Origin of the sequence: Streptomyces sp. NPDC059201, assembly GCF_042754585.1 — a bacterium.
Classification (GTDB): Bacteria; Actinomycetota; Actinomycetes; order Streptomycetales; family Streptomycetaceae; genus Streptomyces.
The window spans coordinates 54,021-108,001 of sequence record NZ_JBHZBB010000015.1; the positions used below are offsets into that span (position 1 = coordinate 54,021).

Below are 53,981 nucleotides of genomic sequence, written 5' to 3' on the forward strand. Positions count from 1 at the left end.
CACCTCGGAGCTGCACGCCTCCACCAGCGACATCCAGTGGATGATCAACGCCTACTCGCTCGTCCAGTCCGGCCTCCTCCTCAGCGCCGGGAACGCGGCCGACCGCTACGGCCGCAAGAAGCTGCTCGCCGTCGGTCTCGCGCTCTTCGGGCTCGGCTCGCTCGCCGCCGGTCTGGCCGACTCCACCGGGCAGCTGATCGCCGCCCGCGCGGGCATGGGCGTCGGCGGCGCGCTCCTGATGACCACCACGCTCGCCGTCGTGATGCAGATCTTCGACGACTCCGAGCGCGTGAAGGCCATCGCCCTCTGGGCCACCGTCAGCTCGCTCGGCTTCGCCGCAGGACCGCTGATCGGCGGCGTGATCCTCGACCACTTCTGGTGGGGAATGATCTTCCTCATCAACATCCCGGTCGCGGTCATCGGCCTGGTCGCCGTACTCAAGCTCGTCCCCGAGTCGAAGAACCCCCAGGGTGACCGCCCCGACCTCCTCGGCGCGCTGCTCTCCACCATCGGCATGACCGCCGCCGTGTACGCGATCATCACCGGTCCGGAGCACGGCTGGACCTCCGCCGAGGTGCTGGTCCCGGCGGCGATCGGTGTCGCCGTCCTCGCCGCGTTCGCGCTGTGGGAGCTGCGGACCCCGTACCCGATGCTCGACATGCACTTCTTCCGCAACCAGAAGTTCGTGGGCGCGGTCGCCGGCGCCATCCTGGTGATGTTCGGCATGGGCGGCTCGCTGTTCCTGCTCACCCAGCACCTCCAGTTCGTGCTCGGGTACGAGCCGCTGGAGGCCGGGCTGCGGATGGCGCCGCTCGCGCTGACCGTGGTCGTCCTCAACCTCAGCGGCATCGGCCCGCGGATCGTGATGAAGCTCGGCACCCCGCTCACCGTCACGGTCGGCATGACGCTGGTCGCGGCCGGTCTCGCGTCGATCGCCCTGGTCGGCGGCGGCTCGGACGGGACCTACTGGGGCATGCTGCTCGGCCTCGTCCTTATGGGCGTCGGCCTCGCGGTCTCCAACCCGGCGATGGCGAACGCGATCATGAGCGCGATCCCGCCGGAGAAGGCGGGCGTGGGCGCGGGCGTCAACGGCACCCTCGCCGAGTTCGGCAACGGCCTCGGCGTCGCCGTCCTCGGCGCCGTCCTCAACGCCCGCTTCGCCGCCCTCGTCACCGTCACCGCGGCCTCTCTCCCCGCGGCCCTCGCGGCGGCCGGCGACGACGCCGAGCGGGCGCGTATCTCCGACGCCTTCGCCTCCGGGCTCCAGACCAGTCAGCTGGTCGGCGCGGTCGCGGTCCTCGTCGGCGGTCTGCTCGCCGCCTTCCTGCTGAAGCGGGCGGAGCGTTCGGAGCGGGCGGAGCAGTCCGAGGCTCCTGGAGCGGTGGTCGCTGCCTAGCATGGTCACGACCGCCGACGGACGGAGAACGATCATGGTCAAGGCCGCGGACCGGGCGAAGAACCCGGCGGGGTCCAGCGTCTGGCTGGAGCAGCGGGCCGCTCGCAGCGGCGGCGGCCCGGCCGGTCTCGACCGGGACCGGATCGTCGCCGCCTCGGTCCGGATGCTCGACCAGGACGGGCTCGCGAAGCTGTCGATGCGCCGGCTGGCGGCCGAGCTCGGCGTCACCGCGATGTCCCTGTACTGGTACGTGGACACCAAGGACGACATCATCGAGTACGCGGTCGACACCGCGTACGGCGAAGTCGACCTGGAGGCGGTCGCCGCCGGGTCCGACTGGCGCGAGCGGCTCCGCACGCTCGCCCTCCAGTACCGGGGCATGCTGGTCCGCCATCCGTGGATGTCGCCGTGCGCGGGCCGCTACCTGAACATCGGGCCGCACGCGATCGCCGTCGGCGCGAAGATCCAGGAGACGATCCGCGCCACCGGGCTGCCGGTCAGCCGGCAGCCGAGCGCGATGTCGGCGGTCTTCCAGTTCGTGTACGGCTACGGGACGATCGAGTCGCAGTTCGGGCGGCGGGCCGTCGAGGCCGGGATGGACGCGGACGACTTCTACGGCGCGTCGATCAAGGCGTTCCGGGACGAACCCGCCTTCATGGAGGCGCTGGAACCGATGGCGGACCTCCTGGAGGAGCGGGCCACGCACGGCTCCGTCACCGACATCTGGGACCGCGACTTCGCCTTCGCCCTGGACATCCTGGTCTCCGGCATCGAGGCGATGGTGGCCCGGGAGGCCCCCACATCATGACGGCGCGGGAGGCCCCCGCATCATGACGGCGGGAGGCCCCCACATCCTCGGCGCGGGAGCCCCCCCCCGGACATGACGGAGCGGCGGGCCGTCCCCTGCCCGCCGCTCCGCTCGTACCCGGCCGCGCCTCCGCTCGAAAGCGCGGCCGGGAGCATGAGCCCCTTACGAGGCGTCCGCCGTCGTCGTGCTGCTCTTCAGCGCGACCTCCTTGATGAAGAGCGTCACCAGGAAGGCGAGCAGCGCGAACGGCGCCGCGTAGAGGAAGACGTCGCCGACGCCGTGCCCGTACGCGCTCTCGAAGACGGTACGGATCGGGGCGGGCAGCTTGTCCATGTCGGGGATGGCGCCGCCGGTGCCGCCCTGGCCCATCGCCGCCGCGGCCTTCGGGCCGAGCTCCGCCATGCCCTCCTTGACGTAGTCGGTGACCCGGTGGGCCATGACCGCGCCGAGCGCCGAGACGCCGATCGCGCCGCCGAGGGAGCGGAAGAAGGTGACGACGGAGGAGGCGGAGCCCAGGTCGGCGGGGGCGACCTGGTTCTGCGTGCAGAGCACCAAGTTCTGCATCATCATGCCGATGCCCAGGCCGAGGACCGCCATGAAGAGGGCGATGTGCCAGTACGGGGTGTCGTACCGCAGGGTGCCGAGGAGGCCGAGGCCCGCGGAGGCGAGCGCGCCGCCGCTGATCAGCCACGCCTTCCAGCGGCCGGTCTTGGTGATGATCAGGCCGGAGGCCGTCGAGGAGACGAAGAGGCCGGCGATCATCGGGATGGTGAGGACGCCGGACATGGTCGGCGACTCGTTGCGGGCCAGCTGGAAGTACTGGCTGAAGAAGACCGTGCCGGCGAACATCGCGACGCCCACGAAGAGCGAGGCGAGCGAGGCGAGGGTGATGGTCCGGTTGCGGAAGAGGCGCAGCGGGATGATCGGCTCGGACGCCTTGGACTCGACGAGCACGAAGACCGCGGCGAGCAGGACCGATCCGCCGACCATGGCCGCGGTCTGCCAGGACATCCAGTCGTACTTGTCACCCGCGAAGGTGACCCAGACGAGCAGCAGGGAGACGGCGGCGCTGATGAAGAAGGCGCCGGCCCAGTCGACCTTGACCTCGCGCTTCACCACGGGGAGCTTGAGGGTCTTCTGGAGGACGACCAGGGCGATGATCGCGAAGGGCACGCCGACGTAGAAGCACCAGCGCCAGCCGAGCCAGTCGGTGTCGGTGATGACGCCGCCGAGCAGCGGACCGCCGACGGTGGCGGTGGCGAAGACCGCGCCGAGGTAGCCGCTGTAGCGCCCGCGCTCGCGGGGGGCGATCATCGCGGCGAGGATGATCTGGGAGAGGGCGGTGAGACCGCCGACGCCGATGCCCTGGACCACGCGGCAGGCGATGAGCATGCCGGTGGACTGGGAGAGACCGGCGACGATCGAGCCCGCGACGTAGATGGTCAGGGCTATCTGGATGAGCAGCTTCTTGGAGAAGAGGTCGGCCAGCTTGCCCCAGAGCGGGGTGGTGGCGGTCATCGAGAGCAGCGTCGCGGTGACGACCCAGGTGTAGGCGGACTGGCCGCCCTCCAGGTCGGTGATGATCTGCGGGAGGGCGTTGGAGACGATCGTCGAGGACAGGATGGCGACGAACATGCCGAGCAGCAGCCCGGAGAGCGCCTCCATGATCTGACGATGCGTCATCGGAGCGGCGGCGTCTCCGTGTTCGGCCGGGGCGCCCCGCACACCGGAATCGGGTGTGGTCGTAGCCATGAAGTTCCTCTGGTATCGAGCGAGTTCACGCTCGGTCGGCGTGGTCAGACGTGGGTGGCCCGGCAGTCCCCGAAGGAGTCGCGGAGTCGGGCGAGCAGGGTGGTGAGCAGTGCGACGTCGTCGTCGGACCACTCCGCGAGGTAGTGGGTGAAGGCTTCGGTCACCCGGCGGTCGAGCTCGGTGAGCATCGCGGAGCCCTCGGGGGTCAGCCGCAGGATGCGGGAGCGGCCGTCGTCGGGGTCGGGCAGGCGCTCGACCCAGCCGCGGGAGACGGTGTGCGCCACGTGGCGGCTGCACACCGACATGTCCACGGCCATGAGCTCGGACAGGCGGCTCATCCGCATGTCCCCGTGGCGCTTGAGCATGGCGAGCACGGCGGCGGCGCCGCCCTGGCAGTCGCCGGGCAGCACGCGGGCGACGCCGCGCTTCACGGCGCCGATCGCGCTGATGGCGCGGGCGAGGTCCTCGTAGCGGCCGCTCGGTTCCACGGGGACCCCTTCCAACTTGTTGCTTAGGGCAACCATAGAGATGGATGGTTGCTCCAGGCAAACTAAATCGGTCAAACTGCGCTAAAGAATCGGCAAAGCGGAGGCGTGGGGGAGGTCAGGGGGAGGCCGGGCGCCAGGGCTTGGGCCCCTCACCCCGCTTTCGCTAGGGTCCTGGCACATGGCACACAACCCGCAAGCACCGTACGGCCAGGGCGCTCAGGGCCCCCAGGGCGCCCAGGGCCCCGAGGGCTACGACCCCGCCGGCAGCACCCAGATGTTCCGCGCCTTCGTCGACGAGGGCACCCCGCAGCACCACCAGCCGCAGCAGGTCGCGGCCGCGTCGGGCGGCCCGCGCGTCGGCGTGATCGCCGGCGTGATCGCCGCGATCGTGATCGTGGCGGGGGTCGTCTGGCTCGCCGTCTCCTGACCCGCACCGACGAGAAGGGGCCGGTTCCGTACGTGAGTACGGAACCGGCCCCTTTTTCACACCCTTTTTCACACCCTTCTACGGCTCCTGTACGGAGTCGAGCGCCGGGGCCAGCAGCGCGAAGGCGCGGTCGATGAGGGCGAGCGGGTCGGGGGTCCCCTCGTCCTCGCTCCACCGGCGCAGCACCGTGTCGAAGGCGGTCAGCGCCATGCCCGCCGCGAGCGGGGGATAGAGCGAGTCGGCGGGCCCGGGCCGCGCGGCCAGCTCCCCGGCCAGCTCCTCGCGCCAGCCGGCCTGGTGCTCCAGGAAGCGGGCGAGCAGCGCGGGCGTCCGCAGGATCAGCCGGACCACCGGCAGGGTGCGCTCGGCGTGGTCGCCGCAGGCGGCGAGCGGCACGGAGATCGCGGCCAGCAGCGCGGCCGAGGGCGGCTCGGCGGCCGGCCGGGCGGCCAGCTCCGCCCGCATGTCGGCGCCCATCCCGGCGAGGAACTGGACGACGACGTCCTCCTTGGACGCGAAGTAGCGGAAGAAGGTCCGCTTGGAGACGCCGGCGGCGGTCGCGATCTCGTCGACCGTGACGGCGTCGAAGCCCTTGTGCGCGAAGAGCTGGAGCGCGGTCTCGGTCAGCTCGGTCGCGACGAGCTGCCGCTTGCGCTGGGCGAGGGTCGAGGCGCGGGGGCCGGGTGCGGTGCTCACCCGCCGATGCTAACGCGAAAGCCGCGCACGGTGTCGCTGATGGCATCACCCGTCATGTTTGACACCGAGTGACACGCACGGCAATCTGTGTCGCATGAGTCGTACGCGCACGCAGCACTGGACCGCCGACGCCATCCCCGACCTCACCGGCCGGGTCCACGTCGTCACCGGGGCCACCAGCGGCCTCGGCCTCGCGACCACCCGCGCCCTCGCCCAGCGGGGCGGCCGGGTGGTCCTCGCCGTCCGGGACGAGGAGAAGGGGCGGCGCACCGTCGCCGCCCTCACCGCCGAGGGGATCGCTCCGGAGCTCCTGACCGTCCGCCGGATCGACCTCGCCGACCTCGACTCGGTGCGTGCCTTCGCCGAGGACCTGCGCGCCGACCACCCGCGCCTGGACGTGCTCGTCAACAACGCGGGCGTGATGGGCCCGCCCCGCACGCTCAGCGCCCAGGGCCACGAGCTCCAGTTCGCCGCCAACCACCTCGGCCACTTCGCCCTCACCGGACTGCTCCTCGACCGCCTGCCGGCGGGCGGCCGGGTCGTCACGGTGAGCTCGCTGGTGCACCGGCAGGGCGTGCTGCGCCTCGACGACCCCGCCGCCCTCGCGGGCGAGCACGGCTACGCCCCGATGGCCTTCTACAACCAGTCGAAGCTGGCCAACGCGGTCTTCGGCCACGAGCTGCACCGCCGGCTCACCGCCGCCGGCAGCCCGGTCCGCAGCGTCCTCGCGCACCCCGGCTACACCGCGACCAGCCTCCAGACCCGCGACGCCACGGGCTTCACCCGCTTCTTCTACGGCCGGATCGGCAACCCGCTCCTCGCCCAGCGCCCGGAGCGCGGCGCCCTCTCCCAGCTGTACGCGGCGACCGCCCCGGACGCGGCGGGCGGCGACTTCATCGGCCCGGACGGCCCCGGCGAACTGCGCGGCTCCCCGACCCGGGTGAAGCCCTCGGCGGTGGCCGCCGACCCGGAGACGGGCCGCCGTCTCTGGGACCTCTCCGAGGAGCTCACCGGCGTCCGGTACGGGCTCACCGCGAGCTAGCGGTCACCTCGCGGGTGTCGACGCGCATGCCGAGCGGCACCCGCCAGGACTCCACGCAGACCGTGTACGTGTGGGTCCGCGCCGCCCCGGCGGCGATCGGGCCCGGCAGCGGCTGACTGGTGGTGACCGTGCCCCAGTCGATGCCGAGCGCGCCGATGACGTGGGTGGCGAAGGTGGCGGTGCCGGAGGCGGCGGGGGAGCCCCCGGTGTTCCGGAAGGTGACGGTGACCTTCTCGCACCAGCGCCGCTCGCCGTCGGCGGTGACCGGTACGGAGACCGTGAGCACGGCGGGGCCGGGCGGGGGCGGGGTGGTGGTGACGCTCGGCCGGGGCGCGGGGGTGGTGGGCGCCGGCGTCGGACCGGGCGTGCGGGGAGGGGTCGTGGTCGTCGTCGGGCTCGCGGAGGAGCCACCGGAGGGACTGCCGGACGGCGCCCCCGACTCCGTACGCCCTCCGGAACCGCCGGCCTGCCCCGAACCGGTACCGGTTCCCGAGCCCGTGCCCGTACCCGTACGCACATCACGTGAGGGCGAAGCCGAAGCCGAAGGTGACGACGAAGACGAAGCCGAACCGCCCGGCGGGGATTCCAGGGCTGGGGCCGGGGGTGGGGAGGAGGTGCTGGAGGTGGTGCCGCTCACCGTGGGGCTGTCCAGCGGGACCAGGGTGACCGCGCCCGAGGGGGCGACCGCGCCGCCGGGCGAGGGGCCGGCGCCGACCGCCGCGAACCCCTCGTCGTCTCCTCCGCCTCCGCACGCGGTGAGCGCTCCGCCGAGGCAGAGCGCCACCGCCACGAGTACCGGCTGCTTCCTGCGCCTCATGCGCCCCAGTGTGACTGACGGAGCGTCAACAAGGGGCGCGTTTGCGGAAGTCGCGGACGTCAGTCGGAGATCAGGCCCTCGCGGAGCTGCGCGAGCGTGCGGGTGAGCAGCCGCGAGACGTGCATCTGGGAGATGCCGACCTCCTCGCCGATCTGCGACTGGGTCATGTTCGCGAAGAAGCGGAGCATGATGATCTGCCGCTCCCGGGGCGGGAGTTTGGCGAGCAGAGGCTTGAGCGACTCGCGGTACTCGACGCCCTCCAGGGCCGTGTCCTCGTAGCCGAGGCGGTCCGCGAGGGAGCCCTCGCCGCCGTCGTCCTCCGGGGAGGGCGAGTCGAGCGAGGAGGCCGTGTACGCGTTGCCCACCGCGAGGCCGTCGACGACGTCCTCCTCCGACACCCCCAGCACGGCGGCGAGTTCGGGCACGGTCGGTGAGCGGTCGAGCTTCTGCGCGAGCTCGTCGCTGGCCTTGGTGAGCGCGAGCCGCAGCTCCTGGAGCCGGCGCGGCACCCGCACCGACCACGAGGTGTCGCGGAAGAAGCGCTTGATCTCGCCGACCACGGTGGGCATCGCGAACGTCGGGAACTCCACGCCCCGTTCGCAGTCGAAGCGGTCGATCGCCTTGATCAGGCCGATGGTGCCGACCTGGACGATGTCCTCCATCGGCTCGTTGCGCGAGCGGAAGCGGGCCGCCGCGTACCGCACGAGCGGGAGGTTCAGCTCGATGAGGGTGTCGCGGACGTAGGTCCGCTCCGGGCTGTCGGACGCGGCTCCCTCGGTGTCGAGGGCGCGCAGCCGCAGGAACAGGGAGCGGGAGAGGGTGCGGGTGTCGAGGGCTTCCGGGGCGACGGTGGGGGCCGGGGCGGGGAGCGCCCCGCTGTCGGCCGCCGTCGTCGCCGTCGTCTGCGTGGGTACGGGCTCGGGCACGAGGACCGGAACGGGCGTGAGCGTGAGCACCTTCGAGCTGCCCTGATCTGCGGACATGCCACCCCCTAGAGGTCGCGGACGGTCGCGGTGGGCCGCGACCATCGGAGGAACGCAGCTTCCACCTGAATACCGGCCGTGGGGCTGCGGCAAACGCGTCCCCAGCAGAATGTCACATGTCGGCAACACGCTGTAGTGACTTGTCGACAAGGAGAGGGCGCATATCCGCAGGAAACAAGGGGTGTACGGCAATTGGGGCGCCGTTGAACTGCTCCGAACCGGTCTACCCGTTCCGGTTACGCCTCGATCTTGTTTGCGGATCTCAACCGGGCGAAGCTGCGGGCGAGGAGCCTTGACACGTGCATCTGCGAGACCCCGAGCTCCTGACTGATCTGAGACTGCGTCAAATTGCTGTAGTAGCGCAGCATCAGGATCCGCTGCTCCCGCTCGGGCAGTTGGACGAGCAGGTGCCGGACCAGGTCGCGGTGCTCGACGCCGGCCAGCGCCGGGTCCTCGTAACCGAGCCGGTCGAGCAGTCCGGGCAGCCCGTCGCCCTCCTGCGCCGCCTCCAGGGAGGTGGCGTGGTACGACCGTCCGGCCTCGATGCAGGCGAGCACCTCGTCCTCGCCGATCCGCAGCCGCTCGGCGATCTCGGCGGTGGTGGGGGAGCGCCCGTGGGCGGTCGTCAGGTCCTCGGTGGCGCCGTTCACCTGTACCCACAGCTCGTGCAGCCGGCGGGGCACGTGCACGGTGCGGACGTTGTCGCGGAAGTACCGCTTGATCTCGCCGACCACGGTGGGCATCGCGAAGGTCGGGAACTGCACGCCCCGCTCCGGGTCGAAGCGGTCGATCGCGTTGATCAGGCCGATCGTGCCGACCTGGACGACGTCCTCCATCGGCTCGTTGCGCGAGCGGAAGCGGGCCGCCGCGTACCGCACGAGCGGCAGGTTGGCCTCGATGAGCGCCCCGCGCACCCGGTCGTGCTCGGGGGTGCCCGGCTCCAGGTCCTTGAGCTGTCCGAAGAGCACCTGGGTGAGCGCCCGGGTGTCGGCGCCGCGGGTGCTCCGGTCCCGGGGGCGGGGGGTGTCCGCGGCTGCGCCCCCCTCGTGCTGGGGCGGGACCTGAGGCGCTGTACTGGCCGGCACGTTCACGCCACCCCTTTGGCTCGTGTAGCTGGTCGACTGGGTCAACTGCGGCAGACGGTCAAACGGTCAAACGGTCACATGAGGTCGGTCGATTCATCCATCAAAAGCGGTCATAGCATCACAAGACATGTCCACTGTGTGCAAGCACCGCATAACCACGTGTTGAAGGCATGGTGGACGAAAAAGCGGAGGCCAGAGGCGCGCGGGGCGGAAACGCGCGAGACCCCCCGCCCGTACGGCGGGGGGTCTCGGGGGCGTGGGAGGGCGCGGGCCCTAGAAGGGGTAGTCGGCGATCACCCAGGTGGAGAACTCGCGCCACAGCCCCACTCCGGCCTGGTGCGCCGGGTGGTCGAGGTACCGCTGGAGCGCCTCCGGGTCCTCCACGGCCGAGTTGATCGCGAAGTCGTAGGCGATCGGCCGGTCCGATACGTTCCAGTCGCACTCCCAGAACCGCAGCTCGGGAATCTGCCCGCCGAGCGCGCGGAACGCCTCGACACCGGCGACGACGCGCGGCTCGTCGCGCTCGACGCCCTCGTTGAGCTTGAAGAGGACCAGATGGCGGATCACGGAGGGCTCCTAGTTGATGAGTTCGGTCATGAACTCTCCGACACCCTTGGCGGCGCTGGAAAGGCCCTCGAAGCCTATCTGGACCAGCTCGGCGGACCGGTCCGGGGCGGTGATGATCGCGTACAGCACGAAGACCCCGAACGCGTAGACCGCGACTTTCCTCGCCTGGGACATCAGCCCCTCCCCTCCCCGTACCGTGACCCCGCCTCGGCGGTGGCCCACTCTAACCGAGCCTTTATGGACCAAGGGCCCGGCGTTCGGGGTCTTTCGCCGTCCCCCGGACGGGTGCCGGGGGAGCAGGATGGATGTCGAGCCCGGCGGATCTGGCAGGAATCCGCGGGGCACATGGAACCGGCCCGCACTGCGGGGTCCGCGCCGCGAGCTTCCCCCCTGACTGCGGCGCAGGACTTGTCGGACCGGTTCTCATCGGGGGGAGCGGCTTGTCCCCCCGATGCCGCTCCCCCCGTCCTCTTCACAGGACGCGTGAGGGCCCCGGTGGTGCGCCGGGGCCCTCACGCGTATCCCTGCTCTCTTCGCCGGGGGAACGCCGAAGGCCCGGTGCGATGCACCGGGCCTTCGATCTGGCGGTAGCGGAGGGATTTGAACCCTCGGTGACTTGCGCCACACTCGCTTTCGAGGCGAGCTCCTTCGGCCGCTCGGACACGCTACCGAGAGAGAGCTTAGCCCAATCCGGCCCAGCGAAGAAATCCGTATCCCCGCGCAGGTCGGAGCGGGGTCAGCGGGTGCGGAAGAAGGCGGTGAGCTGCTCCGCGCACTCCTCGCCGAGGACGCCCCGGACGACCTCGGGGCGGTGGTTGAGGCGGCGGTCGCGGACGAGGTCCCAGAGCGAGCCGGCGGCGCCCGCCTTCTCGTCGTCGGCGCCGTAGACGACCCGCTCGACCCGGGACTGCACCAGGGCGCCCGCGCACATCACACAGGGCTCCAGGGTCACCACGAGGGTGCAGCCGGTCAGCCGCCACTCGCCGGTGGCGGCGGCGGCCCGGCGCAGCGCCAGGACCTCCGCGTGGGCGGTCGGATCGCCCGTCGCCTCCCGCTCGTTGCGGCCCAGGGACAGGATCTCGCCGGAAGGGGAGAGCACGACCGCGCCGACCGGTACGTCACCGGCCGGCACGGCCGCGGCGGCCTCGGCGAGGGCGAGGCGCATGGCGTCCCGCCAGGGGTCCGGCACGGGGCCGGGCACTGCGGGCGGCACTAGCGGACGGCCTCCAGGATGTCGGAGGCGCCGATGGCGTCGGCGATCTCCCCGAGGGCGTCCTCGGTCAGTCCGAGCAGGGTCCGCTCCGGCATGCCGAGGTCGGCGAGGATCCGGCCCTCGCCGAGCGGACCGGCGGGCGCGATGCCGGCGCTGCCGGCGGAGGCGTCCGCCTCCTCGTCCTCCCCGGTCACGGGCTCCGGCTCACCGTCCTCGGTGCCGTCCAGGTCCGCGAGCGAGTCGAGCTCGCTGTCCGGGTCGTCGTCGCCGAGCAGTTCCGAGGTGAGGATCTCCCCGTACGAGGAGCGGGCCGCGGCCGCCGCGTGGGAGACGTAGACCCGGGGGTCGTCCTCTCCGTCGACGCGGACGATGCCGAACCACGCGTCCTCCTGCTCGATGAAGACGAGGACGGTCTCCCCCTCGTCGGCCGCCGCCTCACGGGCCAGATCGGCCAGGTCCGCCAGCGTCTCCACGTCGTCGAGCTCCGTATCGCTCGCTTCCCACCCGTCTTCGGTGCGCGCGAGCAGTGCGGCGAAGTACACCTGACTCTCCCACTGATCAGAGGTGTGATGATCCGGCGGCGCGCTCCTGAGCCCCGCCCAATCGGCATCGTGACAGAAACGACGGCCCGAGGAGAGGTCTTCGGCTCTTGCGTCGTGCATCAGTCTGAACCACACCGCGTTCGGGCGGGCGTGCGACCCCGGCGCACGAAGGGGGCGCATCAGCCGTGGCCAGGGCCCCGCGGGCCTCACCAACGGAAGGTGCGCATGCGCATGGCCTGTCTCATCCGGGCCGCCCGGGCGCGCCGCGGCTGGACGCGGTCGCGCAGCGCCTTCGCCTCGCCGAGCTCACGGAGGAACTGGGCGCGGCGCCTGCGGCGCTCCGCGTCGGTCTCCGGCTGTGTCTCCGGCGTCCGGGCCTCCGTGTCGGCGCCGGTCGGGCCGGATGTGTTCTTCGGGTCGGGCATCGGCCACACCACCCCATCGCTGGGTCCCTGTGCTCCCACCTTGCCGCAGCGGCGTGGGTCGGTGCCAGTGCGCGGCGGGCTACTGTTGGGTCATGCGTCTCCACGTCGTCGATCACCCGCTGGTCGCCCACAAGCTCACCACGCTGCGCGACAAGCGCACGGACTCCCCGACCTTCCGCCGGCTCGCCGACGAGCTGGTCACCCTGCTCGCCTACGAGGCGACGCGGGACGTGCGGACCGAGCGGGTCGACATCGAGACCCCCGTGACGCCGACGACCGGCGTGAAGCTGTCGTACCCGCGTCCGCTGGTGGTCCCGATCCTGCGCGCCGGGCTCGGCATGCTCGACGGCATGGTGCGGCTTCTCCCGACGGCCGAGGTCGGCTTCCTGGGCATGATCCGCAACGAGGAGACGCTGGAGGCGTCCACGTACGCCACCCGGATGCCGGAGGACCTGTCCGGCCGCCAGGTGTACGTGCTCGACCCGATGCTGGCGACCGGCGGCACGCTGGTCGCGGCGATCCAGGAGCTGATCCGGCGCGGCGCGGACGACGTGACGGCCGTGGTGCTGCTGGCCGCCCCGGAGGGCGTCGCGGTGATGGAGCGCGAGCTCGCGGGCACGCCGGTGACGGTCGTGACGGCCTCGGTCGACGAGCGGCTCAACGAGCACGGCTACATCGTCCCGGGCCTGGGCGACGCGGGCGACCGCATGTACGGCACCGCCGAGTAGGAGCCGGTGCCGGCCAGCGCCCCCGCTCAAAAGCACGCCGGGGCGCTCAGCAGCGGGCCGGGGCGGGCTTGGGCTGGTTGAGGGCCACCAGCGCCGCGTCCGCCGTCGCCTTGGGCGACAGGGCCTTGAAGGCCGTACCGATGATGAGGTCGACGTCCGCCGTGGTGCGGGCGTCGACCTTCGTCGTGGCGCCCGCGAGCTGGGTGCCGAGGACGGCGAAGGCGCCCTTGGTGGCGGTCGGGGCGCCGAGCAGCAGTCCGGCGCCGGGGACCTTCTTGTCCAGGGCGGCGGGGGCGTTCCCGATCTTGCCGATGGCGAAGCCGCGCTTCTTCAGCTCGTCGGCGGTGGCCTTGGCGAGCCCCTTGCGCGGGGTCGCGTTGTAGACGTTCACCGTGACCTGGGCGGGCTTCGGCGGCTTGGCGGCCGCGGCGGCGCTCGGGGTGGGCGCGGGCTTGCAGTCGGCCTGCTTGCCCGCGGTGGTCTTCCGGTTGTCGTCGCCGCCGGAGAAGACGTCGACGAGCTGGAGCGTGCCCCAGCCGGCCGCGCCGAGCACGACCACGGCGGCGGCGGAGGCGAGGACGATCCTGCGCCGGCGGTGGGGGCGGCGCATGCGCGGGTAGACATCCCCCGTGATGCGGTACTTTCCGCCCATGCCGGGGGGAGTGAGCATGCTCATGGGCGCAGCGTAATGCCGCCCGTGCGCGATGCCTACTTGATGATCATGTGATCGCGTCCGGATGGGCGCGAACTGCCCCCGAAAGGATCAGCCTGCGTCGCCCTCCCGGGGCGCGGTCAGTCCAGTTCGAGCACGCGGGCGTGGAGCACCTGGCGCTGCTGGAGCGCGGCGCGGACGGCCCGGTGCAGTCCGTCCTCGAGGTACAGGTCGCCCTGCCACTTCACGACGTGCGCGAAGAGGTCGCCGTAGAAGGTGGAGTCCTCGGCGAGCAGGGTCTCCAGGTCCAGCTGGCCCTTGGTGGTGACGAGCTGGTCGAGGCGGACCGGGCGCGGGGCGACGTCCGCCCACTGCCGGGTGCTTTCCCGGCCGTGGTCGGGATACGGCCGGCCGTTTCCGATGCGCTTGAAGATCACACGGAAAGCCTACCGGGCGAGCGGCTCCCGGCGCAGCCACGCGGAACCGATGGGATGCTGGTGCAGACCATGACATGAGGGACATTGGGGTGCCGCATGAGCGAGTCGGAGCAGCAGCCGGCCGGGCCGGTCGCGGAGATCTCCGCCGGTTACGCCTTCGAGGGCCCCGCGCTCGATCTGGGCGCGGTGCTGTGGGACGGGGTCTGTCACCCGGACGCGCGGGTACGGATCCCGCTGCCCGTCCTCAACCGGCACGGCCTCGTCGCGGGCGCCACCGGCACCGGCAAGACCAAGACCCTCCAGCTGATCGCCGAGCAGCTCTCCGCGCAGGGCGTCCCGGTCTTCCTCGCCGACATCAAGGGCGACGTCTCCGGCATCTCGGCCCCCGGCGAGGACGGCGAGAGGGTACGGGAGCGGGCCGCGCAGGTCGGCCAGGAGTGGACGCCCACCGGCTTCCCCTGCGAGTTCTACGGCCTCGGCGGCATCGGCCCCGGCATCCCGGTCCGCGCCACCGTCACCAGCTTCGGCCCGGTGCTGCTCTCCAAGGTGCTCCAGCTGAACCGGACGCAGGAGCAGTCCCTCGGCCTGATCTTCCACTACGCCGACTCCAAGGGCCTGGAGCTGGTGGACCTGAAGGACCTGCGGGCGGTGGTCGCCTTCCTCGTCTCGGACGTCGGCAAGCCCGAACTGAAGGGGATCGGCGGGCTGTCGACGGTGACCGCCGGGGTGATCCTGCGGGCGCTGACCGCCTTCGAGCAGCAGGGCGCGGGCGGCTTCTTCGGGGAGCCGGAGTTCGACACCTCGGAGTTCCTGCGGACGGACGGCGAGGGGCGGGGCGTCGTCTCGGTCCTGGAGCTGCCCTCCGTACAGGAGCGGCCGCAGCTCTTCTCGACGTTCCTGATGTGGATGCTCGCGGACCTCTTCAACGACCTGCCGGAGGTCGGCGACCTGGAGAAGCCGAAGCTGGTCTTCTTCTTCGATGAGGCCCACCTCCTCTTCAAGGGGGCGTCGAAGGCGTTCCTGGAGTCGATCACGCAGACGGTGCGGCTGATCCGCTCCAAGGGCGTCGGCGTTTTTTTCGTGACCCAGACCCCGAAGGACGTGCCGGCGGACGTCCTCGCCCAGCTCGGCAACCGGGTGCAGCACGCGCTGCGCGCCTTCACCCCGGACGACGCCAAGGCCCTGAAGGCGACGGTGCGGACCTTCCCGGAGTCGGCGTACGACCTGGAGGAGGTGCTGACCGCGCTCGGTACGGGCGAGGCGGTGGTCACCGTACTGAGCGAGCGGGGCGCCCCGACCCCGGTGGCGGCGACCCGGCTGCGGGCGCCGGAGTCGCTGATGGGCCCGATCGACGCCGCCGCGCTGGAGGCGGCGGTCAAGGGCTCGCCGCTCTTCGGCCGGTACGCGCAGGCGGTGGACCGGGAGTCGGCGTACGAGCGCCTGTCGGCGGACGAGGCGGCGCGCGCGGCGGAGGCGGCGGAGGCGGCCGAGGCGGCGGCCCGCGCGCGGCAGGAGAAGGCCGCGGCGGGAACGGGACGAGCGAGGGCCCCCAAGGAGGAGCCCTCGCTCGTCGAGCAGGTCGTCGGCAGCGGGATGTTCACGTCCCTCGCCCGGTCGATCGGCACCCAGCTGGGCCGGGAGATCAGCCGCTCGATCTTCGGGACGGCCCGCCGCAGGCGCTGACCGGAGGCTGGTTACTCGGTGACCTCGTGGTGGTCGTCGTGCAGGCCGCCGCCGCTGCCCGCGTCGCCGTCGGTCGGGACGGTGACGACCGGCTTGCGCAGCGAGGAGAGGTCGTGGGCGTAGGTGCCCACGGCGTTGGCGATGATGTCGATGTTGGCGTCGAACGCCTCGTGGTTGACGTTCTTGATGTCGTCGCCCTTGGCGTGGTAGTTCACGTCGTAGGCGACACCGGCCTCACCGCCGAACTTGGCGGCCTGCGCGGCGGTCTTGATGCCCTCGGCGCCGGTGAAGGTGCCGCCGGAGGGGATGCCGACCTCGATGAACGGGCCGTAGTCGGAGCGGCCGGTGAAGTCGGTGCCCTCGCGCGGGAGCCCGCGCTTGTCCATGAAGTCGTTGATGTCGCGCTCCAGCTGCGCGGAGCCCTCCGGGCCGGCGCCAGCGCCGACGCCGTCCGAGTTGTCGCCGTCGTACACGAACAGGCCGTAGTTCGGCGAGGCGATCATGTCGAAGTTGAGGTAGAGCTTGATCTCCTTCTTGTCGAGCTCCGTCAGGTTCGCGACGTAGTGCTCGGAGCCGAGGAGGCCGTTCTCCTCCGCGGACCACCAGGCGAAGCGGACCTTGTTGCGGACCTTGTCCTTCGACTCGGCGAGCTCCAGGGCGGCCTGGAGGAGACCGGCGGAGCCGGAGCCGTTGTCGTTGATGCCGGGTCCCGCGGTGACGGAGTCGAGGTGCGAGCCGAGCATCACGGTGTTGGCGGCGTTGCCGCCCTTGGTCTCCGCGATGACGTTGTTGGTGGTGCGCTTCTGCTGGAGCTCGCGGATCTCGAAGGAGAGGTTCACCGGGCCCTTGGCGAGGTCGGCGACGAGCTGCTCGCCCTCGGCCAGGGTGATGCCGCCGGTCGGGACCGCGCCGGCGGCCACGTCGCCGAGGGTGCCGGAGAGGACGCCCGCGACGTTGTTGTAGACGATCGCGCCGGCCGCGCCGGCCGCGCCCGCGTTCTGCTGCTTGATCGCGAAGCTGCATCCGCCGCGCTTGATCAGGGCGATCTTGCCGGTGAAGGTGCCGGAGGCGAAGTCGCCCGGCTCGCAGCCGGTGGTGCCGTCGGCGTCGACCGGGACGGCGGCCAGCCCGGCGGTGATGCCGCCGACCGGGGTGGACTTGGTGTACGTCATCGCCTCGATGGCGAGCGCGCGGGGCGCGGCGCCGAGGACGGACGCCTTCTCGGCGAGGGTCTCGGTGTACATGAAGTCGAACTTCTCGTACGAGACGTTGTAGCCGGCCTTCTTGAGCTGCGTGTACACGTACGCGGCCGAGGCGTCGTGACCGAGGGTGCCCGCCGCGCGGTGACCGCCGGCGGAGTCGGCTATCGCCTGGAACTTCTGCAGGTGCTTGAAGGCGTCCTTGCCCGTGGTCTCCCGGACCAGCTTCTTCGACAGCTTCGCGGCGTCCCGGGCGGGCGCGGCGCCGGGGTCCTTGACGGCGGTGGCCGGCGAGGCGAGGACCAGGGGGGTGGCGAGGGCCGCCGCGGCGAGGATGGCCGCGGTACGACGCTGCGTTGCGTTCACAGAAGTCCTTCCCGATGGGGATGAGGTTGAGGGGAAGTTAGCCACCGTGAGGGTGTTCTGTGAACACGTTCGGCGCAATTCATGTCACCTTGAACAGGATTGACATCTGGAATTCTCAATTCCCGGATGTTTTGCTGTCTTTGGTGGCTTTCGACGCCTTGGGCGTGCTAGGTGCTTTTGTTGCTTTGGCGGTGTTGGCCGCCTTGGCCGCCTTGGCCGCCTTGGCCGCCGCCTTCATCTCCTGCTTGTGGGCGCGGACCCTGGCGAGGGACTCAGGCCCGGTGATGTCGGCGGCGGAGCGGTACGCGCCCCGCTCGCCGTACGGGCCGGCCGCCTCCCGCCAGCCCTCGGGCCGGACGCCGTACTGCTTGCCGAGCAGGGCGAGGAAGATCTGCGCCTTCTGCTTCCCGAAGCCGGGCAGGGCCTGGAGCCGGGCGAGCAGCTCCTTGCCGGTGGCGGCGGTCCGCCAGACCGCCTCGGCGTCGCCGTCGTACTCCTCGACGAGGTACGCGCACAGCTGCTGGATCCTCCCCCTACGCCCTGGGGGCGTGGGGGGACCCCCAGCCATCGACCCCGGGTAGCGGTGGACGGCCGGCTTCCGGGAGAGCAGCTCGGCGAACGCCTCGGGGTCCCGGTCGGCGATCTCGTGCGCGTCCAGATCGTCCCCGCCCATCCGGACGGCGATCGTGTGCGGGCCCGAGAAGGCCCACTCCATCGGGACCTGCTGGTCGAGCAGCATGCCGACGAGCGCGGCGAGCGGGGAGCGGCCGAGGAGCGCGTCGGCCTCGGGCTGCTGGGCGAGGTGGATCTCGGTGCTCATGCTTCCGATGATCCCGCCGCCCGCCCCGGGCCGCCCGGCGGAGTCGGCTGTACGCGGGGTGGGGGTGGGGGTCCGTGGGGGCAGGCGTCCGTGGGCTCAGGCGTCCGCGAAGCGTTCCAGGGCCGTGGTGATCAGGCGGCGGGTCTCCTCGCCGCCCAGGTGGCCCGCCCGCTCCACGACGTGCAGCTCGGCGTCCGGCCAGGCGCGGGCGAGCTCCCAGGCGGTGGTGAGGGGTCCGCCCAAGTCGAGCCGCCCGTGGACCAGCACGCCGGGGATGCCGGCGAGCCGGTGCGCGTCCCTGATCAGCGCGCCCTCCTCCAGGAAGGCGCCGTGCGCGAAGTAGTGCGCGCAGATGCGGACGAAGCCGAGCCGGGCGTCGTCGACGCGGTCGGTGTACGGGGTCCCCATGCCCTCCATCGACAGGACGGCGTCCTCCCAGGCGCACCAGTCGGCCGCCGCCCGCTCCCGGACGGCCCGGTCGGGGTGGTTCAGCCGCGCCGCGTACGCCCCCACCAGGTCCTCCGCGTGGTCCACCCCGGCGCGGAACCGCTCATGGGCCTCGGGGAAGAAGCGGCCGACCCCCTCGTACAGCCAGGCCGTCTCGGAGCGCCGGGTGGTGGTGACGGCGGTGATGACGATCTCGCTCACCCGCCCGGGGTACGCCTCCGCGTACGCCAGGATCAGCGTCGAGCCCCAGGAGCCGCCGTACAGCAGCCAGCGGTCGATCCCCAGGTGGACGCGGAGCCGCTCCATGTCGGCCACCAGGTGGGCGGTGGTGTTCACGGAGAGGTCGGCGGCGGGGTCGCTGGCGTGCGGGAGGGAGCGCCCGCAGCCGCGCTGGTCGAACTGGACGATCCGGTACTTCTCCGGGTCGAAGACCCGGGGCGCGGTCGGGGACGACCCGGAGCCCGGCCCGCCGTGCACGACGAGCGCGGGCTTGCCCTCCGGGTTTCCGTGGACCTCGTAGTGGACGTGGTTGCCGTCGCCGACGTCGAGCAGGCCGGTTTCGTACGGGGAGGTGGCGGGTCGCATCCGCCCGACGCTACTCGGCCCCGGCGATCCGGGTGTCCGGGTTCTCGCACCAGCGCAGGACGGCGGGCCAGGGGCCGAAGCCGCTGTCGGGGGTGAGGTGGCCGCCGCCCGCGACGAGGTCCATGCCGAGGCCGAGCGGGGTGCCGTAGTGCAGATCGGCGCCCTCGGGGCAGTACGGGTCCCCGTCCCCGTACACGAGCCGGGCCCGTACGCCCTCCTCGGTGAGGTCGAGCCCGTCGGCGAAGGCGGCGATCTCCGGAATGGAGGCGACGAGGCCGGGGGAGGGCGGCGCGACGAACAGCACCCGGTCGGCGTCCGGCCGGCGCGCGCCGGCCCGCAGCCAGAGCAGGACGGACAGGCTGTGCGCGAGGACGACGAACTCGCCCTCCGCCGGCCGCTCGCCGTGCTCCTCCAGGGCCGCCAGCCAGGCGTCGAGCACGGGCGCGTCCGGCTCGGGCAGCTGCGGATAGCGGACCTCGTGGCCCCGGGCGCGCAGCTCCCCGGCGAGCCAGTGCTGCCAGTGGCCGACGGGCCGGTGGTTCTCGAAGCCGTGGAGGATGAGGAAGGTCTTCGGTGCGGTCATGGCTGGAATCGTGCGGTGCGCCCGGAGGAGCGGTCCAGGGGGTTCCGAGGGGTGGACGGAGCGGTCCGGGAAGCCGTACGTGCCTTACGGCTGGGCCCGGGAAGCCGTACGCGCCTTACGGCTCGGCCCGGAGCGCGAGCAGTTCCCGTACGCCCGCCTTGACCCGCTCGGCGGGCAGCGCCTGCTCCACCGAGAGGTGGTGCATCAGGTCCGGCGAGAAGGGCGCCAGGAGGAGGTGGGCGAGGAGGGCGGCGTCGGCACCGGGCCGGAGCCGGGACAGCAGCATCGCCACGTGCGTGTGCATGACCTGGTAGGCGCCGCTGTGGTAGCGGGCGCGGGGCGCGGCGGAGTGCGCGGCGAGCAGGATCGCGCGCTGCTCGGCGACCCGGTCGACGAGCGCGTCGAGGAAGGCGTCGAGCCGTTCGTCGGCGGGGGCGCCGGGCCCGAGCGGCGGCGGGCCGCTCATGTACGCCTCCTGGAAGCGGCGCTCGCGCTCGTCGAGGAGCGCCCACAGCAGCTGCGAGACGTCGCCGAAGCGGCGGTAGACGGTGCCGACGCCGATGCCGCTGGCGTGGGCGACCTGGTTCATGGTGACCGCGTCGGGGCCCTTCTCGGCCACGATCCGGGCGGCGGCGTCGAGGATCCTGCGCCGGTTGCGGGCGGCGTCGGCGCGCTCGGGCGCGGCTCCCGCGCCGGTGCCGGTGCCGGGCGCGGCCGGGAGCACGGTGAGCAGCGGCGCGGGCCTGTCCTCGGCCCCCGGTGTTGTCGTGCTCATCGGCCCGTCCTGCCCTTCGTCGCGCCCCCGGTCGTCGGTCCCGGTCGTCGGGTTCCGGTCGTTCGGTCCCGGTCGATCGGTCCCGGTCGTCGTTCTCCCCGTCCTCCGAGCATACCTGCCCCCCTTGCAATCCGGATCGCTATCCGTTTAGCCTCGGAGGAGCTAAACGGAAACTAATCCGCTTGGGTGCGGTACGCAGCGAGGAGCCCGTCATGTCCGTCAAGGTCGCCGTCGTCTACTACTCGTCCACCGGTGCCGTGCACCAGCTCGCCCAGGCCCTCGCCGAGGGCGCGGAGAAGGCCGGCGCCGAGGTGCGGCTCCGCAGGGTGCCCGAGCTGGCCCCGGACGCCGCGATCGACGCCAACCCGGCCTGGCGCGCCCATGTCGACGCCACCGCCGGAGTCGAACTCGCCACCCTCGACGACGTGGAGTGGGCGGACGCGTACGCGTTCGGCTCGCCGACCCGCTTCGGCAACGTGGCGGCCCAGCTCAAGCAGTTCGTCGACACCACCGGCGGTCTGTGGCAGCGCGGCGTCATGGCGGACAAGCCCGCCACCGCCTTCACCAGCGCGCACAACCTGCACGGCGGCAACGAGTCGACCCTGCTCGCCCTCTACAACACCTTCCACCACTGGGGCTCGGTCATCGTCTCGCCCGGCTTCACCGACCCCGCCGTCTACGCGGCCGGCGGCAACCCGTACGGCACCGCCCACCCCGGCGCGAACGGCGCCCCCGCCGAGAACGTCCTGGCCGCCGCCCGCTACCAGGGCGCCCGCCTCACCACGATCGCCCAGCGCCTGAAGGGCCTCGCGGTCGACTGACGACGAAGCACGGCCGTACACGCGCGTACCCCCGGCGGAAGGGTTTCCGCCGGGGGTACGCGCGCGTCCGTCCGTGGGCCGGCTCAGGCCACGACCTGGGGGCCAGGCTCAGGCCAGCGACAGGAACAGCTTCTCCAGCCGGGCCCGCATCTTGTCCGGGTCCTCGCCGTCCCGCTTCCCGTTCTCCATCTCCGTCAGGCACTGCTGGAGCCCCGTCGCGATGATCGCGAACCCGGCCCGGTCCAGCGCCCGCGAGGCGGCGGCCAGCTGGGTCACGACCTCCTCGCAGTCGCGCCCCTCCTCGATCATCCGGATCACGCCGGAGATCTGACCCTGCGCCCGGCGCAGCCGGTTCAGCACGGCCTTCAGCTCCGCGCCCGCGAGATCGAGTTCCACAGCCACTCCTCCAGCAGATACCCCAGGGGGTAATTTACTCCCCAGGTACGGGGGGCCTTTCGACAACCAAGGATGACACCTGCCATGACCGCGCCCCTGATACTCGATCCCGCCGAGGCCCGCGACCGTCTCGACGCCCTCACCGTCGTCGACGTCCGTACCCCCGCCGAGTACGCCTCCGGCCACCTGCCCGGCGCCCTCAACGTCCCCCTCGACTCGCTCGGCCGCGCCCTGCCCGCCCTCAAGGCCGCGGCGGGCCGCGGCGACCTCCTCGTCGTCTGCCAGTCCGGCAGCCGCTCCGCCGCCGCCCGCGACCGCCTCGCCGCCCACGGCGTCACCGCCCTGGACCTCGCGGGCGGCACCAGCGGCTGGGCCGCCGCGGGCCACGCCCTTGACCGCCCGGCCGGCGCCCCCGCCCGGCCCGCCTGGGCGATGGACCGGCAGGTCAGGCTGGTCGCGGGCACGCTGGTCCTGATCGGCCTGGCCCTCGGGCTGCTCGTCCACCCGGCCTTCCAGCTGCTCTCCGCCGGCATCGCGGGCGGCCTGGTCTTCTCCGCGCTCACCAACACCTGCGGCATGGCCCTGATGCTCGGCAAGCTCCCGTACAACCGCGCGAACGCGTGCGCCGTGGACCGCGACACCACCCTGGCCCGCCTGAGCGGGCCGGGGAAGTAGCCGTTCTCGGCCTTGCAGCGGGTCAGTCCCGCGCCGGGTCAGTCCTGCGTCGGACCCGCCTCGTCGATGCGGCGGATGACCACCGGGTACTCGGGGGCGCCCGCCGGCTGCGGGCAGTGGGCCACGCGGGCGGCGATCTCCGTCACCCGGTCCAGGCTCGCGCACTCCAGGACCCAGTAGCCGGCCAGGACCTCCTTGGTCTCGGCGTACGGGCCGTCCGTCACCACCGGGCGGCCCTCGGTGTCCACGGACACCAGCCGGGTCTCGCCCGGGTCGGCCAGACCCTGTCCGTCGAGCATCTCGCCGCTCGCGAGCAGTTCCTTGTTGAGCGTGTTCATGAACTCGAACATCGCCGTCAGGGACTTCTTGTCCCAGGCCGGGCTGTGCGCCGAGCCGCGCCCGGACATCGCCTCGTAGTCGGCGTGCGAGCCCTGCACCATCACCAGGTACTTCATGACGTCCTCCGTGTCGGTCGTCGGTGTCGCGTCGTGCGTGTCGGATGCCGAGGTCCTGTGGACCTCTCCCGAAGGTGGGTCGGAACCGGCCCCCGTATCTCGACACCGCGCGGGGCGGAATCATGAAATCCGTCCCGAATCACCCGACCGCCCCATGATGTCCGCTGTGAACCCCTTCACCTTCTCCGCCGCGTTCATCACGTTCTTCTCGGTCGTCGGTCCCCCGAAGGTGCTCCTCGCCTTCGGCGGCCTCGCCCAGGTCCACCCGATGCGCCAGCTCCGCACGATCGCCCTGATCTCCTCCGGAGCGGCGGTCCTCGTCGGCATCGTCGCGGGCATCACGGCCCCGTGGCTGCTCGACGTCTTTCACATCAGCACCCCCGCGCTCCGGCTCGCGGGCGGCGTCATCTTCTTCCTCTACGCCGTCGGCCTCGTCCTCGGCCTGCACCTCGGCTCCGACGGCCCCCACCAGGACGCCCCCGACACCGTCAGCGGCCTCCGCGAACTCCTCATGCCGTACGTCGTCAGCCCGCTCGCCATGACCGCGGTGCTCATCGAGGGCGCCGCCCGCGAAGGGGTCGGCTGGCGGTCCACCGTCGTCGGCGCGTACGTGGCCGTCATCGCCCTCGACCTCCTCTGCGTCCTCCTCCTGGCCCGGCTGCTGCGCCGCACCCACCACGCCACCATCGAGCTCTTCGGCCGGCTCCTCGGCCTGCTGCTCGCCGCGGTCGGCGTGGACCTCTTCCTCGACGGCCTCTCGGAACTGGGCGTCCCGGGCCTGGCCCGGCACTGAGCCGCCTCCCCGCCCTCGCGTTCCGCTCTCGGATCAGGCGTCCAGGAAGCCGTTCACCGTGCTCACGAACTCGTCCTCCTTCTCGAAGAAGACCACGTGCCCGGCGTCGATCTCCGTGTACGTGCTGCCGCCGATCGCCGCCGCCAGTTCCCGGCTGTTCTCCACCGGCACGGTCGCGTCCTGGGAGCAGCCGACCACCAGCGTCGGGGCGGTGATCCAGGGCAGCAGCGCCCGGACGTCCACGCCCAGGTCGAGCGCGACGTGCCGCAGAGTGCCGGGCGTGGGCGGCATGTTGGGGATCAGCGCCTCGACGCCCTCGCGGCCGATCGCGTTGAGGAAGCCCCGGCTGAACCCCGTCATCGTCACGCTCCGCCCGAAGCCCGCCGGGTCGTGCTCGCCCAGCCGCTCCCACAGCGTGAACAGGTTCCGCAGGTACTCGTCGGCGTCGGTGTGGGCCCAACCGGCCACCAGGATCAGCCGACCGACCAGATCCGGCCGGAGCGCGGCCACGGCCGCCGCGACCGGCGCCCCCATCGAGAACCCGAGCAGATCCACCGGCCCGGCACCCGCGTCCTCGACGACCGCGATCACCTGGGCGGCGAGCCCCTCGACGGTCAGCGCCCCGCCGTCGTCGACGGTCCGGTCGGCACCGGAGAGATCAGGGGTGATGACGGTCCTGGAGGCGGTGAAACGGGGCGCGGTCTGCCCCCAGTTGATGACGGCGCCGCCGGAACCGGTGCCGTGCACGAGCAGCAGGGGACGACGGGAGGAGGAGACCGAGGCGGCGTGGACGTCGTACCGGACGAGGGCGGTGCCGACGGTGACGGTCGAGCTGGTGACGGCGGTGTCGGCGATGGCGAGGGTCGTCATAACGGTTGCTCCCACTGTGGGTCTCGGCCGGTCGATCCGGCTGACACCACTGACGATGCCCGCGCACGGAAACCCCCGGGAGAGCCCTCCTCACCCTGGGATCGCCGGTCCCTGGCTGGGCCCCTCGCCCCTCAGGCAGGATGATCATCATGGCCACGACGATCGACCGCCGAGAACTCGCCGACTTCCTGCGCCGCCGCCGCGAGGGGGTCGCCCCGAAGGACGTGGGCCTCCCGGCGGGTCCGCGCCGCCGCACCCCGGGCCTGCGCCGCGAGGAGGTCGCGCAGCTCGCGGGCATGTCGGCGGACTACTACATCCGCCTGGAGCAGGCGCGCGGCCCGCAGCCCTCGCCGCCGATGCTCGCCGCCCTCGCCCGCGCGCTGCGCCTGGACGCCGACGAGCGCGACCACCTCCACCTGCTGGCCGGCCACCGCCCGCCGGCCGGCGCCGTGGCGGGCGACCACGTGGCCCCCGGCCTCCTGCACCTCCTGGACCAGCTCCCGACGACGCCGGCGCAGGTCCTGAGCGACCTCGGCGACGTCCTCGCCCAGAACGCCCCGGCCCGGGCCCTCCTCGGCGGCGTCTGCACGGTCTCGGAGCACGGCCGGAACGTGGTCTGGCGCTGGTTCGCCGACCCCGCCGCCCGTACGGCGTACCCGCCGGAGGAGCACGCGTACTACAGCCGCCTCCACGTCGCCGACCTGCGCGCCGCGTACGGCCGCCGGGGCGGCGACCCGGCCTCGACCCGCCTGGCGGAACGACTCCGCGAAGCCAGCGAGGAGTTCGCCTCCCTCTGGTCCGAACACGAGGTGGCCGTCCGCCGCCACAGCCGCATGCGCGTAGAACACCCCCTGATCGGCCCGGTAGACCTGGACTGCCAGGTCCTGCTGGCCCCAGAAGGCGAACAACGCCTCGTCTTCCTCACCCCACCCCCCGGCACAGACACAGCCGACCGCCTGGCCCTACTGGCAGTGGTCGGCACGGAACAGTTCACGCCATGACAGGCCGCCCCGCGTTCCTCACGAGTCGACGGCGGCCCGCTCACCCAACGGCCGTCGCCGCAGCGCTGGTTCGGTGAGCGAAGGCGGCCGCCAGACGCCGTCGGCCCGATAGCGATCGGTCCTCGGCGGCACGATCGCGTCGATGCGATCGAGCACGTCGTCGCCGAGCACGAGCGAGGCGCCCTTCAGCAGCCCGTCCAGCTGCTCCCCCGTCCGCGGCCCCAGAACGACCGAGGCCCCATGAGTTCGGACCCGGGCGACGCCTCCTGCCGGCTGCGCCCTGGCCAGGCGGCGGTCCTGGCCGATGGCGGCTACTGGCAACCGTCCCGCCCGGCGGCGCCCAGGCACAGACGGTCCGGACCGTCGGCGGCTAATGGTGGCGACGCCCTACCGGCGACGGCTACGGCTGGCGACCGGCCCCGCCCGGCGGCCGATCGGCGGCCTGACCGCAGCGGTCCTGCCCGGTGACGGCTACGGGTGACGGCACCGCCCTATCCGTGACGGCCGTGACTGGCGGCGGCCCGACCGGCGAACGCCCTGCCAGCGACGCCCCGGCCGCTGACGGCCGCGACCGTCGGGGCCCCGACTGGTGAAGGCTCTACCGGCCGTGGCTTCGGCTGGAGGCGGACCCGACTGGTGGACGGCCCCAACCTGCGGCCCCGACCGGTGTGCGCCGTACCGACGACGGCCCCGGCCGGTGAGGGCTCTACCGGCCGCGGCTCTGGCCGGGGTGGCTCCGGCCGGTGAGCTCCCTACCGACGACGGCACCGACCAGCGACGCCCTACCGGCGACGGCCGCGATCGGCGGCGGCGCCTACCGGCGGCGGCCGGGTTGGCGGCTCCGACTGACGGCGCCTGGCCGGAGACGCCCCTACCACTAACGCCCGGCCGACGACGGCCCCACTGGTGACGGCCCGGCCTGCGACGGCCCTGCCCGGCTGCCCCGCCCGACGCGGCCCCGGTCGGTGAGCGCCCTACCCGGTCGCGGCCCCGACCGGCGACGCGCCTACCGCCCACCCCCGACGGTCCTACCCCCGCCCACCACCCACGACCTCCCGCAGGAACGCTGCCACCGCCCCGTACACCTGCTCAGGCCGCTCCAGGTGTACGTCGTGTCCGGCGGCCGGCAGGGAGACTCCGTGCAGCAGACCGGGCTGGCGTCGGGCCATGCCGTCCCACTGTTCCGCATCGATGATTCCCTTCTCGCCGAGGACCGCGAGCAGGGGTACGTCGATGGCGTCCCACTCCTCCCACCAGGAACGGACGGCGTTCTCGCGGAGAGAGGCGGCCAGCACCGGGGCGTTGAAGCGCGGCCACCAGCCACTGCCCCGCTGCTCCAGCCCGGAGGCCCAGCCCTCGCCGACGGCCCCGCCCCCGAAGTACGCGACGGCCGCCTCCCGGCTCGCGAACGGCACCGGCCACCCCTCCAACCACCCGACGACCTGCGCCACGTCCTCCGGCGTGGATCCCGCGGGCCCGGCCTCGACGAGCACCGCCCCGGCGACCCGGGGATGGCGCCGGGCGGCGGCGAGCAGTGCGGCGTGCCCGCCGTAGGACTGCCCGACGAGGACGAAGGGCCGCCGCCCGCCGCCCCCGAACTCCTCGACGACCCCGAGCGCGTCCTCTACATAGGCCGCGCGGGTTACGTCCTCCGGCCTCCGCTCACTCTCCCCGTGCCCCCGCTGGTCCAGCGCGAGCACCCGGTACCCGTCGGCGCTCAGCCGCGCCGCGAGCCCGTCCCACTCCCCGCAGTGCCCGGCGAGCCCGTGCAGCAACAACACACCGGCCCCGTCCCCGCCCCAGTCGCGCAGCGACAGGGCCACACCCTCACGCACCCACCTCCGAGTGACGTAGCTCACACCCATCCCCGCCCCACCCCTGTCACAACCCCGCCCCGCCCTCCGTCAACCCAATGAAAGCGCAAAGAGAAGACACCCACCCCACTCCACGGAGGACCCCATGGACGCCCGCCTCAACCTCTTCGCCAGCCCCATCGCCGCCAAGGTCGTCAAGCACCTCGCCTCGGCCGGCTTCGGCATCCCGGACGCGGTCCTCCCGCACAGCACCCAGGAACTGGTGAAGATCCGCGCGAGCCAGATCAACGGCTGCGGCTTCTGCCTCGACATGCACACCAAGGACGCCGCCGCGGCCGGCGAGACCGCCCTCCGCCTCAACCTGGTCGCCGCCTGGCGCGAGGCCACCGTCTACACGGAGGCGGAGCGCGCGGCCCTGGAGCTCACGGAGCAGGGCACCCGCCTCGCCGACAACCACACCGGCATCACCGACGCGGCCTGGGAGAACGCCGCCAAGCACTACAACGAGGAGCAGCTCGCCGCGCTGGTCTCCCTCGTCGCCCTCATCAACGCCTTCAACCGGCTCAACGTCATGTCCCGGCAGCCGGCCGGCGACTACGTCCCGGGCCAGTTCGCCTGACCGCGACCACCATCGCCACCGCTACCGGCCGTCCTCGGCCCGGACGGCCGCCACGAGCGCGTTGGCGTGCCCGTGCCCGAGCCCGTACTCGCTCTTCAGCCAGCCGACGAGCTCCATGTGCTTGGCGAGCGGCGAGGACCGGATCACCTCGAACCACTCGGACACGGGCCGCCCGTACTTCGCCTCGATGGCGGGAAAGTAACTGGCGGGACCCTTGGGGGCGGGAGCAGACACGATGACCTCCGGAACGACGCGCGAACGGTACGCACACAACGACTCCGCGTCCCCCCGAAACTCATCGCTCCCGGCTCAATCCCTCAATCCCGCCGGATGTGCTCCGGATCCACATGCCGCCGCACCATCGGCACGGAGGCGACCCCCGCCACCACCAGCACCCCCACCGCACTCCCCACCAGCACCGGCAGCCCCTCCCAGTCCCAGTGCACGGCCCCGCCCCCGGTGATCAGATAACTGGCCTCCGCCAGCCACCCGGTCACCACGGCCCCACCCAGCCCCACCCCCAACGGCACCACCACCTGCACCACCTGCACCCCCCGCAACGTCCCCGCCCGAGCCCCCAACAACCCCAGAGCAGCCACCTGCCCCCGCCGCTCCAAAGCCCGATCAGCCACAGAAACCACAAACGCCGCCACCCCCACCACCAACCCCAACACCATCCCCACCACCAGCAGGCTCCTGACGACGGTCAGCTGGGCCAGCGCCTCGACGACGATCCCCACCGCATCGACCTCCACGGTCGGAGCCACCGCCCCGATCTCGTCGAGCACCGCCCGCACGGTCCCCGGGTCCGCCCCCGACACCAACGTCAGACTCCCCGCCCCGGCCGCCAGCCCCACCGGCGCCATCGAAGGCGGCACGAGCAAACTGTCGGCCTGAAGAACGGAAGGCTGGTACGCCCGCACCTCCGCGCTGGCCTCCGGCACGCCGACCACGACCGTCCGCCCATCCCGAAGAGCAAACGGAAACCCGTCCCCAGGCTTCGCGTCGTCCTCGGACGGAGGAAGGGGCCCGCGGAGCCGCATGACGTTGCCGTCAGCACACCCCCGCAGCGACATCGCGGTCGCGGCCACCTGCTCGCAGGTGCCGACGACCATGTCGAGCCCCGTGCTCATGGGCCTGCCGGGGGGAGACCACGAACCGTACGAGGTCAAGTGGGCCCGCACGTCCGGCAGTCGCTCGAGTTCCCGCCGCTGCCCGGGGCTGAGCTCGCTGAGCTGGATCTGGTACTCCTGAATCGGGGCCGTACGCCGGCTGACCTGGTCCAGTTCGATGAGCACGCCCTGCGTGAGCGAAGCCCCGAACACCAGCAGGACGAGCCCGGTGACCACCCGCAGTGAGGAGCCCGGATCCACCTCCATGCGCCGCATCGCCAGCGTCAGCGGAACGGATGAGGAGGCATGCGCGAGCCGTCGCGCGAGCCACGCGGTGACGGGCGGCAGCCCGAGGACGAGCCCGGCACCGGTCAGCAGCACGGCGCACGGAACGAGAGTGGAACTGGCGGACCCCCCGGACGGATCCCGCCCCATCACGCTCATCGCGCAGTAGCCGCCGATCACCCCCATCCCCGGAACCAGCAGCAGCGCCCCGAACCTCCTCGGCGGTTTGCGTTCCGCTGTCCGGCGCACCGAGATCGGTGAGAGCGCGGCCCGCCGGGAGCCGTACAGCCCGACGACCCACGCGAGCGCGGGGCACCCCACCAGGCACACCGCGACGGTCGACCACTCGGGCCGCCCGTCCGACGGGTACCACCGCAGCCCGGGGAGCCCGACCCGCGCCATGACCTCGTTGACGCCGAGGTACCCGGCCAGTCCGAGCACCGCCCCGAGGAACGCCGCCGCGACGCTCTCCCCGGCGTTGACCCGCACTGTGCCTTTGATGCTGAGACCTACCAACCGCAGCGCCGCCAGCCGCCGGGCCCGGGATTCCCCTGAGAGGCGCGCGCAGACGGAGAGGAAGACGGCGAGCGGGAGGAGGACGATGCACCCGAGCGTGAACCGGAGGATGTCCAGCGTCTCCGCGTCGATGACCTCGTCGTGCACCCGGCCGTCCCCGAAGCCGGCGAGCGCGTGGGGGGCGGTCAGCCTGTCGGGGGTGGTGCCGACGTAGGCGTACAGCTCGTCCGGGCCGCCGAGACCTTCGGCCCCGATGGTGCCCGTCACCCGGCCGGGGACGAGACCCGAGACACCGGGATTCGCGGCGAGGACATCACGAAGGGCCGGAGAGACGACGGCCTCGCCGGGGCCGGGGACCGTCGAGACCCCTGGCGGACGGGGGACGGGACCCGCTCCCGTGCGAGCGAGGAAGATCCGTCGGAGCGGCCTTGAGCCGTACGGATCGAGGAACTTCTGGTACGCGACGTCGCTGTGCTTCGTGGGGACCGGGTACCGCGCCGAGGTCCGGGCGTCGTGTGTCGCGAGGATCGTGGGGATGGTCAGCACCGCCGCGAGGCAGGCCACCCCCAGCCCGGACCCGAAGGCCATCAGCAGGAAGCGCGTACGCCCCCTGCGCCCGCTGCCCCACAGCAGGCGCAGCCCGAGAAGGAAGGGGCTCACACCGCCACCCGCTGGGCGAGCACACCGTCCACCATCACGTATTGGGTGTCGGCATGAGCGGCGACCTCCGGGTCGTGCGTGACGACGACCACCGCGGTGTCGAGCTCTCGCGCGAGCCGCAGGAACTCCTCCAGGACCGCCGCGGCGTTGGCACTGTCGAGCGCTCCGGTCGGCTCGTCCGCGAACACCACGTCCGGCTGGTGGACCAGTGCCCGCGCGACGGCGATGCGCTGTCGCTGTCCGCCCGACAGTTTCGACGCCCTCCGGCGGAGAAGGTCCCCCATGCCCAGCCGTCCGAGTACACCCGCCGCCGCCGCGTGGGCCCGGTCCTTGGCCACTCCCGCCAGACGCAGGGGCAGTGCGGCGTTCTCCTCGACGGTCAACTCGTCGAGCAGCTCCCCGTACTGGAAGACGAAGCCGATCCGTTCCCGGCGTAAGGCGCTCAACTCGGCGTCGGGCAGGGACGACAGCGCCACGCCGTCGAAGGTCACCGTGCCGCCGGCCGGCGGCAGCACACCGGCGAGGCAGTACAGCAGGGAGGACTTGCCGGAGCCGCTGCTCCCCATGATCGCGGCCACTTCGCCGCGCGCGAGCTGGAAGTCGGCGCTGCTGACCGCCTGTTGCTCACCGTAGAAGAAGTCCACACGCTCGGCGCGGAGGATGACATCCATGATGCTGGGGCTCCCTGAAAAAAAGGGGAGCCGCTGTGCGCGGCTCCCCTGGGGTGTCGAGGTCAGCGAAGGAACTCTCGGAGCTTCGAGCAGTTGTCCGGCCGCAGAGAGCCACGGTCCCGGCACGCCTGGATCCGCGCCTGACCCGTCCGGAGCATCGCGCCGTCGAAGAACACGTGGTCGACGTGGACCGTCTTCTTCTGGACGCCCTTGACCCGCGTCCAGCCGTAGGCTTCGACCCTCGCGCGGAGGTAGACGTTGTGCCCGTCGTCGGGGTCGGTGTCCCTCAGCTTCCCGTTGACATGGAACCCGCCGTGATGCACGAACTTCGGTTCCCACTTGTAGCTGCCCGTGAAGAAGACGCCGGTCGAGCGCATCTTCAGTGCGTGCCACGAGTCCGCCACCGCCACCCCCGCCCCTCCGAAGAACAGCCCCGCGACGATCGCTGCCGTCGCCGACTTCCTCAACTTGCCCATGAGCTACCCCTGATGGATAGAGCCGACTGGTCGTCACAGAAAGTATCTGCTTCGCTACGGACTGGTTGGTGCAGGAACGTAAATCCGTCTGATGACCCCCCGATCCGGTGAACGGAACGTCGAAAAAGAATCTCTTCGCTGACGGCCCGCGGCAGGAAAGGGCAGGTCGGAGGGGGGATGGGTCGCGGGCGACATCGTCAGTGGAGGCGTACTGGCTCCGCGAGCCGGGTCACGCTCCCGCGTGCTGTGCGAGAGAGGTGCGTCGGTAGCGGCCGGGAGGCAGGCCGCGTTCGCGGGTGAAGGCTCGGGAGAAGGCGAACTCCGAGGTGTAGCCGACCGCTTCGCCGATGTCGGAGACCAGCTGATCGGTGTCGCGGAGCAGACGGGCGGCGAGGGCCATCCGTACACGGGAGAGATAGGCCAGCGGTGAGACCCCGACCAGCTCCTTGAACTGCCGGGCGAAGGCCGGGCGGGACATCGACACGTCGCGCGCGAGGCTCTCCACCGTCCAGGGCTGCCGGGGCGCCTCATGGATGAGGGCGAGGGCGGCGCCGATGCGCGGGTCACGCAGGGCCATCAGCCAGGACCGCGGCGGGGACTGCGAGTCGGTGCCCGCGGTGTCGAGCCAGGCACGGATGACCTGGACGAACAGCACGTCGGTCAGGCGGGCCGCGACGGCCCGCGCGCCGGGCCGCTCGCGTGTGGTCTCGGCGGCCAGAAGCCGGACGACACCCTGGAGTTCGAGGTCCGAGCTCATGCCCGGGACATGGATCACCGGGGGCAGGGCGGACAGGACCGGATGCTGCGAGGCGTCGCCGTCGTACGCGAACTTGCCGCAGACGACACGGACGACGGGGCCGTCACCGCCGAGGTCCATGATGCCGTCACGCCCCACCGGGTGCGCGGCTTCCAGCTCCGCGTACGGGACGGCGGCCTCCTCCGGGCTGCCGGCCAGGTGATGGGGTGCGCCGTGTGGCAGGAGGACGACGTCCCCGGGCATCAACTGCTGCGGTGGCTGCCCGGCGACGCGCAGCCAGCAGGTCCCCTCCGCGATCAGATGGAATCCGGCCGTATCGAGCTGATCGAGGCCGCAGCCCCAGCCCGTACCGCGTCCGCGGAGCTGAGCGAGCAGCACCCCTTTGAACCCGGTGGTCGCCAGCACATCCCCCAGTACATCCATGGACCGAACCGTACCCCACTCTTTCTCAAGCATTCTGAGACGATCAGGCAAGTTCTTCGAGAGTTCCTGTCATTGGATGCCCTGTCGCCCGCTCCTAGAGTCAATGTCACGAGGAGGCGCCGGACGCCTCCCCGCCCACCGAACGACTTGAACGACTTCGATCGCGGAGAACGACATGAGCAAGATCTGGTTCGTCACCGGTTCCTCCCGCGGCTTCGGCCGCCAGTTCGTCGAGGCGGCCCTGTCCCGCGGGGACAAGGTGGCGGCTACGGCCCGTAACGCCGAAACCCTCTCGGACCTGGTCGCCGCGTACGGCGACGCCGTACTCGCACTCGACCTGGACGTGACCGACAAGGCCGCGGTGAACGAGACCGTCACGCGGGCCAAGGAGCATTTCGGCCGCCTCGACGTGATCGTGAACAACGCCGGATACGGCCTCTTCGGGGCGGTCGAGGAGCTGACCGAACAGGCCCTGCGCGACCAGCTGGAGACCAACCTCTTCGGCGCCCTGTGGGTCACCCAGGCAGCCCTGCCGTACCTGCGCGAGCAGGGGAGCGGCCACATCGTGCAGATCTCCTCCACCGGCGGAGTCGCCTCCTGGCCGCTGGTGGGCGGCTACCACGCCTCGAAGTGGGCTCTGGAGGGGCTGAGCGAGTCCCTGGCCCAGGAAGTCTCCGGTCTCGGGATCAAGGTCACGCTGGTGGAACCCGGCGCCTACGCCACCGACTGGGGCGGCTCCTCCGCCGTCTCCGCCGACCCGATCCCGGCGTACGACGGTGCTCGCGACGCGCTCGGCGCCTTCATGCAGACGCTCGACCTCGGCAGTCCCGCCGCCGCGGGCGCCGCGATGCTGAAGGTCGTCGACTCCGACAACCCGCCGCTGCGGGTCTTCTTCGGCACTCAGGGCAACGAGATGCTTCCGCAGGTCTACGCCGACCGCCTCAAGACCTGGGCCGACTGGCAGGACGTGGCCGTCGAAGCGCAGGGCGGCGCCCCGGAGGCGTGAGCAGGCAGACCCTTCCGTCTCTCCTCGTCTCTTCCCCTCCCGCGCACCCCCTCGTCCGCGTGACGGCGTTCACCTCGAACAGGAATGACACCCGTGAAGAACCTCTTCGACCCGTACCCGCTCGGCTCCCTCACCCTCACCAGCCGTGTCGTGATGGCGCCGATGACCCGGGCTCGCCGCCCCGACCTCGTCCCTGGCCCCGACACCGCCGAGTACTACCGCCAGCGGGCCGGTGCGGGGCTGATCATCACGGAGGGCGTCTTCGTCTCACCCGAGGCCCAGGGGTACGCGGACGTGCCGGGCCTCTGGACGGACCGGCAGACGGCGGGCTGGGCGGGGGTCACCGAGGCGGTGCACGGCGCGGGCGGGCGTATCTTCGCGCAGCTGTGGCATGTGGGACGCGTATCGCACACCTCCCTCCAGCCCGCCGGAGCGGCACCGGTGGGGCCGAGCACCCTCCAGGCCCGGGCCAGTGCCTGGATCAAGGACGTCGGATTCGTCGAGGCGAGCGTGCCCCGGGCCCTGCGGACGGACGAGATCCCGCGCGTGGTGGCCGACTTCGCCGAGGCGGGGGCACGCGCCGTCCAGGCCGGCTTCGACGGAGTCGAACTCCACGGCGCACACGGCTTCCACCTCGAACAGTTCCTCAACCCCCACCTCAACGACCGCACCGACCGGTACGGCGGATCCGTCGAGAACCGCGCCCGCTTCCTCCTGGAAACCCTCGACGCCCTGACCGACAGGATCGGCGCGGACCGGGTCGGCGTACGGCTTTCGCCGTTCACTCAGGCCAATGACCTGCCCGCGGACGACCAGGCCGAGGCCATGTACGCGTACCTGGCCCCGGAGCTAGCCCGGCGCCGGCCCGCCTACGTGCACCTCAGCGACCTCCGTCTGGGCGGCGTGCCGAACATCCCCGAGACCTTCCTCAAGACGTTCCGGGCCGCCTACGACGGAACGATCCTCCTGGCCGGCGGACTGGACCGGACACGGGCGGAAGAGCTCATCGCCTCCGACCTCGTCGATCTCGCCGTCTTCGGCAGGCCGTTCATCTCCAACCCCGACCTCGTAGAGCGGATGCGCGACGACCTGCCCCTGGCGCCCCCGGACCCGAAAACCTTCTACGGCGGAGACACCAACGGCTACACGGACTACCCGCGCCACGACGGAACCAGGCCGTAAGGCGCCCCGAAACCGAGAGCAGAGCATGCCGAAGACCCCGGCCGCTGAAGCGGTCCGGGGTCTTCGTTTCGCCTTTTCAGGCGGCTGCGGAGGATACGAGATTCGAACTCGTGAGGGGTTGCCCCCAACACGCTTTCCAAGCGTGCGCCCTAGGCCACTAGGCGAATCCTCCGGGAAGAACATTACATGACTGTGGAGGGTGCTCGCGAACGTGATCGCTGGGGTGGGGGGTGGGGTCGGGAAGGGGGGCGGGAGGTGGTTCGGGGATGGGGTTTGGATCGGGTAGGCTGGGCGGAGCCCCTCACGTGGCGCTATCTGACTGAACTCCCCCAGGGCCGGAAGGCAGCAAGGGTAGGTCGGCTCTGGCGGGTGCGTGGGGGGCGCTTGCGTTTCCGGGGGCTGGGCCGGGGGGTCGGCGGTTTTCCCGGGTTGTCGGTGCGCGCCTATAACCTCGTATACGTGTCGTCTCTCGCGCTGTACCGCCGCTACCGCCCCGAGTCCTTCGCCGAGGTCATCGGGCAGGAGCATGTCACCGACCCGTTGCAGCAGGCCCTGCGGAACAACCGGGTCAATCACGCGTACCTGTTCAGCGGGCCGCGCGGGTGTGGCAAGACGACCAGCGCGCGGATCCTGGCGCGGTGTCTGAACTGTGAGCAGGGGCCGACGCCCACGCCCTGCGGGGAGTGCCAGTCCTGCCGGGACCTCGCGCGTAACGGGCCGGGGTCGATCGACGTCATCGAGATCGACGCCGCCTCGCACGGTGGTGTGGACGACGCCCGTGACCTGAGGGAGAAGGCGTTCTTCGGGCCCGCCTCCAGCCGGTACAAGATCTACATCATCGACGAGGCGCACATGGTCACCTCGGCGGGCTTCAACGCCCTGCTGAAGGTGGTCGAGGAGCCGCCGGAGCACCTCAAGTTCATCTTCGCCACGACCGAGCCCGAGAAGGTCATCGGGACCATCCGGTCGCGGACCCACCACTACCCCTTCCGGCTCGTCCCGCCCGGCACCCTGCGCGAGTACCTCGGCGAGGTCTGCGGGCGCGAGGGCGCCCCGGTCGAGGACGGCGTGCTGCCGCTCGTCGTGCGCGCCGGTGCCGGATCCGTCCGTGACTCGATGTCCGTCATGGACCAGCTCCTCGCCGGCGCCGGCGAGGACGGTGTGACGTATGCCATGGCGACCTCCCTCCTCGGTTATACGGACGGCTCCCTGCTCGACTCCGTCGTGGACGCCTTCGCCTCGGGCGACGGCGCCGCCGCCTTCGAGGTCGTCGACCGGGTCATCGAGGGCGGGAACGACCCCCGGCGGTTCGTCACCGACCTGCTGGAGCGGCTGCGCGACCTCGTGATCCTGGCCGCCGTGCCCGACGCCGCGGAGAAGGGGCTCATCGACGCGCCCGCCGACGTCGTGGAGCGGATGCAGGCGCAGGCGTCCGTGTTCGGCGCCGCCGAGCTGAGCCGCGCCGCCGACCTCGTCAACGAGGGGCTGACCGAGATGCGCGGGGCCACCTCGCCGCGCCTCCAGCTTGAGCTGATCTGCGCGCGCGTGCTGCTGCCCGCCGCCTTCGACGACGAGCGGTCGCTGCTCGCCCGCCTCGACCGGCTGGAGCGCGGCGCCGCCGCCGCGCCGCCCGCGGCCGCCGCCGTCTTCACGCCCGCCCCGCCCGCCGGACCGCCGATGGGGTACGTCCCCGGGCCCGAGGCCCACACGCCGATCGCCCCGCCGCCCCCGCCGCAGGCCGCGCCCGCGCCCGCCCCCGCGCCCGCGCCCGCCCCCGTACAGGCACAGCCGGAGGCCGCGCGGCCCGGCGCCTGGCCCGGGGCCGCGCGTCCCGGGGGCTGGCCGACCGCCGCGCCCCAGACGCCCGCCGCGCCCGCCCCCGTACAGGCACAGCCTCAGGCGCAGCCCGCCGCGCAGGCTCCCGCCGGGGACATGGCGGCCGGCGCCGCCCAGGTGCGGAACATGTGGCCGTCCATCCTCGAAGCGGTCAAGAACCGGCGCCGCTTCACCTGGATCCTGCTGAGTCAGAACGCGCAGGTGGCCGGCTTCGACGGCACCACCCTCCAGCTCGGCTTCCTCAACGCCGGCGCGCGGGACAACTTCGCGAGCAGCGGCAGCGAGGACGTCCTCAAGGCGGCGCTCGCCGAGCAGTTCAACGTGCACTGGAAGGTCGAGGCGATCATCGACCCCTCCGGCGGCTCCGCGCCCCCGCCCGGCGCGGGGAACTTCTCCGGAGGCAGCCCGGGCGGCGGTGGCTTCGGCGGCGGCAACAGCGGTGGCAACAGCGGCGGTGGCTTCGGCGGCGGCCGCCCCTCCGCCCCGCCCGCCCCCACCCCTGCCCAGGCCCCCGCACCCGCTCCCGCGCAGGCCGCCCCACCCGGCGCCCACACCTCACCGCACGCCGCCCCCCACGCCTCCGCTCCCGCCCCCGCGCAGGCTCCCGCGCCCGCACCCGCTCCCGTACAGCACCGTCCGCAGCCCGTGGCGCCCGAGGACGACGTGCCGGAGGAGGACGATCCGGACCTCGTGGAGTCGGCGCTCTCCGGGCACGAGCTGATCGTGCGCGAGCTCGGCGCCACCGTTGTGGAGGAATACACGAACGACTAGGGCCGTCTCGCTCGGTGGCCCGCACAAGGAGCTTCCCGGCCGGCGGGCTACCCTGGCTGGCGTGAAGGTCCTCGTCATCGGCGGCGGCGCCCGCGAACACGCCCTGTGCCGCTCTCTCTCCCTCGATCCCGACGTCACCGCTCTGCACTGCGCGCCCGGCAACGCCGGAATCGCCGAGGTCGCCGAGCTGCACCCCGTCGACCAGCTGGACGGGGGCGCGGTCGCCGCGCTCGCCACCCGGCTCGGCGCCGAGCTGGTCGTCGTCGGCCCGGAGGCCCCGCTCGTCGCCGGTGTCGCCGACGCCGTCCGCGCCGTCGGCATCCCGGTCTTCGGCCCCTCCCAGGAGGCGGCGCTGCTCGAGGGCTCCAAGGCGTTCGCCAAGGACGTCATGGCCGGCGCCGGCGTGCCGACCGCCCGCAGCTACGTCTGCACCACCCCCGCCGAGATCGACGAGGCGCTCGACGCCTTCGGCGCCCCGTACGTCGTCAAGGACGACGGCCTCGCCGCCGGCAAGGGCGTCGTCGTCACCGAGGACGTCGAGCAGGCCCGCGCCCACGCGCTCGCCTGCGACCGCGTGGTCATCGAGGAGTACCTGGACGGCCCCGAGGTCTCCCTCTTCGCGATCACCGACGGCGTCACCGTCCTCCCGCTCCAGCCCGCGCAGGACTTCAAGCGCGCGCTCGACGGCGACGAGGGCCCCAACACCGGCGGCATGGGCGCCTACTCGCCGCTGCCGTGGGCCGACCCGAAGCTGGTCGACGAGGTCCTGGAGACCGTCCTCCAGCCGACCGTCGACGAGCTGCGCCGCCGTGGCACCCCCTTCTCCGGTCTGCTGTACGCCGGTCTGGCGATCACCAGCCGCGGCGTGCGGGTCATCGAGTTCAACGCCCGCTTCGGCGACCCCGAGACGCAGGTCGTGCTGGCCCGCCTCAGGACCCCGCTCGCGGGCGTCCTGCTGCACGCGGCCGACGGCACCCTCGCCGACCAGGCCCCGCTGGCCTGGCGCGACGACGCCGCCGTCACCGTGGTCGTCGCCTCGCACAACTACCCGGACACCCCGCGCACCGGCGACCCCATCGAGGGCCTCGCCGAGATCGCCGAGCAGGACGCGCCGCACGCGTACGTGCTCCACGCCGGCACCAAGCGGGCCGGCGACGCGGTCGTGAGCGCCGGCGGCCGGGTCCTGTCCGTCACCGCCACCGGTTCGGACCTGGCCCAGGCCCGCGAGCGCGCCTACGCGGCAGTCGGCCGCATCCGCCTTGACGGTTCCCAGCACCGTACGGACATCGCGCTCAAGGCCGCCGGGGCCTGACCCGGAACGGGAGTACGGGCGCGGCCGCGAAGTCAAGCGAACGGCCGCGCCACCGGCACCACCTTTACCCAAAGCCATTCGATCGAGTGACGGCTCGGCCATCTGGATGACGCCCGCCGAAGCCCCAACTAGGGTGCGGCGCAGGCGTTCCGGCACTTGGCCCACCGGCATTGCGATGTCGGTGACGGGTGCCACAGTGGGGGAGTGAGCAACACCGCCACGGGTAGTCCCGTCCAGGACGGGGAGAGGGGGTGAGGTACGGCGTGTCCGGCAGCGGCTTCGGAAACGGCGGCAGCGACAGCGGCCTCGGCGAGGAGTGGGGTGTGCGGGCCGCGCGCTCCCGCGCCCTCGCCGTCCTCCGCGTCCGGGGGCGCGCGCTCGGCGCCGCCATCCTCCCCGCGGCCGTCGCCGTCGTGTTGTACGCGGGCGAGGTCACCGGCCACTTCACGGGTACGGGATGGACCACGGCCCGCTGGATCACGACCGTCCTCGCGGTCCTCGTCCTGCTCGCCGCCGCGGCCGTCGCCCTCGTCGTCGCCCGCGCCCGCCCGGCCGTGACGCCCACGGTGGAGCTCACCGAGACCGCCGCCCCCGACCTCCACCGCCTGGTGCGGGAGCTGGCCGACCGGCTCGCCGTGCCCGCGCCCTCCGCGATAGCCCTGACCCCGGACTGCGACAGCTGGCTGGAGGACCGTTCGCACCGCTCCCACCGCTCGCACCGGGCGCACGCGCGCGCCGGAGCGGCCGGGGCCCCGGGCGCGCCCGTCCTCGTCATAGGCTCCCCGTTCCTGTGGTGGATGCGCGTCGGCGAGCTGCGGGCGGTCCTCGCCCCGGTCGTCGCCGGTACCGGCCCGGCCGCGGACCCCGACATAGCCGCCGCCCGCCGCTTCGTGCGCGGGCTCGACGCGGCCGTCGCCGTCCCGGACGAGCCCGGCCTCGGCGCGCTGCGCCGGCTCGGCGCCCGGGGCGTCGGCCGGGTGGCCCGGCTGCTGCTGCGGGCCTGCGGCACGCACGCCTCCGAGATGGAGCGCGGGGTCGCCGCAGCCGGGTCCGAGCGGGCCCAGGCCGTCGACCACGGGGCGCGGATCGTCGCCCAGGAGCAGGTCGGCCTCGCCTACGCGGGCTGGGACCGGCTCCTCACCCGGGTCGCGCTGCCCGCCTGGCGGATGGGCCGCTGGCCCTCCCGGCTCGACGCCGGCGTGGTCTCCGCCCTGACCGAACTGTCCCGCCGCGACCGGCTCGCGGAGGGCTTCTCCTCCCGGCTCGGCGAGCGCCCGGCCTGCGACCTCCTGGAGGAGCCCGGTGTCGTGGACGAGGCGGCCTCGCTGCTCGCCGCCCGGCTCTTCCACGGCGGGCCCGCCGAGGCGGGTCCCGACTGGGCGCCGGTCGAGTGGAGCCGCTATCCGGAGGAGGTCGTCGACCGGAAGTGGCGCGCCGACGCGGCCCGCCTCCACGAGGTCCTCGACCGCCTGGCGACGGCCGCCGCCCCCGGCACCCCCGAGCCCCCGACCCTCACCCGCGTCCTCACCCACCTGACGACCCCCCAACTGCTCGGAGCCCCCGAGCACGAGCACCCGGCCGCTCCCGAGCCGACGGACCCCACGCCGGACCTCGCGCCGACGGACCCCACCCCGGACAGCGACGACGACCTCCCCGTCGTACCCCCGGGCACCGAAGGGGAGGGCGAGGACGAGGACGAGGTCCGCAACCCCGTCGCCGACGCGCTCGCCGCCGCGCTCAGCGCGCGGGTGGCGCGCGAGGAGGCGGAGTGGGAGGCGCGGGTCACGGCCGGCGCCCCGGGCGGCACCCCGGCCGGCGCCGCCGGGTTCACCGGGCCGGACGGGCCCTGGCCGCTCTGCCCGCTGGTCCCGCCCCGTACCGGCCGCGACCTGCTCGCCGACCACGTGACCGCCCTGGTCTGCTGCGCCGCCGTCGACACCACGGGCGCCGCGCCGGGCCTGGACTGGCTCGACGGGCCCGCGCTCCTCGTCGGCGGCGAGCGGGCGGCGGACCTCGGCCCGCGCGTGCTCGCCCTGGTCGAGGAGGGCGACCCGGCGCCCCTGCGCGCCTGGCTGAGCAGCACCGGCGTACGCCCCGAGAAGCCCGTCCGGCTCGTCTGACACCCGGCCCGACGGGCCCCTCGCCCGGAGCCACCGCCGGACGCCCTACCGGAGGGTCGTGTTCCACCTTCGTCGATTCACGACGAACGGTGACGGACCGCGTGCGTTATGTGATGTGCTGGAGACCGGCACTGACAGGTGCACCACCCGCGGGCAGGAGCCGGCGGCACTGACCGGGGGAGTCGAGGGAGGGGCGCGGCATGGGGGCGGAGCAGATCAGGCGCTGGGAGTCGGGTGCGCTGGCGCACGCCGTCTCCGATCCCTTCGGCCAGGGCCCGCTGCCCTGGCTGCGCGGGTCGGAGAACTACTTCGACGACACGGGGCAGCTGGTGCCCTGGTACGCGGACGAGACGCTGGCCGGCGGCGGCGCCGGCGGTCCCCGCACGGCCGACGACGTGCGCCGCCAGATCAAGGGCTTCGCCTCCGGCGGAGCCGTCGCGCCCGGCGAGTCGATCGATTTCCACATCACCGTGGACCCGCCGCAGCAGTTCTCGGTCGACATCTACCGGATCGGCCACTACGGCGGGGCCGGCGCCGCGAAGATCATCACGAGCCCGCGGCTCTCCGGGATCGTGCAGCCCGCCCCGCTCACCGCCGACCGCACGGTCTCCTGCCACCACTGGTGGCAGTCCTGGCGGCTCCAGGTCCCGAGCTTCTGGTCGATCGGCGCGTACGTCGCCGTCCTCACGACCGCCGGGGGCTACCGCTCCCACATCCCCTTCACCGTCCGCGACTCGCACCCGGCGGACCTCCTCCTCGTCCTGCCGGACGTGACCTGGCAGGCGTACAACCTCTACCCGGAGGACGGGCGCACCGGCGCCAGCCTCTACCACGCCTGGGACGAGGAGGGCCGGCTGCTCGGCGAGGAGGACGCGGCGATCACCGTCTCCTTCGACCGGCCGTACGCGGGCGCGGGTCTGCCCCTGCACGTCGGCCACGCCTACGACTTCATCCGCTGGGCGGAGCGGTACGGCTACGACCTGGCCTACGCGGAGACCCGCGACCTGCACGCGGGCAGGATCGACCCCACCCGCTACCGGGGCCTGGTCTTCCCCGGCCACGACGAGTACTGGTCGGCCCCGATGCGCAAGGCCGCCGAGCGCGCCCGCGACCAGGGCACCTCGCTGGTCTTCCTCTCCGCCAACACCATGTACTGGCACGTCGAGTTGGGCCCCTCGCCGTCCGGCGTGCCGGACCGGCTGCTCACCTGCCGCAAGCGCCGCGGCCCCGGCCGCCCCGCCCTCTGGCGCGAGGTCGACCGCCCCGAGCAGCAGCTCCTCGGCATCCAGTACGCGGGCCGGGTGCCCGAACCGCACCCGCTCGTCGTGCGCAACGCGGAGCACTGGCTCTGGGAGGCCACCGGCGCGGGCGACGGCGACGAGATCCCCGGCCTGGTCGCGGGCGAGGCGGACCGCTACTTCCCGCGCACCCCGCTCCCCGAGCACGAGAGCCGCATCCTGCTCGCCCACTCGCCCTACCGGGACGGCGACGGGGTGCTGCGCCACCAGGAGACCAGCCTCTACCGGGCGCCCTCGGGGGCCTGGGTCTTCGCCTCCGGTACGTTCGCCTGGTCGCCGGCGCTGGACCGGCCGGGCCATGTCGACTCCCGTGTGCAGCGCGCCACCGCCAACCTCCTCGACCGCATCTGTAAGAGGGACTGACCGGGCACGCGGCCCCGGTCGGCGGGCCCGCTCGCGCGTGCGAGAGAATCGGACCGTTCCTGGATCAACCTACGCGGAGGAACCGTGTCCGGATTCGTAGAAAAGCCCGAGCCCGTCGAGGTTCCGGGCCTGACCCACCTGCACACGGGCAAGGTGCGCGACCTGTACCGGAACGGGGCGGGCGAGCTCGTGATGGTGGCGAGCGACCGCATGTCCGCGTACGACTGGGTCCTGCCCACCGAGATCCCGGACAAGGGCCGCGTCCTCACCCAGCTCTCGCTGTGGTGGTTCGACCAGCTCTCCGACCTGGTCCCGCACCACGTCCTCTCCACCGAGCTGCCCGAGGGCGCCCCCGCCGACTGGGCGGGCCGCACCCTGATCTGCAAGTCCCTGGACATGGTCCCGGTCGAGTGCGTCGCCCGCGGCTACCTCACCGGCTCCGGCCTGGTCGAGTACGACGAGTCCCGCACGGTCTGCGGCCTCGCGCTCCCCGAGGGGCTGACCGACGGCTCCGAGCTGCCCGCGCCGATCTTCACCCCGGCGACCAAGGCGGCCGTCGGCGACCACGACGAGAACGTCTCCTACGAGGAGGTGGCCCGCCAGGTCGGCGCCGAGACCGCCGCCCTGCTGCGCCAGACCACGCTCGCCGTCTACGGGCGCGCCCGGGACATCGCCCGCGAGCGGGGCATCATCCTCGCCGACACCAAGTTCGAGTTCGGCTTCGACGGCGGGACCCTGGTCCTCGCCGACGAGGTGCTGACCCCGGACTCCTCCCGCTTCTGGCCGGCCGACCAGTGGCAGCCGGGCCGCGCCCAGCCCTCGTACGACAAGCAGTTCGTGCGCGACTGGCTGACTTCTCCGGCCTCCGGCTGGGACCGCAGGAGCGAGCAGCCCCCGCCGCCCCTCCCGCAGGAGATCGTGGACGCCACGCGCGCCAAGTACCTGGAGGCGTACGAGCTGCTGACCGGCAAGTCCTGGTCCGACAGCTTCTAGCCGACACGGCCGCACCATCCCGTACGGGTCCCCTGCCCGGGGCCCGTACGGCGTTGCCGGTCGTACGGCGGCGCCGGTCGCTTCCCGTGGACACGAAGAAGGCCCCGGTTCCAAGAACCGGGGCCTTCACTCTGAGCGGACGACGAGATTCGAACTCGCGACCCTCACCTTGGCAAGGTGATGCTCTACCAACTGAGCCACGTCCGCATGCGCCGTAGCGCGCTGCTAACTATACCCAACCTTTCGACCGGGCGAGACGCACCGCGGCATGACGGTTCTCGGCGCCGAGCTTCGCGGCGGCGGAGGAGAGGTAGTTGCGGACGGTGCCGGGGGAGAGCGCGGCCCGCCGGGCGATCTCCGTGACGGGGGCGCCGTCGGCGGCGAGTTCGAGCACCTCGGCCTCCCGGGCGGTCAGCGGCGAGTCCCCGGCGGCGATCGCGTCGGCCGCCAACTCGGGGTCCACGTAGCGGTTTCCCGCGTGGACGGTACGGATGAGCTCGGCGAGCCGCTGGGCGCTGACGGTCTTCGGGGCGAAGCCGCGGACGCCCGCCGCCAGGGCCCGCTTGAGGTGCCCGGGGCGGCCGTGGCTCGTCACGATCATCGTGCGGCAGTCCGGGAGTTCGTCCCGGATCGATGTGGCCACCGTCACACCGTCCGCCCCCGGCATCTGGAGGTCGAGGACGGCGACGTCGGGCCGGTGGGCGCGGGCCATGGCGAGCGCCTCGGGGCCGGTCGCCGCTTCCGCGACGACGACGAGGTCGTCCTCCAGGGCGAGCAGGGCGGCGAGCGCGCCCCGGATCAGGTGCTCGTCGTCGGCGAGCAGGACGCGCACGGGCTCGGTCACGCGACCGTCTCCTTCTCCTGTCGGATGCCGGTGGACCCCGGCACGGCCAGCGGCACCCGGGCGGTGACGCGGAAGGACTGCGGATCGGCGAACCCGGCCTCCAGGGTGCCGCCGACCGCGACGAGCCGTTCGCGCAGCCCGGCGAGGCCGGAGCCGGTCCGGCCGGGGGCGCCGGCCCCGTCCCGTACCGCCGCGCCGTCGTTCTCCACGGTCAGCAGCACCGCGTCGGCGGTCCGCCGGAGGGTGATCGCGCAGCGGCCGGCGTCGCCGTGCCGCAGCACGTTGGTGGTGGTCTCGCGGACGACCCAGCCGAGCGCGGACTGCACTCCGGCGGGCAGGTCGAGGGCGGGGGCGTCGACGGCGCAGTCGATGCCGGCGGCGCCGAGGACCCCGCGGGCGCCCTCCAGCTCGACCCGCAGGTCGGCCTCCCGGTAGCCGCGGACGACCTCCCGGACCTCCCGCTGGGACTCCTGGGCGATCCGCTGGACCTCCACCATCTGGTCCACGCTCTCGGGGCGGCCGCGCCGGGCGAGCTGGACGGCGAGCTCGCTCTTGAGCGCGATCACCGAGAGGTTGCGGCCCATGACGTCGTGCAGGTCGCGCCCGAAGCGGAGCCGTTCCTCGGCGACGGCGAGCCGGGCCTTGAGGTCGCGGGAGCGCTCCAGTTCCTGGACGACGCCGAGCAGCCAGGAGGAGAAGCCGCAGGCCGCGGCGTAGCCTCCACCGCCGGCGAGGACGGCGATCAGGGTGACCAGCGACTCCAGGGCGCCGTGGCCGAAGACCAGGACGGGCAGCGCGCAGCCGACGGCGGTGGAGGTGACCGCGTACACCATGTGCCGTACGCGGTCGACGCAGAGGACGAGCGCGCCGATGGTGAAGATCGCGCTGACGACGATCACGCTCGCGTTGACGGAGCCGTTGGGCAGGACCCCGGCCGTCCACAGGGCGCCGACGGTGAGGTTGGCGAGCGCGGTGACGGCGGCGAGGCCGGCGGCGAGCCGGACGGGCCGCGCCCGCGTGCCGGTGGTGTGGTCGAGGCCGCGGGAGGCGACCACCCCGCAGAGGACGGAGTGGACCAGGATCCACAGGGTGAGCCCGATCACCGGGCCGCTGCCGAGCTCGCCGCGCTCTCCCCGGCTCAGCGGGATGCTGCTGAGCGCGAAGAGCTCGACCGGGGCCATCAGGTGGAAGGTCCAGCGGGTGTACAGCTCGACCTTCCCGGCGACGCTGCGCCGTGACCACCATCCCGTCATCGTGGACATCCCGTCCCGTCTCCCCTCCGGTCCCGCCCTAGCGCCGGGGCTCCCAGCGGAACCAGCGGCGGACCGCCCACGCCGTCAGGACGCCCCAGGCCACTGTATTGAGCGCGGCGGTGAGCAGGCTGCCCGAGTGGGCGGTGCCGAGCCAGCCGGCGCGGACGAACTCCATGGCGCCGCTGAGCGGGAGGAGCTGGGCGATGTCGGCGGCGACGCCGGGCAGGGCGTCGCGGGGGACGAAGAGGCTGGAGCCGAAGGAGGAGACGAGGAAGAGGGGCAGGGTGGTGAGGCCGGCGCTCTCGACGGTGCGGGTGAAGGTGGTGGTGATGGCGGCGAGCCCGGCGAGCAGCACGATCGCGGCGGCGAGGCCGAGGACGAGCAGGTCGGGGCGGGCGGGGGCGTCGGCGCCGAGGAGGGTGAAGCCGCCGATGGTGAGGATCGCGGCCTGGGCGAGGGCGATCGCGGTGGCGGGCAGGGCGGCGCCGGCGAGGATCTCGGCGTCGGTGGCCTCGCCGGTGCGCAGCCGCTTGAGGACGAGTTCCTCGCGGCGGGCGACGAGGCTGGAGGTGAGGCTCATGTAGACGACGAGGAGGAGCACCATGCCGGTGCCGCCGATGAGGGTGGCGGCGCCGAGGGAGATGCCGAGGGTGGCCTCGTCGATGCCCTTGAGGGAGGACCGCAGCAGGAAGATCATCAGCAGCGGCATGGCGGCGGCGATGAAGAGGTTGTTGCGGTTGCGGCCGAGGAGGGTGAGTTCGGCGCGGCCGAGGGCGGCGAGCCGGGTGAGCGTGGTGGACGGGCGGCCGGCGCCGGTCGTGGTGGGCGTCGTCATCGGGTCACGGACTCCTTCGGGCCGGCGGGGGTGTCCTCCGTGCGGGAGGCGATGTCGAGGAACGCCTCTTCGAGGGAGGCGGAGCGGGCGTCGAGGCCGTCGAGCCGGACGCCGTGGTCGCGGGCCCAGCCGAGGAGTTCGGTGAGGTCGTCCTGGAGGGTGTGGGTGCGGATCTCGATCCGGTCGCCCTCGGCGGCGGCCTTGAGCCCGAGCGGCAGGCGGGCGGCGGGCACGTCGGCGGGGAGCGCGAAGCGGATCCGGGCGGGCTGGGCGGCGGTGACCTCGGCGGGGGTGCCGGAGAGGACGATGCGGCCCTTGTGCATGATCGCGAGCCGGTCGGCGAGCGTCTCGGCCTCCTCCAGGTAGTGCGTGGTGAGGAGGACGGTGGTGCCCTGTTCGCGCAGTTCGCGGACGAGTTCCCAGGTGTCGCGGCGGCCCTCGGCGTCGAGGCCGGTGGTGGGCTCGTCGAGGAAGAGGACCTCGGGGCGGCCGAGGAGCGCGCAGGCGAGGTCGAGGCGGCGGCGCTCGCCGCCGGACAGCTGCTTGATCCGCACCTTCTCGCGGCCGGTGAGGCCGACGGCGCCGAGTGCCTCGCCGGCGGGCCGGGCGCCGCTGGTGACGCCGGCCCACATGCGTACGGTCTCGGCCACGGTGAGGTCGGAGGGGAAGCCGCCCTCCTGGAGCATCACGCCGATGCGGGGGCGCACGACGGAGCGTTCGCGGTACGGGTCGTGGCCGAGGACGCGGGCGGTGCCGCCGGTCGGGGCGGCGAGGCCCTCCAGGAGTTCGACGGTGGAGGTCTTGCCGGCGCCGTTGGTGCCGAGGAGGGCGAAGATCTCGCCCCGCGGCACGGAGAGGGAGATCCCGCGCACCGCCTCGAAACCGCCGTCGTAGCTGCGGCTCAGGTCGGTCGCCTCGATGGCCGGTGTGGGGGCTTCAGCTGTCATGGCCCCAGCCTCCCGTCATTGCCGGGAGAAGGGGAGTGCGGGCTGTCATCACCCGGACTGACAAATGTCATGCGGAGGGAAAGGGAAGTGGGAAAACGACGAAGACCCCGGTTCGATGAACCGGGGTCTTCAACCCTGAGCGGACGACGAGATTCGAACTCGCGACCCTCACCTTGGCAAGGTGATGCTCTACCAACTGAGCCACGTCCGCATTGCTCCCGACCAGCTCTCACTGGGCGGTGCGAGCACCACTCTACCTGATCCACCGGAGTGGTCGGTAACCGTGATGCAGAGCGGGTGACAGGGATCGCACACTGCGCCTTCCCCCTGGAAGGGGGATGTTCTACTACTGAACTACACCCGCACGCTGCGTGAGGTTCGGCTTTGCGGCCTTGCCCCTCGGCGTGATCCAGACTCTAGCGGATCATGGGGGGTGGAACGCAAATCCGTTCCGCCCGCGTCCCGACCGCGCTGTCGATGCCCCGCCGTCAGCTCGCGGCGCGGAACGCCTCGTAGACCCGCTTGGGGATACGGCCCCGGGCCGGCACGTCCATCTTGTTGGACTGGGCCCAGGCGCGGACCGCCGCCGGGTCGGGGGCGAGGGCGGTGTGCTTGTACGGGGCGGTGGTTCCGGTCACACCGGCCGCCGCCTTGCCCGTCTGCTTCCGCCCGGCGGCGAGGTAGGGCGCCAGTGCCTTGCGGAGTTTCTTTGCATTGGCAGCATTCAGGTCGATCTCGTACATCTTCCCGTCGAGACCGAACGCGACCGTTTCCGCCGCTTCTCCGCCGTCGATGTCGTCGGAGAGGGTGACCACCACTCGCTGCGCCACGGATATCGGTCCTTTCCTGTGGCCTGCCACCTGTCGAGGGCTATGGGTACGCCTCTGACGTGCGGTGACACCAGGCCGCCGGCTGCCCAGGGACAATGCTGCTTTCCTCTGGATTCCTTTGTACAGCGACGGGCGTCGCATTGTGAAGCCCTGTCAATTGTCTCAGCGTGTCCCGGGGCAATGCGAGGCGCAATATTTCACTCGCATTTCATGTGCGGCGCGGTGTAGGGGGTTTGGGGGTGGATCATCGTCGGGGGTGGCTTCCGGCCTGGGCATTTGTAGGATCCTTCAGATCTCTACCCGCGTAGAATTTGGAGGCAGGTACGCTGAGGGAACCGCCCACGCAACACACCACCGGGAGTGCCAGTGGCACGCGTCGTAGTCGACGTCATGCTCAAGCCGGAGATCCTCGACCCGCAGGGACAGGCGGTGCAGCGTGCACTGCCCCGCCTCGGGTTCGCCGGAATCGCCGACGTCCGTCAGGGGAAGCGCTTCGAGCTGGAGGTGGAGGGGCCGGTCGACGACGCCGCCCTCGCCCGCATCCACGAGATGGCCGAAACCTTCCTCGCCAACACCGTGATCGAAGACTTCGTCGTGAAGGTCGAGTCGTGAGCGCTCGCATCGGCGTCGTCACCTTCCCCGGCACGCTCGACGACCAGGACGCGCTGCGCGCCGCCCGCCTCGCGGGCGCCGAGCCGGTCTCGCTCTGGCACCGCGACAAGGACCTCAAGCAGGTCGACGCCGTGGTCCTCGCCGGCGGTTTCTCCTACGGCGACTACCTGCGGGCCGGAGCCATCTCCCGCTTCTCGCCGGTGATGGAGACCATCATCGAGCAGGCGAAGGCGGGCATGCCCGTCCTCGGCATCTGCAACGGCTTCCAGATCCTCACCGAGGCCCATCTGCTGCCGGGCGCGATGCTGCGCAACAACCACCTCCACTTCATCTGCCGCGACCAGAAGCTGCGGGTGGAGAACGCGGAGACCGCCTGGACCTCGGACTACGTCCGCGGCCAGCAGATCGAGGTCCCGCTCAAGAACATGGACGGCCGGTACGTCGCCGACGAGCGCGTGCTCGACGAGCTGGAGGCCGAGGGGCGGGTGGCCTTCCGCTACCTGGACGTCAACCCCAACGGCTCGCTCCGCGACATCGCGGGCATCACCAACGCCGCGGGCAACGTGGTCGGCCTCATGCCGCACCCCGAGCACGCCGTCGAGCCGCTGGTCGGCACCGGCAAGACGGACGGTCTCGGTTTCTTCACCTCGATCCTCAAGAAGCTGGTCAACGCCTGATGAGCCTCGACACCGTCAAGCACGCGAGCGAGACGCCGGACAGCGAGCAGCCCTGGAAGGAGCTCGGCCTCAAGGAGGACGAGTACGCGCGCATCCGCGAGATCCTCGGCCGCCGTCCCACCGGCGCCGAGCTCGCCATGTACTCGGTCATGTGGTCCGAGCACTGCTCCTACAAGAGCAGCAAGGTCCACCTGAAGCAGTTCGGCGAGAAGACCCCCGCCAACGACGCCATGCTCGTCGGCATCGGTGAGAACGCGGGCGTCGTCGACGTCGGCCAGGGGTACGCGGTCACCTTCAAGGTCGAGTCGCACAACCACCCCTCGTACATCGAGCCCTACCAGGGCGCGGCCACCGGCGTGGGCGGCATCGTCCGCGACATCCTCGCCATGGGCGCCCGCCCGGTCGCGGTCGTCGACCCGCTGCGCTTCGGCGCGGCCGACCACCCCGACACCAAGCGCGTGCTGCCCGGTGTCGTCGCCGGCATCGGCGGCTACGGCAACTGCCTGGGCCTGCCGAACATCGGCGGCGAGGTCGTCTTCGACTCCTGCTACCAGGGCAACCCGCTGGTCAACGCCGGCTGCATCGGCGTGATGAAGCACGAGGACATCCACCTCGCCAAGGCGTCCGGCCCGGGCAACAAGGTCATCCTGTACGGCGCCCGCACGGGCGGCGACGGCATCGGCGGCGTCTCGGTCCTCGCGTCCGAGACGTTCGACGACACGAAGCCGACCAAGCGCCCCGCCGTCCAGGTCGGCGACCCGTTCCAGGAGAAGCTCCTCATCGAGTGCACCCTGGAGATCTTCCAGGAGAAGCTCGTCGCGGGCATCCAGGACCTCGGCGGCGCCGGGCTCTCCTGCGCCACCTCCGAGCTGGCCTCCGCCGGTTCCGGCGGCATGCGCGTGGACCTCGACAAGGTGCACCTGCGCGACGCGACGCTCTCGCCCGAGGAGATCCTCATGAGCGAGTCGCAGGAGCGCATGTGCGCGATCGTCGAGCCGCAGCACGTCGACCGCTTCCTGGAGATCTGCGAGAAGTGGGACGTCATCGCGGTCGTCATCGGTGAGGTCACCGAGGGCGAGCGCCTGGAGATCTTCTGGCACGGCGAGCAGATCGTCGACGTGCCGCCGCGCTCCGTCGCCCACGAGGGCCCGACCTACCACCGGCCGTTCGCGCGCCCGGAGTGGCAGGACGCGCTCCAGGCCGACGACGCCGGCAAGCTGCCCCGGCCGCAGACCGGCGCCGAGCTGAAGGACCAGGTCCTCAAGCTCGTCTCCTCCCCGAACCAGGCGTCGAAGTCCTGGATCACGGACCAGTACGACCGGTTCGTGCAGGGCAACACGGTCCTGGCGCAGCCCGAGGACGCGGGCATGGTCCGCATCGACGAGGAGACCAACCTCGGCGTGGCCATGGCGACCGACGGCAACGGCCGGTACGCCAAGCTCGACCCGTACACCGGCGCGCAGCTCGCGCTGGCGGAGGCGTACCGCAACGTCGCCGCCTCCGGCGCCAGGCCGCTCGCCATCTCGGACTGCCTGAACTTCGGTTCGCCCGAGGACCCGGCCGTGATGTGGCAGTTCGCCGAGGCCACCCGCGGTCTCGCCGACGGCTGCTTCCAGCTCGGCACCCCGGTCACCGGCGGCAACGTCTCGCTGTACAACCAGACCGGTGAGGTCGCCATCCACCCGACGCCCGTCGTGGCCGTCCTCGGTGTGATCGACGACGTCAACCGCCGTACCCCGATCGCCTTCGCGGAAGAGGGCCAGCTCCTCTACCTGCTGGGTGACACCACGGAGGAGTTCGGCGGTTCGGCCTGGTCCGAGGTGATCCACCAGCACCTCGGCGGCATGCCGCCGGCCGTGGACCTCGACCGGGAGAAGCTGCTCGGCGAGATCCTGATCTCGGCCTCCCGCGACGGCATGATCGACGCGGCGCACGACCTGTCCGACGGCGGCCTCGTGCAGGCGGTCGTCGAGTCCTGCCTGCGCGGCGGGAACGGCGCGCGCCTGGTCGTCCCGGAGGGCCTGGACGCCTTCACGTTCCTCTTCTCGGAGTCGGCGGGCCGCGCGGTCGTCGCCGTCCCGCGCAGCGAGGAGCTCCGCTTCACCGACATGTGCGGCGCCCGCGGCCTGCCGGCGACCCGCATCGGTGTCGTCGACGGTGACGCGGTCGACGTCCAGGGCGAGTTCGCGCTCTCCCTCAGGGAGCTGCGCGAGGCGCACGAGGCGACGATCCCGGCCCTGCTGGCCTGAGTCCACGCAGTATCCACGCAGTAAGGGAGAACCCCCGCTCCGCTCGGGCGGGGGTTTTTCCGTACCCCGTTGTACGGAATTACGTGATGACGTAATCTCGGATGTCATGGAGATCGAGGAGCGCGTCGCCGCGCTGGAGGCACGGATCGCCGCGCTGGAGGCGTCCGCCGCCGCGCCGAAGCCGGCCGGGGAGTACGAGGGCGACTTCTGGGCGCTCGACGGCTGGAAGGAACGCCTGGCCGCCGCCGGGAGCGAGGCCGCCGACGGCGGGGTCCTCTTCACCGGAGCCGTACGCCTGCCCACCGGGGAGCGGTACGAGTGGCAGACCGGCGCCCTCACCGAGGACCTCCTGGAGGACGAAGGACCGGTCGAGGCGCTCGCCGCGCTCGGGCATCCCGTACGGCTCCGGCTGCTGCGGGAGATCCTCGGCGGGCGGCGCACGGTGGCCGAGCTGTCCGAACTCGCGGACCTCGGCACGACGGGCCAGATCTACCACCACCTGCGGCAGCTCACCGCCGCCGGCTGGCTCCGCCCCGGCGGCCGGGCCCGCCACGAGGTCCCCGCCGAACGCGTCGTCCCCCTCCTCGTCGTCCTCGCCGCCGCCCGCCGCTGACCCGTACTCGGAGGAACCCCGCATGTCCTCATCACGGAAGGCCCGCAAGACCTGCGCCGTGCTCCACCGGCTGCTGTGGCTCGTCTTCGTCGTCCAGGCGCTCGCCTCGGTCGTCGTCGAACCGCCCTACCCGTACGCCGCCGGCTGGCTGCCCTTCCTCGCCGCCGCCGCGCTCGGCCTCGGCCTCTCCCTCACCGCCCGCCGCGCCGCCGCGGCCTCGACGCCCGCGCCCGTGGAGGTCGAGCCGCCCGTCACCGGCACCTGGTCCGCCCTGAACAGCCCCGCCGACCGCGTGCCCAGCCACGGCACCCGCGGCTACGGCCAGGCGTACGCGATCGACATCGTCGAGGAGGACCCGGACCGGCCCCGCCCCGCCTTCGCCGCCCTCGCCCCGCTCGCCCGCCGCCCCGACGCGTACCCCGCCTTCGGCGCGCCGCTGCTCGCCGTCGCGGACGGCACCGTCGTGCACGCCGAGGACCGGCAGCGCGACCACCTCGCCCGGCCCTCGCTGCCGGCCCTCGCCTTCCTGCTGCTGGTCGAGGCGCCGCTGCGGGCGCTCGCCGGGCCCCGCCGGGTCACCGGCAACCACCTCGTCCTGGACCTCGGCGACGGTACGTACGCGATGTACGCGCATCTGCGGCGCGGCTCCCTGCGGGTCCGTCCCGGCGACCGGGTCACGGCCGGGCAGCCGCTCGCCGGCTGCGGGAACTCCGGCAACTCCACCGAGCCGCATGTCCACTTCCAGCTGATGGACGCCCCTGACCTGGACACCGCGCGCGGCGTCCCGTTCACCTGGCGCGGCCTCGGCGTGCCCCGCAACGGCGAGACGTTCTCAGTCCCTCGGGACTCGGTGCCCCAGGACGCGGCCTACTCGTCCTGACCCCAGAAGGCGTCGCACTCGGCGATGTCCGCCACGCACTCGTCGATGTCGGAGATCCTGTCGCCGATGGTCGTGAAGAACAGGCCGCCGTCCATCTCGATGCCCCGGTCGTCCTTGTCGGCGTGCCACGTGTGGACGGCCATGACGTGGCCCCTGCCGTCCGGGTAGACGCCCTTCAGCTCCACGCGGAAGGTGCCGCCGGTCAGTTCGAAGACCTGGGAGTAGAGGCCCAGGACGTTGTCCCGGCCCTTGAAGTGCCCGGAGATCCGGTTCTCGCCGGGCGCGTGGTGAGTGCAGTCGCTGGTCAGGAGCGAGGCGAGCGTCTCCATGTCGCCGGCGGTGAACGCCTCGTACCCCTTGCGCACCAGGGCCGCGTCGGGATGCTCGTGATGGGTCATGGTCCCGCCACCGCCATTCGTGAGGGGTCGGCCCCCTCCCTCAAGTCTCGGCGTTAGCCTCGGCCCATGCCACCCGCCAGGAAACGCGCCCGCAGTCATGAC

Annotated in this window: 58 protein-coding genes, 5 tRNA genes and 1 other RNA gene (2 of these 64 cut by a window edge); 25 read left to right on the forward strand and 39 right to left on the reverse strand. The window is 72.4% G+C overall.

Annotated features, from left to right (window positions below):
• A protein-coding gene (locus ACFXMG_RS34995) for an MFS transporter (protein ID WP_383814086.1) crosses the window boundary here: on the forward strand, positions 1 to 1,396 show its 3' portion. It extends 113 nt beyond the left edge of the window; only the last 1,396 of its 1,509 coding nucleotides appear in the window; the start codon falls outside the window, past its left edge; the stop codon is at positions 1,394 to 1,396.
• 34 nt (positions 1,397 to 1,430) lie between these two features.
• Entirely contained in the window at positions 1,431 to 2,204 is a 774-nt protein-coding gene (locus tag ACFXMG_RS35000; protein WP_383814546.1) for a TetR/AcrR family transcriptional regulator, read from the forward strand.
• A gap of 162 nt (positions 2,205 to 2,366) precedes the next feature.
• Here ACFXMG_RS35000 and ACFXMG_RS35005 read toward each other — a convergent pair whose 3' ends face one another.
• Positions 2,367 to 3,956, reverse strand: coding sequence for an MDR family MFS transporter (locus tag ACFXMG_RS35005; protein ID WP_383814084.1), 1,590 nt, complete (start codon positions 3,954 to 3,956; stop codon positions 2,367 to 2,369).
• A gap of 44 nt (positions 3,957 to 4,000) precedes the next feature.
• Positions 4,001 to 4,480, reverse strand: coding sequence for a MarR family winged helix-turn-helix transcriptional regulator (locus tag ACFXMG_RS35010; protein WP_383814083.1), 480 nt, complete (start codon positions 4,478 to 4,480; stop codon positions 4,001 to 4,003).
• Between the two features lie 142 nt (positions 4,481 to 4,622).
• On the opposite strand from ACFXMG_RS35010, the gene ACFXMG_RS35015 reads away from it, so the two are divergent.
• Positions 4,623 to 4,871 (forward strand): hypothetical protein, encoded by a 249-nt coding sequence (locus ACFXMG_RS35015; RefSeq protein WP_383814081.1) that lies wholly within the window; start codon positions 4,623 to 4,625, stop codon positions 4,869 to 4,871.
• Between the two features lie 78 nt (positions 4,872 to 4,949).
• Here the strand turns inward: ACFXMG_RS35015 and ACFXMG_RS35020 are convergent, their stop codons facing one another.
• Positions 4,950 to 5,567, reverse strand: a complete 618-nt coding sequence (locus ACFXMG_RS35020; protein WP_383814079.1) for a TetR family transcriptional regulator — start codon at positions 5,565 to 5,567, stop codon at positions 4,950 to 4,952.
• A gap of 94 nt (positions 5,568 to 5,661) precedes the next feature.
• Between ACFXMG_RS35020 and ACFXMG_RS35025 the strand changes: the two genes are divergently transcribed.
• Positions 5,662 to 6,609, forward strand: coding sequence for an oxidoreductase (locus tag ACFXMG_RS35025; RefSeq protein ID WP_383814078.1), 948 nt, complete (start codon positions 5,662 to 5,664; stop codon positions 6,607 to 6,609).
• Here ACFXMG_RS35025 and ACFXMG_RS35030 read toward each other — a convergent pair.
• The 9 genes from ACFXMG_RS35030 to ACFXMG_RS35070 form a co-directional block, all read right to left on the reverse strand.
• Positions 6,596 to 6,895, reverse strand: a complete 300-nt coding sequence (locus ACFXMG_RS35030; protein WP_383814076.1) for a hypothetical protein — start codon at positions 6,893 to 6,895, stop codon at positions 6,596 to 6,598. The two genes, ACFXMG_RS35025 and ACFXMG_RS35030, sit on opposite strands and share 14 nt — an antisense overlap.
• Positions 6,896 to 7,485: 590 nt before the next feature.
• On the reverse strand, positions 7,486 to 8,409 hold the full coding sequence (locus tag ACFXMG_RS35035; RefSeq protein WP_383814074.1) for an RNA polymerase sigma factor SigF: 924 nt from the start codon (positions 8,407 to 8,409) through the stop codon (positions 7,486 to 7,488).
• Between the two features lie 236 nt (positions 8,410 to 8,645).
• On the reverse strand, positions 8,646 to 9,494 hold the full coding sequence (locus tag ACFXMG_RS35040) for an RNA polymerase sigma factor SigF (RefSeq protein WP_383814072.1): 849 nt from the start codon (positions 9,492 to 9,494) through the stop codon (positions 8,646 to 8,648).
• A 273-nt stretch (positions 9,495 to 9,767) separates the two neighbouring features.
• Complete coding sequence (locus ACFXMG_RS35045; RefSeq protein WP_383814070.1) at positions 9,768 to 10,061, reverse strand: Dabb family protein; 294 nt, start codon at positions 10,059 to 10,061, stop codon at positions 9,768 to 9,770.
• Positions 10,062 to 10,070: 9 nt separating this feature from the next.
• Positions 10,071 to 10,235: a hypothetical protein gene (locus tag ACFXMG_RS35050; RefSeq protein ID WP_360604463.1), complete on the reverse strand. Its 165-nt coding sequence runs from the start codon at positions 10,233 to 10,235 to the stop codon at positions 10,071 to 10,073.
• Positions 10,236 to 10,643: 408 nt separating this feature from the next.
• Positions 10,644 to 10,731: transfer RNA gene (locus tag ACFXMG_RS35055), tRNA-Ser, on the reverse strand.
• 66 nt (positions 10,732 to 10,797) lie between these two features.
• A complete protein-coding gene (tadA, locus tag ACFXMG_RS35060; RefSeq protein WP_383814544.1) occupies positions 10,798 to 11,226 on the reverse strand; it encodes a tRNA adenosine(34) deaminase TadA in 429 nt (142 codons plus the stop codon).
• A 47-nt stretch (positions 11,227 to 11,273) separates the two neighbouring features.
• Entirely contained in the window at positions 11,274 to 11,816 is a 543-nt protein-coding gene (locus ACFXMG_RS35065) for a hypothetical protein (protein WP_383814068.1), read from the reverse strand.
• A 206-nt stretch (positions 11,817 to 12,022) separates the two neighbouring features.
• The gene (locus ACFXMG_RS35070; protein WP_383814067.1) at positions 12,023 to 12,241 is read right to left on the reverse strand and encodes a hypothetical protein; all 219 of its coding nucleotides are present in this window, start codon (positions 12,239 to 12,241) and stop codon (positions 12,023 to 12,025) included.
• 92 nt (positions 12,242 to 12,333) lie between these two features.
• Between ACFXMG_RS35070 and upp the strand changes: the two genes are divergently transcribed.
• Positions 12,334 to 12,969, forward strand: a complete 636-nt coding sequence (gene upp / locus ACFXMG_RS35075) for a uracil phosphoribosyltransferase (protein ID WP_043224801.1) — start codon at positions 12,334 to 12,336, stop codon at positions 12,967 to 12,969.
• 46 nt (positions 12,970 to 13,015) lie between these two features.
• On the opposite strand, the gene ACFXMG_RS35080 is transcribed toward upp, so the two are convergent.
• Together ACFXMG_RS35080 and ACFXMG_RS35085 are read right to left on the reverse strand one after the other, a co-directional pair.
• The gene (locus ACFXMG_RS35080) at positions 13,016 to 13,645 is read right to left on the reverse strand and encodes a LytR C-terminal domain-containing protein (protein WP_383814065.1); all 630 of its coding nucleotides are present in this window, start codon (positions 13,643 to 13,645) and stop codon (positions 13,016 to 13,018) included.
• 116 nt (positions 13,646 to 13,761) lie between these two features.
• A complete protein-coding gene (locus tag ACFXMG_RS35085; protein WP_003999914.1) occupies positions 13,762 to 14,058 on the reverse strand; it encodes a type II toxin-antitoxin system VapB family antitoxin in 297 nt (98 codons plus the stop codon).
• Between the two features lie 96 nt (positions 14,059 to 14,154).
• On the opposite strand from ACFXMG_RS35085, the gene ACFXMG_RS35090 reads away from it, so the two are divergent.
• The gene (locus ACFXMG_RS35090; protein WP_383814063.1) at positions 14,155 to 15,741 is read left to right on the forward strand and encodes a helicase HerA-like domain-containing protein; all 1,587 of its coding nucleotides are present in this window, start codon (positions 14,155 to 14,157) and stop codon (positions 15,739 to 15,741) included.
• An 11-nt stretch (positions 15,742 to 15,752) separates the two neighbouring features.
• Here ACFXMG_RS35090 and ACFXMG_RS35095 read toward each other — a convergent pair whose 3' ends face one another.
• The 5 genes from ACFXMG_RS35095 to ACFXMG_RS35115 form a co-directional block, all read right to left on the reverse strand.
• On the reverse strand, positions 15,753 to 17,306 hold the full coding sequence (locus ACFXMG_RS35095; protein ID WP_383814061.1) for a M28 family metallopeptidase: 1,554 nt from the start codon (positions 17,304 to 17,306) through the stop codon (positions 15,753 to 15,755).
• Positions 17,307 to 17,421: 115 nt separating this feature from the next.
• Positions 17,422 to 18,126 (reverse strand): HhH-GPD-type base excision DNA repair protein, encoded by a 705-nt coding sequence (locus ACFXMG_RS35100; protein WP_383814059.1) that lies wholly within the window; start codon positions 18,124 to 18,126, stop codon positions 17,422 to 17,424.
• Positions 18,127 to 18,222: 96 nt separating this feature from the next.
• Positions 18,223 to 19,158 carry a prolyl aminopeptidase gene (pip, locus tag ACFXMG_RS35105; RefSeq protein WP_383814057.1) on the reverse strand — a complete coding sequence of 312 codons (936 nt, stop codon included), beginning with the start codon at positions 19,156 to 19,158 and terminating at the stop codon, positions 18,223 to 18,225.
• A 10-nt stretch (positions 19,159 to 19,168) separates the two neighbouring features.
• Positions 19,169 to 19,741: an RBBP9/YdeN family alpha/beta hydrolase gene (locus ACFXMG_RS35110; RefSeq protein ID WP_383814055.1), complete on the reverse strand. Its 573-nt coding sequence runs from the start codon at positions 19,739 to 19,741 to the stop codon at positions 19,169 to 19,171.
• Positions 19,742 to 19,856: 115 nt separating this feature from the next.
• Positions 19,857 to 20,516 (reverse strand): TetR/AcrR family transcriptional regulator, encoded by a 660-nt coding sequence (locus ACFXMG_RS35115; RefSeq protein ID WP_383814054.1) that lies wholly within the window; start codon positions 20,514 to 20,516, stop codon positions 19,857 to 19,859.
• A gap of 212 nt (positions 20,517 to 20,728) precedes the next feature.
• Here ACFXMG_RS35115 and wrbA point away from each other — a divergent pair, with 212 nt between their 5' ends.
• A complete protein-coding gene (gene wrbA / locus ACFXMG_RS35120) occupies positions 20,729 to 21,337 on the forward strand; it encodes an NAD(P)H:quinone oxidoreductase (RefSeq protein ID WP_383814052.1) in 609 nt (202 codons plus the stop codon).
• A 108-nt stretch (positions 21,338 to 21,445) separates the two neighbouring features.
• On the opposite strand, the gene ACFXMG_RS35125 is transcribed toward wrbA, so the two are convergent.
• Positions 21,446 to 21,733 (reverse strand): metal-sensitive transcriptional regulator, encoded by a 288-nt coding sequence (locus ACFXMG_RS35125; protein WP_043224790.1) that lies wholly within the window; start codon positions 21,731 to 21,733, stop codon positions 21,446 to 21,448.
• 84 nt (positions 21,734 to 21,817) lie between these two features.
• Here ACFXMG_RS35125 and ACFXMG_RS35130 point away from each other — a divergent pair, with 84 nt between their 5' ends.
• Entirely contained in the window at positions 21,818 to 22,408 is a 591-nt protein-coding gene (locus ACFXMG_RS35130) for a rhodanese-like domain-containing protein (protein ID WP_383814050.1), read from the forward strand.
• Positions 22,409 to 22,446: 38 nt separating this feature from the next.
• Here the strand turns inward: ACFXMG_RS35130 and ACFXMG_RS35135 are convergent, their stop codons facing one another.
• Positions 22,447 to 22,863: a YciI family protein gene (locus ACFXMG_RS35135; protein ID WP_383814048.1), complete on the reverse strand. Its 417-nt coding sequence runs from the start codon at positions 22,861 to 22,863 to the stop codon at positions 22,447 to 22,449.
• 157 nt (positions 22,864 to 23,020) lie between these two features.
• Here ACFXMG_RS35135 and ACFXMG_RS35140 point away from each other — a divergent pair, with 157 nt between their 5' ends.
• Positions 23,021 to 23,656, forward strand: coding sequence for a MarC family protein (locus ACFXMG_RS35140; protein WP_384119633.1), 636 nt, complete (start codon positions 23,021 to 23,023; stop codon positions 23,654 to 23,656).
• 33 nt (positions 23,657 to 23,689) lie between these two features.
• On the opposite strand, the gene ACFXMG_RS35145 is transcribed toward ACFXMG_RS35140, so the two are convergent.
• Complete coding sequence (locus tag ACFXMG_RS35145) at positions 23,690 to 24,526, reverse strand: alpha/beta fold hydrolase (RefSeq protein ID WP_383814044.1); 837 nt, start codon at positions 24,524 to 24,526, stop codon at positions 23,690 to 23,692.
• Positions 24,527 to 24,675: 149 nt separating this feature from the next.
• On the opposite strand from ACFXMG_RS35145, the gene ACFXMG_RS35150 reads away from it, so the two are divergent.
• Positions 24,676 to 25,527, forward strand: a complete 852-nt coding sequence (locus ACFXMG_RS35150) for a helix-turn-helix transcriptional regulator (RefSeq protein ID WP_383814043.1) — start codon at positions 24,676 to 24,678, stop codon at positions 25,525 to 25,527.
• Positions 25,528 to 25,545: 18 nt separating this feature from the next.
• On the opposite strand, the gene ACFXMG_RS35155 is transcribed toward ACFXMG_RS35150, so the two are convergent.
• On the reverse strand, positions 25,546 to 25,698 hold the full coding sequence (locus ACFXMG_RS35155) for a hypothetical protein (RefSeq protein WP_383814041.1): 153 nt from the start codon (positions 25,696 to 25,698) through the stop codon (positions 25,546 to 25,548).
• Positions 25,699 to 26,555: 857 nt separating this feature from the next.
• The gene (locus ACFXMG_RS35160; RefSeq protein ID WP_383814039.1) at positions 26,556 to 27,362 is read right to left on the reverse strand and encodes an alpha/beta fold hydrolase; all 807 of its coding nucleotides are present in this window, start codon (positions 27,360 to 27,362) and stop codon (positions 26,556 to 26,558) included.
• Positions 27,363 to 27,486: 124 nt separating this feature from the next.
• On the opposite strand from ACFXMG_RS35160, the gene ACFXMG_RS35165 reads away from it, so the two are divergent.
• The gene (locus ACFXMG_RS35165) at positions 27,487 to 27,960 is read left to right on the forward strand and encodes a carboxymuconolactone decarboxylase family protein (RefSeq protein WP_383814037.1); all 474 of its coding nucleotides are present in this window, start codon (positions 27,487 to 27,489) and stop codon (positions 27,958 to 27,960) included.
• 21 nt (positions 27,961 to 27,981) lie between these two features.
• On the opposite strand, the gene ACFXMG_RS35170 is transcribed toward ACFXMG_RS35165, so the two are convergent.
• From ACFXMG_RS35170 to ACFXMG_RS35190, 5 genes are all read right to left on the reverse strand, one after another.
• Entirely contained in the window at positions 27,982 to 28,194 is a 213-nt protein-coding gene (locus ACFXMG_RS35170) for a DUF4287 domain-containing protein (RefSeq protein ID WP_383814035.1), read from the reverse strand.
• An 83-nt stretch (positions 28,195 to 28,277) separates the two neighbouring features.
• Complete coding sequence (locus ACFXMG_RS35175) at positions 28,278 to 30,533, reverse strand: ABC transporter permease (protein ID WP_383814034.1); 2,256 nt, start codon at positions 30,531 to 30,533, stop codon at positions 28,278 to 28,280.
• Positions 30,530 to 31,204 (reverse strand): ABC transporter ATP-binding protein, encoded by a 675-nt coding sequence (locus ACFXMG_RS35180; RefSeq protein WP_383814032.1) that lies wholly within the window; start codon positions 31,202 to 31,204, stop codon positions 30,530 to 30,532. Before ACFXMG_RS35180 ends, ACFXMG_RS35175 begins: the two co-directional genes overlap by 4 nt.
• Positions 31,205 to 31,266: 62 nt before the next feature.
• A complete protein-coding gene (locus ACFXMG_RS35185; RefSeq protein WP_383814030.1) occupies positions 31,267 to 31,680 on the reverse strand; it encodes a hypothetical protein in 414 nt (137 codons plus the stop codon).
• A 229-nt stretch (positions 31,681 to 31,909) separates the two neighbouring features.
• Complete coding sequence (locus ACFXMG_RS35190; RefSeq protein ID WP_383814028.1) at positions 31,910 to 32,860, reverse strand: cupin domain-containing protein; 951 nt, start codon at positions 32,858 to 32,860, stop codon at positions 31,910 to 31,912.
• 175 nt (positions 32,861 to 33,035) lie between these two features.
• Here ACFXMG_RS35190 and ACFXMG_RS35195 point away from each other — a divergent pair, with 175 nt between their 5' ends.
• Together ACFXMG_RS35195 and ACFXMG_RS35200 are read left to right on the forward strand one after the other, a co-directional pair.
• Positions 33,036 to 33,866: an SDR family NAD(P)-dependent oxidoreductase gene (locus tag ACFXMG_RS35195; protein WP_383814027.1), complete on the forward strand. Its 831-nt coding sequence runs from the start codon at positions 33,036 to 33,038 to the stop codon at positions 33,864 to 33,866.
• Positions 33,867 to 33,959: 93 nt separating this feature from the next.
• Positions 33,960 to 35,048, forward strand: coding sequence for an alkene reductase (locus tag ACFXMG_RS35200; RefSeq protein WP_383814025.1), 1,089 nt, complete (start codon positions 33,960 to 33,962; stop codon positions 35,046 to 35,048).
• Between the two features lie 87 nt (positions 35,049 to 35,135).
• Here the strand turns inward: ACFXMG_RS35200 and ACFXMG_RS35205 are convergent.
• A tRNA-Ser gene (locus ACFXMG_RS35205) sits at positions 35,136 to 35,220 on the reverse strand.
• A gap of 120 nt (positions 35,221 to 35,340) precedes the next feature.
• Between ACFXMG_RS35205 and ffs the strand changes: the two genes are divergently transcribed.
• The 6 genes from ffs to ACFXMG_RS35235 all read left to right on the forward strand — a co-directional run bounded on the left by ffs (position 35,341) and on the right by ACFXMG_RS35235 (position 43,741).
• Positions 35,341 to 35,439, forward strand: an RNA gene (ffs, locus tag ACFXMG_RS35210) — signal recognition particle sRNA small type.
• Positions 35,440 to 35,507: 68 nt separating this feature from the next.
• Complete coding sequence (locus ACFXMG_RS35215) at positions 35,508 to 37,655, forward strand: DNA polymerase III subunit gamma and tau (protein ID WP_383814023.1); 2,148 nt, start codon at positions 35,508 to 35,510, stop codon at positions 37,653 to 37,655.
• 61 nt (positions 37,656 to 37,716) lie between these two features.
• Positions 37,717 to 38,967, forward strand: a complete 1,251-nt coding sequence (purD, locus tag ACFXMG_RS35220; RefSeq protein WP_383814021.1) for a phosphoribosylamine--glycine ligase — start codon at positions 37,717 to 37,719, stop codon at positions 38,965 to 38,967.
• 251 nt (positions 38,968 to 39,218) lie between these two features.
• The gene (locus ACFXMG_RS35225; RefSeq protein WP_383814019.1) at positions 39,219 to 41,087 is read left to right on the forward strand and encodes a hypothetical protein; all 1,869 of its coding nucleotides are present in this window, start codon (positions 39,219 to 39,221) and stop codon (positions 41,085 to 41,087) included.
• Positions 41,088 to 41,287: 200 nt separating this feature from the next.
• The gene (locus ACFXMG_RS35230) at positions 41,288 to 42,748 is read left to right on the forward strand and encodes a N,N-dimethylformamidase beta subunit family domain-containing protein (protein ID WP_383814017.1); all 1,461 of its coding nucleotides are present in this window, start codon (positions 41,288 to 41,290) and stop codon (positions 42,746 to 42,748) included.
• A gap of 84 nt (positions 42,749 to 42,832) precedes the next feature.
• A complete protein-coding gene (locus tag ACFXMG_RS35235; protein ID WP_383814016.1) occupies positions 42,833 to 43,741 on the forward strand; it encodes a phosphoribosylaminoimidazolesuccinocarboxamide synthase in 909 nt (302 codons plus the stop codon).
• Positions 43,742 to 43,875: 134 nt separating this feature from the next.
• Here ACFXMG_RS35235 and ACFXMG_RS35240 read toward each other — a convergent pair.
• From ACFXMG_RS35240 to ACFXMG_RS35275, 8 genes are all read right to left on the reverse strand, one after another.
• A tRNA-Gly gene (locus ACFXMG_RS35240) sits at positions 43,876 to 43,948 on the reverse strand.
• A gap of 22 nt (positions 43,949 to 43,970) precedes the next feature.
• Positions 43,971 to 44,585 carry a response regulator transcription factor gene (locus tag ACFXMG_RS35245; RefSeq protein WP_031011447.1) on the reverse strand — a complete coding sequence of 205 codons (615 nt, stop codon included), beginning with the start codon at positions 44,583 to 44,585 and terminating at the stop codon, positions 43,971 to 43,973.
• On the reverse strand, positions 44,582 to 45,847 hold the full coding sequence (locus tag ACFXMG_RS35250) for a sensor histidine kinase (protein ID WP_383814013.1): 1,266 nt from the start codon (positions 45,845 to 45,847) through the stop codon (positions 44,582 to 44,584). Before ACFXMG_RS35250 ends, ACFXMG_RS35245 begins: the two co-directional genes overlap by 4 nt.
• A gap of 28 nt (positions 45,848 to 45,875) precedes the next feature.
• On the reverse strand, positions 45,876 to 46,673 hold the full coding sequence (locus ACFXMG_RS35255) for an ABC transporter permease (protein WP_383814011.1): 798 nt from the start codon (positions 46,671 to 46,673) through the stop codon (positions 45,876 to 45,878).
• Positions 46,670 to 47,620, reverse strand: a complete 951-nt coding sequence (locus ACFXMG_RS35260; protein ID WP_383814009.1) for an ABC transporter ATP-binding protein — start codon at positions 47,618 to 47,620, stop codon at positions 46,670 to 46,672. Before ACFXMG_RS35260 ends, ACFXMG_RS35255 begins: the two co-directional genes overlap by 4 nt.
• Positions 47,621 to 47,758: 138 nt before the next feature.
• Positions 47,759 to 47,831 (reverse strand) — tRNA-Gly (locus tag ACFXMG_RS35265).
• Positions 47,832 to 47,912: 81 nt separating this feature from the next.
• Positions 47,913 to 47,984 (reverse strand) — tRNA-Gly (locus ACFXMG_RS35270).
• Positions 47,985 to 48,108: 124 nt separating this feature from the next.
• Positions 48,109 to 48,450, reverse strand: a complete 342-nt coding sequence (locus ACFXMG_RS35275) for an Lsr2 family protein (protein ID WP_383814007.1) — start codon at positions 48,448 to 48,450, stop codon at positions 48,109 to 48,111.
• A 366-nt stretch (positions 48,451 to 48,816) separates the two neighbouring features.
• On the opposite strand from ACFXMG_RS35275, the gene purS reads away from it, so the two are divergent.
• The 5 genes from purS (at position 48,817) to ACFXMG_RS35300 (ending at position 53,481) form a co-directional block, all read left to right on the forward strand.
• Positions 48,817 to 49,062 carry a phosphoribosylformylglycinamidine synthase subunit PurS gene (purS, locus tag ACFXMG_RS35280; RefSeq protein WP_015035032.1) on the forward strand — a complete coding sequence of 82 codons (246 nt, stop codon included), beginning with the start codon at positions 48,817 to 48,819 and terminating at the stop codon, positions 49,060 to 49,062.
• Positions 49,059 to 49,739, forward strand: coding sequence for a phosphoribosylformylglycinamidine synthase subunit PurQ (gene purQ, locus ACFXMG_RS35285; protein WP_383814005.1), 681 nt, complete (start codon positions 49,059 to 49,061; stop codon positions 49,737 to 49,739). Before purS ends, purQ begins: the two co-directional genes overlap by 4 nt.
• The gene (gene purL / locus ACFXMG_RS35290) at positions 49,739 to 51,988 is read left to right on the forward strand and encodes a phosphoribosylformylglycinamidine synthase subunit PurL (RefSeq protein WP_383814003.1); all 2,250 of its coding nucleotides are present in this window, start codon (positions 49,739 to 49,741) and stop codon (positions 51,986 to 51,988) included. Before purQ ends, purL begins: the two co-directional genes overlap by 1 nt.
• 106 nt (positions 51,989 to 52,094) lie before the next feature.
• The gene (locus tag ACFXMG_RS35295; RefSeq protein ID WP_383814002.1) at positions 52,095 to 52,601 is read left to right on the forward strand and encodes an ArsR/SmtB family transcription factor; all 507 of its coding nucleotides are present in this window, start codon (positions 52,095 to 52,097) and stop codon (positions 52,599 to 52,601) included.
• 22 nt (positions 52,602 to 52,623) lie between these two features.
• Positions 52,624 to 53,481, forward strand: coding sequence for a M23 family metallopeptidase (locus tag ACFXMG_RS35300; protein ID WP_383814000.1), 858 nt, complete (start codon positions 52,624 to 52,626; stop codon positions 53,479 to 53,481).
• Here ACFXMG_RS35300 and ACFXMG_RS35305 read toward each other — a convergent pair.
• Positions 53,469 to 53,879: a nuclear transport factor 2 family protein gene (locus tag ACFXMG_RS35305; protein ID WP_383813998.1), complete on the reverse strand. Its 411-nt coding sequence runs from the start codon at positions 53,877 to 53,879 to the stop codon at positions 53,469 to 53,471. The genes ACFXMG_RS35300 and ACFXMG_RS35305 overlap by 13 nt on opposite strands.
• Positions 53,880 to 53,945: 66 nt before the next feature.
• Here ACFXMG_RS35305 and ACFXMG_RS35310 point away from each other — a divergent pair, with 66 nt between their 5' ends.
• Positions 53,946 to 53,981, forward strand: partial view of a sterol carrier family protein gene (locus tag ACFXMG_RS35310; protein WP_383813996.1) — the beginning only. It continues 753 nt past the right edge of the window; only the first 36 of its 789 coding nucleotides appear in the window; it begins with the start codon at positions 53,946 to 53,948; the stop codon falls past the right edge of the window.

Excerpts from the sequence above, each read along its gene's own strand:
- ACFXMG_RS35260 (WP_383814009.1), bottom strand. The coding sequence starts at position 47,620 with ATGACAGCTGAAGCCCCCACACCGGCCATCGAGGCGACCGACCTGAGC.
- ACFXMG_RS35185 (WP_383814030.1), bottom strand. The coding sequence starts at position 31,680 with ATGGGCAAGTTGAGGAAGTCGGCGACGGCAGCGATCGTCGCGGGGCTG.
- ACFXMG_RS35015 (WP_383814081.1), top strand. The coding sequence starts at position 4,623 with ATGGCACACAACCCGCAAGCACCGTACGGCCAGGGCGCTCAGGGCCCC.
- ACFXMG_RS35115 (WP_383814054.1), bottom strand. The coding sequence starts at position 20,516 with ATGAGCACGACAACACCGGGGGCCGAGGACAGGCCCGCGCCGCTGCTC.
- ACFXMG_RS35295 (WP_383814002.1), top strand. The coding sequence starts at position 52,095 with ATGGAGATCGAGGAGCGCGTCGCCGCGCTGGAGGCACGGATCGCCGCG.
- ACFXMG_RS35070 (WP_383814067.1), bottom strand. The coding sequence starts at position 12,241 with ATGCCCGACCCGAAGAACACATCCGGCCCGACCGGCGCCGACACGGAG.
- upp (WP_043224801.1), top strand. The coding sequence starts at position 12,334 with ATGCGTCTCCACGTCGTCGATCACCCGCTGGTCGCCCACAAGCTCACC.
- wrbA (WP_383814052.1), top strand. The coding sequence starts at position 20,729 with ATGTCCGTCAAGGTCGCCGTCGTCTACTACTCGTCCACCGGTGCCGTG.
- ACFXMG_RS35250 (WP_383814013.1), bottom strand. The coding sequence starts at position 45,847 with ATGTCCACGATGACGGGATGGTGGTCACGGCGCAGCGTCGCCGGGAAG.
- ACFXMG_RS35035 (WP_383814074.1), bottom strand. The coding sequence starts at position 8,409 with ATGTCCGCAGATCAGGGCAGCTCGAAGGTGCTCACGCTCACGCCCGTT.
- ACFXMG_RS35100 (WP_383814059.1), bottom strand. The coding sequence starts at position 18,126 with ATGAGCACCGAGATCCACCTCGCCCAGCAGCCCGAGGCCGACGCGCTC.
- ACFXMG_RS35165 (WP_383814037.1), top strand. The coding sequence starts at position 27,487 with ATGGACGCCCGCCTCAACCTCTTCGCCAGCCCCATCGCCGCCAAGGTC.
- ACFXMG_RS35010 (WP_383814083.1), bottom strand. The coding sequence starts at position 4,480 with ATGGTTGCCCTAAGCAACAAGTTGGAAGGGGTCCCCGTGGAACCGAGC.
- ACFXMG_RS35145 (WP_383814044.1), bottom strand. The coding sequence starts at position 24,526 with ATGACGACCCTCGCCATCGCCGACACCGCCGTCACCAGCTCGACCGTC.
- ACFXMG_RS35130 (WP_383814050.1), top strand. The coding sequence starts at position 21,818 with ATGACCGCGCCCCTGATACTCGATCCCGCCGAGGCCCGCGACCGTCTC.
- ACFXMG_RS35090 (WP_383814063.1), top strand. The coding sequence starts at position 14,155 with ATGAGCGAGTCGGAGCAGCAGCCGGCCGGGCCGGTCGCGGAGATCTCC.
- ACFXMG_RS35305 (WP_383813998.1), bottom strand. The coding sequence starts at position 53,879 with ATGACCCATCACGAGCATCCCGACGCGGCCCTGGTGCGCAAGGGGTAC.
- ACFXMG_RS35140 (WP_384119633.1), top strand. The coding sequence starts at position 23,021 with ATGTCCGCTGTGAACCCCTTCACCTTCTCCGCCGCGTTCATCACGTTC.
- ACFXMG_RS35005 (WP_383814084.1), bottom strand. The coding sequence starts at position 3,956 with ATGGCTACGACCACACCCGATTCCGGTGTGCGGGGCGCCCCGGCCGAA.
- ACFXMG_RS35255 (WP_383814011.1), bottom strand. The coding sequence starts at position 46,673 with ATGACGACGCCCACCACGACCGGCGCCGGCCGCCCGTCCACCACGCTC.
- pip (WP_383814057.1), bottom strand. The coding sequence starts at position 19,158 with ATGCGACCCGCCACCTCCCCGTACGAAACCGGCCTGCTCGACGTCGGC.
- ACFXMG_RS35180 (WP_383814032.1), bottom strand. The coding sequence starts at position 31,204 with ATGGATGTCATCCTCCGCGCCGAGCGTGTGGACTTCTTCTACGGTGAG.
- tadA (WP_383814544.1), bottom strand. The coding sequence starts at position 11,226 with ATGCGCCTCGCCCTCGCCGAGGCCGCCGCGGCCGTGCCGGCCGGTGAC.
- ACFXMG_RS35150 (WP_383814043.1), top strand. The coding sequence starts at position 24,676 with ATGGCCACGACGATCGACCGCCGAGAACTCGCCGACTTCCTGCGCCGC.
- ACFXMG_RS35135 (WP_383814048.1), bottom strand. The coding sequence starts at position 22,863 with ATGAAGTACCTGGTGATGGTGCAGGGCTCGCACGCCGACTACGAGGCG.
- ACFXMG_RS35000 (WP_383814546.1), top strand. The coding sequence starts at position 1,431 with ATGGTCAAGGCCGCGGACCGGGCGAAGAACCCGGCGGGGTCCAGCGTC.
- ACFXMG_RS35080 (WP_383814065.1), bottom strand. The coding sequence starts at position 13,645 with ATGAGCATGCTCACTCCCCCCGGCATGGGCGGAAAGTACCGCATCACG.
- ACFXMG_RS35050 (WP_360604463.1), bottom strand. The coding sequence starts at position 10,235 with ATGTCCCAGGCGAGGAAAGTCGCGGTCTACGCGTTCGGGGTCTTCGTG.
- ACFXMG_RS35300 (WP_383814000.1), top strand. The coding sequence starts at position 52,624 with ATGTCCTCATCACGGAAGGCCCGCAAGACCTGCGCCGTGCTCCACCGG.
- purL (WP_383814003.1), top strand. The coding sequence starts at position 49,739 with ATGAGCCTCGACACCGTCAAGCACGCGAGCGAGACGCCGGACAGCGAG.
- ACFXMG_RS35110 (WP_383814055.1), bottom strand. The coding sequence starts at position 19,741 with ATGACCGCACCGAAGACCTTCCTCATCCTCCACGGCTTCGAGAACCAC.
- ACFXMG_RS35195 (WP_383814027.1), top strand. The coding sequence starts at position 33,036 with ATGAGCAAGATCTGGTTCGTCACCGGTTCCTCCCGCGGCTTCGGCCGC.
- ACFXMG_RS35230 (WP_383814017.1), top strand. The coding sequence starts at position 41,288 with ATGGGGGCGGAGCAGATCAGGCGCTGGGAGTCGGGTGCGCTGGCGCAC.
- ACFXMG_RS35025 (WP_383814078.1), top strand. The coding sequence starts at position 5,662 with ATGAGTCGTACGCGCACGCAGCACTGGACCGCCGACGCCATCCCCGAC.
- ACFXMG_RS35190 (WP_383814028.1), bottom strand. The coding sequence starts at position 32,860 with ATGGATGTACTGGGGGATGTGCTGGCGACCACCGGGTTCAAAGGGGTG.